Source organism: Spirillospora sp. CA-108201 (assembly GCF_050936235.1).
GTDB lineage: Bacteria > Actinomycetota > Actinomycetes > Streptosporangiales > Streptosporangiaceae > Spirillospora.
On sequence record NZ_JBNJNE010000001.1, the window covers coordinates 1 to 54,282 of the forward strand.

Annotated in this window: 57 protein-coding genes, 3 tRNA genes and 2 pseudogenes (1 of these 62 only partly in view); 39 read left to right on the top strand and 23 right to left on the bottom strand. The window is 73.8% G+C overall.

The features are described 5' to 3' along the window. On the top strand, positions 1–766 hold a 766-nt coding region (locus ACQEU6_RS00005; protein ID WP_499328312.1), incomplete at its 5' end, for a cobaltochelatase subunit CobN. On the opposite strand, the gene ACQEU6_RS00010 is transcribed toward ACQEU6_RS00005, so the two are convergent. From ACQEU6_RS00010 to ACQEU6_RS00035, 6 genes and pseudogenes are all read right to left on the bottom strand, one after another. Next, a complete protein-coding gene (locus ACQEU6_RS00010) occupies positions 721–2,064 on the bottom strand; it encodes a cobyrinic acid a,c-diamide synthase CobB (protein ID WP_499328314.1) in 1,344 nt (447 codons plus the stop codon). The genes ACQEU6_RS00005 and ACQEU6_RS00010 overlap by 46 nt on opposite strands. After that, positions 2,061–2,663, bottom strand: a complete 603-nt coding sequence (gene cobO, locus ACQEU6_RS00015; protein ID WP_499328315.1) for a cob(I)yrinic acid a,c-diamide adenosyltransferase — start codon at positions 2,661–2,663, stop codon at positions 2,061–2,063. Before cobO ends, ACQEU6_RS00010 begins: the two co-directional genes overlap by 4 nt. 1 nt (position 2,664) lies before the next feature. Continuing rightward, complete coding sequence (locus ACQEU6_RS00020) at positions 2,665–4,713, bottom strand: VWA domain-containing protein (protein WP_499328317.1); 2,049 nt, start codon at positions 4,711–4,713, stop codon at positions 2,665–2,667. Beyond that, positions 4,710–5,217 (bottom strand): annotated as a pseudogene (locus tag ACQEU6_RS00025) (histidine phosphatase family protein). Before ACQEU6_RS00025 ends, ACQEU6_RS00020 begins: the two are co-directional and overlap by 4 nt. Before the next feature lie 52 nt (positions 5,218–5,269). Then, on the bottom strand, positions 5,270–6,061 hold the full coding sequence (locus ACQEU6_RS00030) for a CbtA family protein (RefSeq protein WP_499328319.1): 792 nt from the start codon (positions 6,059–6,061) through the stop codon (positions 5,270–5,272). Positions 6,062–6,069: 8 nt separating this feature from the next. Further along, positions 6,070–6,255 (bottom strand): CbtB domain-containing protein, encoded by a 186-nt coding sequence (locus ACQEU6_RS00035; RefSeq protein ID WP_179835852.1) that lies wholly within the window; start codon positions 6,253–6,255, stop codon positions 6,070–6,072. Positions 6,256–6,592: 337 nt separating this feature from the next. On the opposite strand from ACQEU6_RS00035, the gene ACQEU6_RS00040 reads away from it, so the two are divergent. Further along, positions 6,593–7,504: a class I SAM-dependent methyltransferase gene (locus ACQEU6_RS00040; RefSeq protein WP_499328321.1), complete on the top strand. Its 912-nt coding sequence runs from the start codon at positions 6,593–6,595 to the stop codon at positions 7,502–7,504. Between the two features lie 44 nt (positions 7,505–7,548). Further along, positions 7,549–8,394, top strand: coding sequence for an LLM class F420-dependent oxidoreductase (locus tag ACQEU6_RS00045; protein WP_499328323.1), 846 nt, complete (start codon positions 7,549–7,551; stop codon positions 8,392–8,394). Positions 8,395–8,484: 90 nt separating this feature from the next. Here the strand turns inward: ACQEU6_RS00045 and ACQEU6_RS00050 are convergent, their stop codons facing one another. Continuing rightward, entirely contained in the window at positions 8,485–9,342 is an 858-nt protein-coding gene (locus ACQEU6_RS00050; protein WP_499328325.1) for an SAM-dependent methyltransferase, read from the bottom strand. A 60-nt stretch (positions 9,343–9,402) separates the two neighbouring features. Between ACQEU6_RS00050 and ACQEU6_RS00055 the strand changes: the two genes are divergently transcribed. Together ACQEU6_RS00055 and ACQEU6_RS00060 are read left to right on the top strand one after the other, a co-directional pair. Continuing rightward, positions 9,403–10,734: a cytochrome P450 gene (locus tag ACQEU6_RS00055; protein WP_499328327.1), complete on the top strand. Its 1,332-nt coding sequence runs from the start codon at positions 9,403–9,405 to the stop codon at positions 10,732–10,734. 22 nt (positions 10,735–10,756) lie between these two features. Beyond that, positions 10,757–11,296 carry a YciI family protein gene (locus ACQEU6_RS00060; RefSeq protein ID WP_499328329.1) on the top strand — a complete coding sequence of 180 codons (540 nt, stop codon included), beginning with the start codon at positions 10,757–10,759 and terminating at the stop codon, positions 11,294–11,296. Between the two features lie 18 nt (positions 11,297–11,314). Here ACQEU6_RS00060 and lexA read toward each other — a convergent pair whose 3' ends face one another. The 3 genes from lexA to ACQEU6_RS00075 form a co-directional block, all read right to left on the bottom strand. Continuing rightward, a complete protein-coding gene (gene lexA / locus ACQEU6_RS00065; protein ID WP_499328331.1) occupies positions 11,315–11,977 on the bottom strand; it encodes a transcriptional repressor LexA in 663 nt (220 codons plus the stop codon). Positions 11,978–12,038: 61 nt separating this feature from the next. Beyond that, positions 12,039–12,704, bottom strand: coding sequence for a DJ-1/PfpI family protein (locus ACQEU6_RS00070; RefSeq protein ID WP_499328333.1), 666 nt, complete (start codon positions 12,702–12,704; stop codon positions 12,039–12,041). A gap of 9 nt (positions 12,705–12,713) precedes the next feature. Next, positions 12,714–13,139: a hypothetical protein gene (locus ACQEU6_RS00075; RefSeq protein ID WP_499328334.1), complete on the bottom strand. Its 426-nt coding sequence runs from the start codon at positions 13,137–13,139 to the stop codon at positions 12,714–12,716. A gap of 123 nt (positions 13,140–13,262) precedes the next feature. On the opposite strand from ACQEU6_RS00075, the gene ACQEU6_RS00080 reads away from it, so the two are divergent. From ACQEU6_RS00080 to ACQEU6_RS00125, 10 genes are all read left to right on the top strand, one after another. After that, positions 13,263–14,240: a GlxA family transcriptional regulator gene (locus ACQEU6_RS00080; RefSeq protein ID WP_499328336.1), complete on the top strand. Its 978-nt coding sequence runs from the start codon at positions 13,263–13,265 to the stop codon at positions 14,238–14,240. 156 nt (positions 14,241–14,396) lie between these two features. Continuing rightward, positions 14,397–14,570 carry a hypothetical protein gene (locus ACQEU6_RS00085; RefSeq protein WP_499328338.1) on the top strand — a complete coding sequence of 58 codons (174 nt, stop codon included), beginning with the start codon at positions 14,397–14,399 and terminating at the stop codon, positions 14,568–14,570. A 235-nt stretch (positions 14,571–14,805) separates the two neighbouring features. Beyond that, on the top strand, positions 14,806–15,762 hold the full coding sequence (locus ACQEU6_RS00090) for an ABC transporter substrate-binding protein (RefSeq protein ID WP_499328340.1): 957 nt from the start codon (positions 14,806–14,808) through the stop codon (positions 15,760–15,762). Continuing rightward, a complete protein-coding gene (locus tag ACQEU6_RS00095; protein WP_499328342.1) occupies positions 15,759–16,580 on the top strand; it encodes an ABC transporter permease in 822 nt (273 codons plus the stop codon). Before ACQEU6_RS00090 ends, ACQEU6_RS00095 begins: the two co-directional genes overlap by 4 nt. Beyond that, complete coding sequence (locus ACQEU6_RS00100; protein ID WP_499328344.1) at positions 16,577–17,359, top strand: ABC transporter permease; 783 nt, start codon at positions 16,577–16,579, stop codon at positions 17,357–17,359. The genes ACQEU6_RS00095 and ACQEU6_RS00100 overlap by 4 nt, the downstream gene beginning before the upstream one ends. Before the next feature lies 1 nt (position 17,360). After that, positions 17,361–18,194: an ABC transporter ATP-binding protein gene (locus ACQEU6_RS00105; RefSeq protein ID WP_499328346.1), complete on the top strand. Its 834-nt coding sequence runs from the start codon at positions 17,361–17,363 to the stop codon at positions 18,192–18,194. A 43-nt stretch (positions 18,195–18,237) separates the two neighbouring features. Further along, a complete protein-coding gene (locus ACQEU6_RS00110; protein WP_499328348.1) occupies positions 18,238–19,002 on the top strand; it encodes a PIG-L deacetylase family protein in 765 nt (254 codons plus the stop codon). Beyond that, on the top strand, positions 18,999–19,697 hold the full coding sequence (locus tag ACQEU6_RS00115; protein WP_499328350.1) for a 4-carboxy-4-hydroxy-2-oxoadipate aldolase/oxaloacetate decarboxylase: 699 nt from the start codon (positions 18,999–19,001) through the stop codon (positions 19,695–19,697). Before ACQEU6_RS00110 ends, ACQEU6_RS00115 begins: the two co-directional genes overlap by 4 nt. Then, a complete protein-coding gene (locus tag ACQEU6_RS00120; protein WP_499328352.1) occupies positions 19,694–20,752 on the top strand; it encodes a 4-oxalomesaconate tautomerase in 1,059 nt (352 codons plus the stop codon). Before ACQEU6_RS00115 ends, ACQEU6_RS00120 begins: the two co-directional genes overlap by 4 nt. After that, complete coding sequence (locus tag ACQEU6_RS00125) at positions 20,749–21,708, top strand: catechol 2,3-dioxygenase (protein WP_499328354.1); 960 nt, start codon at positions 20,749–20,751, stop codon at positions 21,706–21,708. Before ACQEU6_RS00120 ends, ACQEU6_RS00125 begins: the two co-directional genes overlap by 4 nt. Positions 21,709–21,711: 3 nt before the next feature. On the opposite strand, the gene ACQEU6_RS00130 is transcribed toward ACQEU6_RS00125, so the two are convergent. Beyond that, positions 21,712–22,095, bottom strand: a complete 384-nt coding sequence (locus ACQEU6_RS00130) for a hypothetical protein (protein WP_499328355.1) — start codon at positions 22,093–22,095, stop codon at positions 21,712–21,714. Between the two features lie 214 nt (positions 22,096–22,309). On the opposite strand from ACQEU6_RS00130, the gene ACQEU6_RS00135 reads away from it, so the two are divergent. Beyond that, complete coding sequence (locus tag ACQEU6_RS00135; RefSeq protein ID WP_499328357.1) at positions 22,310–22,939, top strand: ClpP family protease; 630 nt, start codon at positions 22,310–22,312, stop codon at positions 22,937–22,939. Further along, positions 22,936–23,538, top strand: coding sequence for a ClpP family protease (locus ACQEU6_RS00140; RefSeq protein WP_499328359.1), 603 nt, complete (start codon positions 22,936–22,938; stop codon positions 23,536–23,538). The genes ACQEU6_RS00135 and ACQEU6_RS00140 overlap by 4 nt, the downstream gene beginning before the upstream one ends. A gap of 8 nt (positions 23,539–23,546) precedes the next feature. Here the strand turns inward: ACQEU6_RS00140 and ACQEU6_RS00145 are convergent, their stop codons facing one another. Beyond that, entirely contained in the window at positions 23,547–23,951 is a 405-nt protein-coding gene (locus tag ACQEU6_RS00145) for a helix-turn-helix domain-containing protein (RefSeq protein ID WP_499328361.1), read from the bottom strand. A 191-nt stretch (positions 23,952–24,142) separates the two neighbouring features. Between ACQEU6_RS00145 and ACQEU6_RS00150 the strand changes: the two are divergent. The 3 genes and pseudogenes from ACQEU6_RS00150 to ACQEU6_RS00160 all read left to right on the top strand — a co-directional run. Then, positions 24,143–25,153, top strand: a pseudogene (locus ACQEU6_RS00150) (NAD(P)/FAD-dependent oxidoreductase); the annotation flags it as partial. Positions 25,154–25,240: 87 nt separating this feature from the next. After that, the gene (locus ACQEU6_RS00155; protein WP_499328363.1) at positions 25,241–25,951 is read left to right on the top strand and encodes a TetR/AcrR family transcriptional regulator; all 711 of its coding nucleotides are present in this window, start codon (positions 25,241–25,243) and stop codon (positions 25,949–25,951) included. 79 nt (positions 25,952–26,030) lie between these two features. Continuing rightward, positions 26,031–27,074 carry an NAD(P)-dependent alcohol dehydrogenase gene (locus tag ACQEU6_RS00160; RefSeq protein ID WP_499328365.1) on the top strand — a complete coding sequence of 348 codons (1,044 nt, stop codon included), beginning with the start codon at positions 26,031–26,033 and terminating at the stop codon, positions 27,072–27,074. Between the two features lie 15 nt (positions 27,075–27,089). Here ACQEU6_RS00160 and ACQEU6_RS00165 read toward each other — a convergent pair whose 3' ends face one another. Continuing rightward, positions 27,090–27,962, bottom strand: coding sequence for a DMT family transporter (locus ACQEU6_RS00165; RefSeq protein ID WP_499328367.1), 873 nt, complete (start codon positions 27,960–27,962; stop codon positions 27,090–27,092). 198 nt (positions 27,963–28,160) lie between these two features. Between ACQEU6_RS00165 and ACQEU6_RS00170 the strand changes: the two genes are divergently transcribed. Both ACQEU6_RS00170 and ACQEU6_RS00175 read left to right on the top strand, forming a co-directional pair. Continuing rightward, positions 28,161–30,206, top strand: a complete 2,046-nt coding sequence (locus ACQEU6_RS00170; RefSeq protein WP_499328369.1) for a right-handed parallel beta-helix repeat-containing protein — start codon at positions 28,161–28,163, stop codon at positions 30,204–30,206. A gap of 77 nt (positions 30,207–30,283) precedes the next feature. After that, positions 30,284–30,694 (top strand): RidA family protein, encoded by a 411-nt coding sequence (locus ACQEU6_RS00175; RefSeq protein ID WP_499328370.1) that lies wholly within the window; start codon positions 30,284–30,286, stop codon positions 30,692–30,694. Here the strand turns inward: ACQEU6_RS00175 and ACQEU6_RS00180 are convergent. The 6 genes from ACQEU6_RS00180 to ACQEU6_RS00205 all read right to left on the bottom strand — a co-directional run bounded on the left by ACQEU6_RS00180 (position 30,640) and on the right by ACQEU6_RS00205 (position 34,278). After that, on the bottom strand, positions 30,640–31,446 hold the full coding sequence (locus ACQEU6_RS00180; protein ID WP_499328372.1) for an alpha/beta fold hydrolase: 807 nt from the start codon (positions 31,444–31,446) through the stop codon (positions 30,640–30,642). The genes ACQEU6_RS00175 and ACQEU6_RS00180 overlap by 55 nt on opposite strands. A gap of 593 nt (positions 31,447–32,039) precedes the next feature. Beyond that, positions 32,040–32,111: transfer RNA gene (locus ACQEU6_RS00185), tRNA-Val, on the bottom strand. A 14-nt stretch (positions 32,112–32,125) separates the two neighbouring features. Next, a tRNA-Cys gene (locus ACQEU6_RS00190) sits at positions 32,126–32,196 on the bottom strand. Between the two features lie 27 nt (positions 32,197–32,223). After that, positions 32,224–32,296 (bottom strand) — tRNA-Gly (locus ACQEU6_RS00195). 45 nt (positions 32,297–32,341) lie between these two features. Further along, a complete protein-coding gene (locus tag ACQEU6_RS00200; RefSeq protein ID WP_499328374.1) occupies positions 32,342–33,316 on the bottom strand; it encodes a CHAP domain-containing protein in 975 nt (324 codons plus the stop codon). A 158-nt stretch (positions 33,317–33,474) separates the two neighbouring features. Then, complete coding sequence (locus tag ACQEU6_RS00205) at positions 33,475–34,278, bottom strand: universal stress protein (protein ID WP_499328376.1); 804 nt, start codon at positions 34,276–34,278, stop codon at positions 33,475–33,477. A gap of 86 nt (positions 34,279–34,364) precedes the next feature. On the opposite strand from ACQEU6_RS00205, the gene ACQEU6_RS00210 reads away from it, so the two are divergent. After that, on the top strand, positions 34,365–34,973 hold the full coding sequence (locus ACQEU6_RS00210; RefSeq protein WP_499328378.1) for a YceI family protein: 609 nt from the start codon (positions 34,365–34,367) through the stop codon (positions 34,971–34,973). Positions 34,974–35,178: 205 nt separating this feature from the next. On the opposite strand, the gene ACQEU6_RS00215 is transcribed toward ACQEU6_RS00210, so the two are convergent. Beyond that, a complete protein-coding gene (locus ACQEU6_RS00215; protein ID WP_499328380.1) occupies positions 35,179–36,093 on the bottom strand; it encodes a LysR family transcriptional regulator in 915 nt (304 codons plus the stop codon). Positions 36,094–36,186: 93 nt separating this feature from the next. Between ACQEU6_RS00215 and ACQEU6_RS00220 the strand changes: the two genes are divergently transcribed. From ACQEU6_RS00220 to ACQEU6_RS00255, 8 genes are all read left to right on the top strand, one after another. Next, complete coding sequence (locus ACQEU6_RS00220; protein ID WP_499328382.1) at positions 36,187–37,332, top strand: TDT family transporter; 1,146 nt, start codon at positions 36,187–36,189, stop codon at positions 37,330–37,332. 111 nt (positions 37,333–37,443) lie between these two features. Beyond that, on the top strand, positions 37,444–38,523 hold the full coding sequence (locus ACQEU6_RS00225) for an LLM class flavin-dependent oxidoreductase (RefSeq protein ID WP_499328384.1): 1,080 nt from the start codon (positions 37,444–37,446) through the stop codon (positions 38,521–38,523). Next, positions 38,520–39,113 (top strand): CE1759 family FMN reductase, encoded by a 594-nt coding sequence (locus ACQEU6_RS00230; RefSeq protein ID WP_499328386.1) that lies wholly within the window; start codon positions 38,520–38,522, stop codon positions 39,111–39,113. Before ACQEU6_RS00225 ends, ACQEU6_RS00230 begins: the two co-directional genes overlap by 4 nt. A 45-nt stretch (positions 39,114–39,158) precedes the next feature. Further along, on the top strand, positions 39,159–39,515 hold the full coding sequence (locus tag ACQEU6_RS00235; RefSeq protein WP_499328387.1) for an ArsR/SmtB family transcription factor: 357 nt from the start codon (positions 39,159–39,161) through the stop codon (positions 39,513–39,515). Continuing rightward, positions 39,512–40,141 (top strand): SRPBCC family protein, encoded by a 630-nt coding sequence (locus ACQEU6_RS00240; RefSeq protein WP_499328389.1) that lies wholly within the window; start codon positions 39,512–39,514, stop codon positions 40,139–40,141. Before ACQEU6_RS00235 ends, ACQEU6_RS00240 begins: the two co-directional genes overlap by 4 nt. A gap of 114 nt (positions 40,142–40,255) precedes the next feature. Next, complete coding sequence (gene hypF, locus ACQEU6_RS00245; protein ID WP_499328391.1) at positions 40,256–42,454, top strand: carbamoyltransferase HypF; 2,199 nt, start codon at positions 40,256–40,258, stop codon at positions 42,452–42,454. A 175-nt stretch (positions 42,455–42,629) separates the two neighbouring features. After that, positions 42,630–43,310: a hypothetical protein gene (locus ACQEU6_RS00250; RefSeq protein WP_499328393.1), complete on the top strand. Its 681-nt coding sequence runs from the start codon at positions 42,630–42,632 to the stop codon at positions 43,308–43,310. Beyond that, complete coding sequence (locus tag ACQEU6_RS00255; RefSeq protein ID WP_499328395.1) at positions 43,310–43,582, top strand: hypothetical protein; 273 nt, start codon at positions 43,310–43,312, stop codon at positions 43,580–43,582. The genes ACQEU6_RS00250 and ACQEU6_RS00255 overlap by 1 nt, the downstream gene beginning before the upstream one ends. 33 nt (positions 43,583–43,615) lie before the next feature. On the opposite strand, the gene ACQEU6_RS00260 is transcribed toward ACQEU6_RS00255, so the two are convergent. After that, positions 43,616–44,017 (bottom strand): pyridoxamine 5'-phosphate oxidase family protein, encoded by a 402-nt coding sequence (locus tag ACQEU6_RS00260; protein WP_499328397.1) that lies wholly within the window; start codon positions 44,015–44,017, stop codon positions 43,616–43,618. 85 nt (positions 44,018–44,102) lie between these two features. Here ACQEU6_RS00260 and ACQEU6_RS00265 point away from each other — a divergent pair, with 85 nt between their 5' ends. From ACQEU6_RS00265 to ACQEU6_RS00280, 4 genes are all read left to right on the top strand, one after another. Continuing rightward, positions 44,103–45,815, top strand: a complete 1,713-nt coding sequence (locus ACQEU6_RS00265; RefSeq protein WP_499328398.1) for an MFS transporter — start codon at positions 44,103–44,105, stop codon at positions 45,813–45,815. A 67-nt stretch (positions 45,816–45,882) separates the two neighbouring features. Then, positions 45,883–46,368: a LacI family DNA-binding transcriptional regulator gene (locus ACQEU6_RS00270; RefSeq protein ID WP_499328400.1), complete on the top strand. Its 486-nt coding sequence runs from the start codon at positions 45,883–45,885 to the stop codon at positions 46,366–46,368. Then, positions 46,365–46,538 (top strand): hypothetical protein, encoded by a 174-nt coding sequence (locus ACQEU6_RS00275; RefSeq protein ID WP_499328402.1) that lies wholly within the window; start codon positions 46,365–46,367, stop codon positions 46,536–46,538. The genes ACQEU6_RS00270 and ACQEU6_RS00275 overlap by 4 nt, the downstream gene beginning before the upstream one ends. Then, positions 46,535–47,287 carry an SDR family NAD(P)-dependent oxidoreductase gene (locus ACQEU6_RS00280; protein ID WP_499328404.1) on the top strand — a complete coding sequence of 251 codons (753 nt, stop codon included), beginning with the start codon at positions 46,535–46,537 and terminating at the stop codon, positions 47,285–47,287. The genes ACQEU6_RS00275 and ACQEU6_RS00280 overlap by 4 nt, the downstream gene beginning before the upstream one ends. 83 nt (positions 47,288–47,370) lie before the next feature. On the opposite strand, the gene ACQEU6_RS00285 is transcribed toward ACQEU6_RS00280, so the two are convergent. Continuing rightward, positions 47,371–48,489 (bottom strand): DUF2637 domain-containing protein, encoded by a 1,119-nt coding sequence (locus tag ACQEU6_RS00285; RefSeq protein WP_499328406.1) that lies wholly within the window; start codon positions 48,487–48,489, stop codon positions 47,371–47,373. A gap of 401 nt (positions 48,490–48,890) precedes the next feature. After that, the gene (locus ACQEU6_RS00290; RefSeq protein WP_499328408.1) at positions 48,891–49,256 is read right to left on the bottom strand and encodes a dioxygenase family protein; all 366 of its coding nucleotides are present in this window, start codon (positions 49,254–49,256) and stop codon (positions 48,891–48,893) included. 563 nt (positions 49,257–49,819) lie between these two features. Between ACQEU6_RS00290 and ACQEU6_RS00295 the strand changes: the two genes are divergently transcribed. The 4 genes from ACQEU6_RS00295 to ACQEU6_RS00310 form a co-directional block, all read left to right on the top strand. Beyond that, positions 49,820–51,019 (top strand): IS110 family RNA-guided transposase, encoded by a 1,200-nt coding sequence (locus tag ACQEU6_RS00295; RefSeq protein WP_499328410.1) that lies wholly within the window; start codon positions 49,820–49,822, stop codon positions 51,017–51,019. A 281-nt stretch (positions 51,020–51,300) separates the two neighbouring features. Beyond that, the gene (locus ACQEU6_RS00300) at positions 51,301–52,344 is read left to right on the top strand and encodes an AraC-like ligand-binding domain-containing protein (RefSeq protein WP_499328412.1); all 1,044 of its coding nucleotides are present in this window, start codon (positions 51,301–51,303) and stop codon (positions 52,342–52,344) included. A gap of 97 nt (positions 52,345–52,441) precedes the next feature. Further along, entirely contained in the window at positions 52,442–53,746 is a 1,305-nt protein-coding gene (locus ACQEU6_RS00305) for an erythromycin esterase family protein (RefSeq protein WP_499328414.1), read from the top strand. A gap of 27 nt (positions 53,747–53,773) precedes the next feature. After that, on the top strand, positions 53,774–54,282 hold the 5' portion of the coding sequence (locus ACQEU6_RS00310; RefSeq protein WP_499328415.1) for a DUF427 domain-containing protein. Its footprint extends 280 nt past the window's final position; 509 of the gene's 789 nt are visible here — the first part of the coding sequence; its start codon is at positions 53,774–53,776; the stop codon falls past the right edge of the window.

Here is a 54,282-nt window from a genome sequence, read left to right on the forward strand (position 1 = left end):
CGACCGGGAGCGGCACGGCGACGAGCGCCGCGCCACCCTGCGCGTGTTCGGGTCGGCGCCCGGCGCCTACGGGGCCGGGCTGCTCCCGCTCATCGACAGCCGCAACTGGCGCGACGACGCCGATCTCGCCGAGGTCTACGCGGTGTGGGGCGGCCACGCCTACGGCCGCGACCTCGACGGGGTGCCCGCCCGCGCCGACATGGAGAGCGCCTACCGGCGGATCGCCGTCGCCGCCAAGAACGTCGACACCCGCGAGCACGACATCGCCGACTCCGACGACTACTTCCAGTACCACGGCGGCATGATCGCCACCGTCCGCGCGCTGACCGGCCGGGCCCCGGAGGCCTACGTCGGCGACAGCACCCGCCCGGACGCCGTGCGCACCCGCACCCTCGCGGAGGAGACCGCGCGGATCTTCCGGGCCCGCGTCGTGAACCCGCAGTGGCTGGCCGCGATGCGCCGGCACGGCTACAAGGGCGCGTTCGAGCTGGCCGCGACCGTGGACTACCTGTTCGGCTACGACGCCACCACCGGCGTCATGGCCGACTGGATGTACGACCGGATCACCGCCGCCTACGTCCTGGACGAGGAGAACCGCGCGTTCATGGCGGAGTCGAACCCGTGGGCGCTGCACGGCATCGCCGAACGGCTGCTGGAGGCGGCCGAGCGCGGCCTGTGGGAGCACCCCGACCCGGCGGTCCTGCAGGGGCTCCAGGAGGTCTACCTCAAGACGGAGGGCGACCTGGAGGACGACACCAGCCGCTGAGCCGCCTCCGGGAACCCCGCCCAGTGCAGGTGGAGGTAGGAGGCGGTGATCCGGTCGTCGCCGTACCCGTCGCGGCCGTCCCGCCACCGGAACAGCGGCCCGGCCCGCGTGCCCGGCGCCGCGTCCAGCTCCGTCCGGTGGAACTCGTGGCCGCGGAACCGCTCACCGGGACGGGTCAGCGGCGACTCCGCCACCGCGACCGCCTCCCGGTAGCCGAGCGTCAGCCGGGACGTCATCCGCGCGCGCCCCGGCACCCGCCCGCACATCGCCCGGCCGTCGAGCTCCTCGCACAGGTAGAGGAGCCCGGCGCATTCGGCGGCGATCGGACCGGGGAACGCCGCGACCTCGGCGAGCATCGGCGCGTTGGCGGCCAGATCGGCGGCGTGCACCTCCGGGAAGCCGCCGCCGACGACGAGCGCGGCGGCCCCGTCCGGCAGGGCCTCGTCCCGCAGCGGATCGAAGACCGCCACGTCGGCGCCCGCCGCGCGCAGCAGCTCCACGTGCTCGGCATAGGAGAAGGTGAACGCCGCCCCGCCCGCGACCGCGACCACCGGGCCGCCCTCGACCGGCACCACCTCGCCGGACGGATCCCACGCGGGCCCCGGCAGCGGGGGAGCGGCGGCCGCCAGACGGAGCAGGGCGTCCACGTCGCAGGAGCGCTCCACCAGCGCGCCGAGCCGCTCCACCGCCCGGACGGCGTCCGCGCCCCGCTCGGCCGCCGGGATCAGCCCGAGGTGGCGGGACGGCGTGACCACCGCGTCGTCCCGCCGGATCGCGCCGAGCACCGGCACGCCCGTCGCCTCCAGCGCGCTCCGGCACAGCTCCTCGTGCCGCTCCGAGCCCACCCGGTTGAGGACGACGCCGCCGATCCGCACGCCCGGCTCGAACGTCGCGAAACCGTGCACGAGCGCCGCCACCGACCGGCTCTGCCGCGCGGCGTCCACGACCAGCACCACCGGCGCCGCGAGCAGCCGCGCGACGTGCGCCGTGGACGCGAACCCGGTGTCGCCGCGCCCGTCGAACAGGCCCATGACCCCCTCGACCACCGCCACGTCGCAGCCGGCGGCGCCGTGCAGGAACAGCGGCGCCACCCTTTCCTCGCCCGCGAGCCACGGGTCGAGGTTGCGGCCGGGCCGTCCCGCCGCGAGCGCGTGGTAGCCGGGGTCGATGTAGTCGGGGCCGACCTTGTGCGGGGACACGGCGAGACCGCGCGCCCGCAGGGCCGCGATCAGCCCGGTCGCCACGGTCGTCTTGCCGCTGCCGGACGCCGGCGCCGCGACGACCAGCCGGGGGATCACCACTCGATGCCCCGCTGCCCCTTCTGCCCGGCGTCCATCGGATGCCGGACCTTGCCCATCTCCGTCACCAGGTCGGCGGCCTCGACCAGCCGGCCGGGCGCGTCCCGGCCGGTGACGACGACGTGCTGGTTCCCGGGACGCGCGGCGAGGGTCTCGACCACGTCGTCCAGGTCGAGCCAGCCCCACTTGATCGGATAGGTGAACTCGTCGAGCACGTAGAAACGGTACGTCTCGGCGGCCAGGTCCCGCTTGATCTGCGCCCAGCCCTCCCGGGCGTCGGCCGCGTGGTCCTCCTCGGCGCCGGGCCGCTGGATCCACGACCAGCCCTCGCCCATCTTGTGCCAGGCGACGGGCCCGCCCTCGCCGCTCTCCCCGAGCACGCGCAGCGCCCGCTCCTCGCCGATCCGCCACTTCGCCGACTTCACGAACTGGAACACCCCGACCGGCCAGCCCTGGTTCCAGGCCCGCAGCGCCATCCCGAACGCCGCCGTCGACTTCCCCTTCCCGGGGCCGGTGTGGACCATCAGCAGGGGCCGGGTGCGGCGCTGCCGCGTGGTGAGGCCGTCGTCGGGGACGGACACGGGCTTTCCCTGGGGCATCTCAGGCCGCCTTTCCAGCGTCGCGCCCGCGGTGGGCGCGGACGATCCCGTCGAGGTCGGCGAGCGGGACGAGCCGCGCCCCGAGCCGGGCCGCGAGGCGTCCCGCGAGGCCGAGCCGGACCGGGCCGTCCTCGCAGTCCACGACGATGCCGGCGGTGCCGGCCAGCGGCCCGGCGGCCCGGTCCACGTCGCCGGCCGCGGTCGCCCGCCCGTCGGTGACGACCACGAGCAGCGGGCGCCGCGCCGGGTCGCGCAGCCGCTCGGCGCGCAGCACCTCGGCGGCGCGCGCGAGCCCGGCGGCCAGCGGCGTGCGGCCCCCGGTCGGCAGGGCCCGCAGCCGCGCCGCGCCCGCCTCGACCGACGACGTCGGCGGCAGCACCAGCTCGGCGGTCCGCCCCCGGAAGGTGATCAGGCCGATCTTGTCGCGGCGCTGGTAGGCGTCCAGCAGCAGGCTGAGGACGGCCGTCTTCACCGTCGTCATGCGGCGGCGCGCGGCCATCGAGCCGCTGGCGTCCACGACGAACAGCACCAGGTTCCCCTCGCGGCCCTCGCGGACCGCCTCCCGCAGGTCGTCCGGGCGCAGCACGAGGCCGGCGCCGGACCGGCCGCGCGCCCGCTGCCGCGGCGCGGCGGCCAGCAGCGTCGCCACCACGTGGGGGTCGCGGACCTTCGCGGCCGGGCGGCGCGCCCCGGTGACCCGGCCACGCGCCGCCCGCGACCGCGACCGCCGTCCCGCGGCGCCCTCGCCGACGCCCGGCACCTCCAGCAGCGGCACGGCGTGCGGCGCGGCGGCCGCCGCGACCCGCTCGCCGCCCCCGCCTCCGGGCCGCCCGTCCTGCCCGGAGCCCGCGTTCTGCTCCGTGCCCGCGTCCTGGGACGAGCTCGCGTCCCGCTCCATGTCCGCGCCTTGGGGCGAGTTCGCGTTCTGCTCCGTGCCCGCGCCCTGCCCCGTGCCCGCGCCCTGCCCCGGGCCCGGGTCCGGGTCCGGGGACGAGGGCTCCTCGCCGCCCCCGCCGCCGTCCGGGGGAGGGCCGTCGGGGGACGTGCGGTCGAGCAGTTCGTCGAGCAGGGACTCGTCCAGGCCGGGGGCGTCGAACGGGTCCCGCCTGCGCCGGTGCGGCAGCGACAGCCGGGCCGCCGCGCGCACGTCCTCGTCGGTCACCTCCTCGCGTCCCCGCCACGCGGCGTGCGCGAGGGCGGCGTTCGCCGTGACCAGGTCGGCGCGCAGCCCGTCCACCTCGAAGCCCGCGCACACCGCCGCGATCTGCTCCAGCCGCTCGTCCGGCAGCGCGACCCCGGCGAGCCTCTCCCGCGCGGCCGAGATGCGCCGCGCCAGCTCGGCCTCGGCGTCCTCCCAGCGCGCGGCGAAGGCGGCGGGGCCGGCCTCGAACGCCAGCCGCCGCCGGACGACCTCGGCGCGCTCCCTCGGGTCCCGCGACGCCCGCACCTCGACCGTCAGCCCGAAGCGGTCGAGGAGCTGGGGGCGCAGCTCGCCCTCCTCGGGGTTCATGGTCCCGACCAGCAGGAACCGGGCCGCGTGCCGCACCGACACCGACTCGCGCTCCACGTAGCAGGTGCCGAGCGCGGCGGCGTCCAGCAGGAGGTCGACCAGATGGTCGTGCAGGAGGTTCACCTCGTCCACGTACAGGACGCCGCGGTGGGCCGCGGCGAGCAGCCCCGGCTCGAACGCCTTGACGCCCTCGGTCAGGGCGCGCTCCACGTCCAGCGACCCGGCGAGCCGGTCCTCCGAGGCGCCCACCGGCAGCTCCACCAGCGCGGACGGCCGCCGCACCGCCGGTCCGCCCGGCTCGTGCGGGCCGTCCGGGCAGGACGGGTCGGGCGCCGCCGGGTCGCACGCGAACCGGCAGCCCGGCACCGTGTCCACGGCGGGGAGCTGCGCGGCCAGGGCCCGCACGATCGTCGACTTGGCGGTGCCCTTCTCGCCGCGCACCAGCACACCCCCGACCCGCGGCGAGACGGCGTTGAGCAGCAGCGCCAGCTTCAGGTCGTCCAGCCCGACGACGGCGCTGAACGGGTAGGCGACGTTCACACCTGGACCTTCCGGTTGACATGGGCGACCCGCCAGCCGCTCCCGGCGGCGGCGAGCCTCGTGGTGGACAGCGGCGCGAGGTCGATCCGGTCGGCCGCGAGGACGCCGGCGCCGAGCGCGTGGGCGAGCGCCGCCCGGATCACGCCCGCGTCGCAGACGGCGACGCCGGACGGGCGGCCGCCGAGCCACGCCGCGACCCGCGCCGCGAGCGCGGACCGGCTCTCGCCGCCGTGCGGCGCGGCGTCCGGGTCCGACAGCCAGGCGGCCAGCGCGTCCGGATCGGCCGGCCTCCGCGAGGCGGAGGCCCGCCCAGGAACCGTGGTCGGCCTCGGCGAGCGCCGCGACCGGGCGGGCGTCCAGGCCGAGCGCGGCGCAGGTCTCCCGGGCGGCGCGGGCGGGCGACGTCCACGCCTCCCCGTCCGGCAGTGCCCCGGCCAGGGCCTTCGCCCTCGCCAGGCCGGACGGGTCGGCGGCGGGGTCGGCGGGGAAGCGGGCCTCCCGCATCCCCGCCGACGTCGCGTGCCGCACGAACAGCACGCCGGTCAGGGCGGCCCGCTCACGCCGGGGCCGGGGCCGGGGCCGGGGCACGGGCGGCCCGGTCGCAGAACCACCCGAACAGGGTTCCGAAGGACGCCCAGAACACCAGCTGCGTCCCGAGCGAGGTGATGCGGAACTGCCACAGCAGCGTGGCGGGGAACCCGTCCGGCACCTCGTCCACGGTGGGCAGCAGCAGCGACGCCACCGCCACCGGCACGACGAACGCCAGCACGGCCGCCGGCCACCGCGCCCACGGCCCGCCGCGCACGCTGCGCGCCGTGGTCACGGCGATGGCGGTGGACAGCAGCCCCACCCCGATCATCGCCAGGTACAGCAGGGTGCGGGTGTTGATCGTCTCCGGGTCGCCCACCGCGGGCGGGTTCGCCGGATACTTCAGGAACGGCACGACGATGACGGCGGCGAAGGCCGTCCCGGCGGCGGCGAGCGCGAGCGCGGCGTCCGAGCGCGGCCCGACGCGCCCCCGCAGCCCCGCGAAGGCGAGCGCGAAGACGCCGCCCACCGCGAGCCCGTAGAGACCGGTGGCGAGGAAGAGCCCGGCCTTCTGCGTGCCGCGGCTCACCTCCTCGCCGTGCTCGTGTGTTCCGGATTCCTGTTCGTGTGTTCCGGACCCGTGCCCGTGTGTTGCGGACTCGGGGCCGGCCGCCGCGCCGTGCTCGTGCGCGGCGGCGGCGTTCTCCAGGGCGATCGCGTCGTCGACGCGGGGTTCGCCGACCGCGAAGGCGAAGACGCCCGCGACGAGACCGGCCAGCAGGCCCAGAAGAAGGCCCCTGACCAGCAGGGTGCGCACCATGCGGCGGCCTAGTGGCAGGGCACGCCGAGCAGGTGCCGCCCGTCGTGCATCAGCTCGTGGAGGTAGCCGCCGGTCTGCGACACGGCGCCGTTGTCCATCAGGACGAGGTAGCCGAGGAGCAGCAGCGCGGGAACCGCGAGCAGCCAGGGAACGAGGTGGGAAAGGGGGATGTGGCGAGCCGACAGCGTGCTCACGGAGCCTCCGTAGGGGATCTGGCGCGTCCCGGACAATGAGGTCGCGATCACCCGAGCGACCTGGCTCCCGGGATCGTCGTCCCGGATACAGTGGCGCGTCCGCACCGGCATCTCACCGGATTTCCCTCGGGCAACCGTGAATCAGCCGAACCGTACGGTCCCGGCGAACGCACTGTCAACAGCGTGCCCCCGACTCCGACCCGCCCGTGGAACCGGATAAGCCGCAAGTAAGAGCCTGAAATCCGGCTTTGTTGCGATCAAGAGCGACTCGCCTATCATGGCGATTTTCGTCTCGCGTCCCCCCGCTGTCGACAACGACGACGTTGGAGCCCCCTGCATGATCAGCCAAGAGACCGGCCGGCCTGCCTCCCTCGACGATGTCAAGGGATGGTTCCCCAAGATCGACCAACTCCTCTTCACCTGGCTCCTGGACCGCCAGGAGCGGCTCGGCGAGCGGGGCGACCTGGTGGAACTCGGCTCCTACCTCGGCAAGAGCGCCATCCTGATGGGCCGCCACGTGAAGGAGGGCGAGACCTTCACCGTCTGCGACCTGTTCGACGGCGACGCCCCCGACGACTCCAACCGCGCGGAGATGCAGGGCTCCTACTCCACCCTGACCCGCCAGGCGTTCGAGTCGAACTACCGCGCCTTCCACGACCGCCTCCCGGACATCGTGCAGGGCCCGACCTCGATGATCCTGGACCACGTCCAGCCGGAGACCTGCCGGTTCGTGCACGTGGACGCGTCCCACCTGTACGAGCACGTCCACGCCGACATCCAGGCCGCCCAGGTGCTGCTCCCCAGCGGCGGCCTCATCGTCTGCGACGACTACCGGTCCGAGCACACCCCGGGGGTCTCCGCCGCGGTCTGGGAGTCGGTGGCCACCGGCGGCCTGCGCCCGATCTGCGTCACCACCCAGAAGTTCTACGGCACCTGGGGCGACGCCGACGCGGTCCAGGACGACCTCCTGGACTGGCTGGCGTCGCGGGACGACGCCTGGCACGAGGTCCAGCAGGTCGCCGGGCGGCGGCTCGTCCGCGTCAAGGGCAGCGGGGCGACGCGCCCGCCGAACGAGACGGGCCGGCTGAAGGAGCGGCTCGCGCGGGCCGAGAAGCGGCTCGCCCGCGCGGAGGACAGGCTGTCGCGCGCCCGCGGCGAGTTGGAGGCCGTCCGCGGCTCGGTCAGCTTCCGGGTCGGCCGCGCGGCCACCGCCCTCCCGCGCGCCCTGCGCGGCGGACGCCGGGGGTAGCCCGCCCTCGGCGCGAGGATAGAACGCGTTCTAGTATCGGCCGCATGCGACACGGCATCGTGCTCTTCACCAGTGACCGGGGCATCACGCCCGCCGCCGCCGCGCAGGCCGCCGAGGAGAACGGGTTCCACACCTTCTACGTGCCCGAGCACACGCACATCCCGGTCCGGCGCGACGCCGCGCACCCCGGGACGGGCGACGAGACGCTCCCCGACGACCGCTACACGCGCACGCTCGACCCCTGGGTCGCGCTGGCGTCCGCGGTCACCGTCACCTCGAGGATCCGGCTCGCGACGGCCGTCGCGCTGCCGGTGGAGTCGGACCCGATCACGCTCGCCAAGACGGTCGCCTCGCTCGACCACCTGTCGGGCGGCCGGATCACGCTCGGGGCGGGGTTCGGCTGGAACACCGACGAGCTCGCCGACCACGGCGTGCCGGCCGACCGGCGCCGGACGGTGCTGCGCGAGTACGTGGAGGCGATGCGGGCCCTCTGGACGCGTGAGCAGGCCTCCTACGCGGGGGAGTTCGTCTCGTTCGGGCCGTCCTGGGCGTGGCCGAAGCCCGTCCAGGCCCACGTCCCCCTGCTGATCGGCGCGGGCGGCGGCCCGAAGACGCTCGCGTGGATCGCCGCCCACGCCGACGGCTGGATGACCACCCCGACCGAGCGCGACATCCTGCCGAAGGTCGCCGCCCTGCGCGCGGCGTGGGCGGACGCGGGGCGCGACGGCCGGCCGGAGGTCCGCGTCCTGGCCGCGGCGCGCCCCTCGCCCGAGGAGGTCGCCGCCTGGGAGGAGGCCGGCGTCACCGAGATCATCTGGGGGCTGCCGGACCGGTCCGCCGACGAGGTCGTCGCCTTCCTCGGCCGTCACGCCGCCCGCCTCGGCCTGTGACGCGGCCGGGGCGACGCGGATGAAGAAGGGTCTTTAACCCGTTTAGCCAAGCTCGTCCGAAATGCCGTAAATAATGGCATTGATCGGTGGTCAGCGCTTTCGGCCGACCCCCGCGTAGCACCATTGGCGGTCCGCGCGGGGCGGCACGGTCGAGCCCGGATCGGGACGCCACATCGACAGGGTGGTGAGGCCGGGGTCCACGAGGTCGAAGCCGTCGAACAGCCGCGTGACCTCCGCGCGGCTGCGCAGGGTGATCTGGTACGTGGCCCGCTCGTACACGGCGCCCGCGTGCCGGACCCTCAGGTCGGCGTCGAAGTCGGCGGTCACGTGCGACACCGTGAGGTAGCTGCCGGGCGCCATCGCCTCGCGGAGCCGCGCCACGATCCCGGGCGGGTCGTCGCCGTCGCCGATGAAGTGCAGCACGGCCAGCATCAGCACGGCGACCGGCCGGTCGAAGTCGATGAGCCTGTTCAGCTCGGGGTGCGCCAGGACCTCGCCCGGGCGGCGGGCGTCGCCCTGGATGACGGTCACCTCCGGCGTCCCGGCCAGCAGCGCCCGCCCGTGGACCAGCACGACCGGCTCGATGTCGACGTACACGACGTGGGCGTCCGGCGCGACCTGGTGGGCGATCTCGTGCACGTTGCCCTGGGTGGGCAGGCCCGAGCCGATGTCGATGAACTGCCGGATCCCGGACTCGGCGAGGAAGCGCACCGCGCGCCGCAGGAACGCGCGGTTCTGGCGCGCCATGAAGGGCGTGTCGGGGGCGTGTTTGACGACCTCGTCCACGGCCTCCCGGTCGGCGGCGTAGTTGTCCTTTCCGCCCAGAAGGTAGTCGTACATCCGCGGAACGTTCGGCGTGTGCGGATCGACGGTGTCCAGCGTCCTCTCCCCGACTCTCGGCGCCGCGACTCTCCGGCCTGGGAAATGTCGCGAAGTTACCCGGGACATGTAAGCATTGAGATCAACTCGGAAACAACCGAAACGATGACGCCGACGCGGAGGGCTCGAATGCGAAGCGACGCCGACACCCCATCGCGGATCCCCGGTCCGCCCGCGGGGGACGACGGGACGGCGGCCATCGCGGCGGCCGGCGGGCTCCACGAGTACCAGCTGAGGCTGCACGCCGAGTACGGACCGGTGGTGCGGTTCCCGCTGCCCGGGGCCGGCCTGGCGGTGTCCGTGGCCGACCCGGTGCTGCTGGAGGCCACCGCGAAGATCAACAAGCGGCCGGAGAAGCTGTTCGAGTTCCTGGCGCCGCTCCAGGAGTCGGGCAACCTGCAGACGATCCCGGCGGACGAGCACGGCCCCTGGCGCCGGGTGATGCTGTCGGTGCTGGCCGGGCGCCCCTCCCACGAGGCGCACTTCGCCCGCTTCACCGCGCTCGCCGCCGAGCTGGCCGACCGGTGGGAGGCGCACGACGGCCCGGTGGCGCTGCAGCAGGATCTGAGCGAGCTTTCGCTGCGCATGATCTGCCAGTACGCGCTCGGCAGCGGCCTGGAGTCGCCGGAATCGGCCGCGCGGGTCGTGTCCGCGTTCGAGACCGTCCTCACCGAGTACATGGGCCAGGCCGGGGACGGCGCGGGGAGCCGCGCCGAGGAGGCCCTGGCCTACCTGCGCGCCACCGTCGACCAGGTGCTGGAGGCGCACCGCGAGCGCGGCGACTCGGCGCCCGCCGGGCGCAGCGACCTGATCGCGGCGCTGGCCGAGGCGGGGGAGTCCCCGGCGCGGATCCGCGACACGGTCCTGATGACGATGCTCGCCGCCCACCACACCACCGGCGTCGCGATCTCCTGGACGCTGTACCTGCTGGCCCGGCACCCCGACGCGGCCGAGCGCGTCGCCGAGGAGCTGGACCGCGTGCTCGGCGACCGGCCCGTTCCCGAGTACGCCGACCTCAAGCGGCTGACCTACCTGGACATGGTGCTGCGGGAGACCATGCGGCTGTACCCGCCGGGACCGTACGGCGCGCGGGAGGCCACCGAGGACGTCGTGCTCGGCGAGTACACCGTCCCGGCGGGCACGACCGTCTTCTATCCGTTCTGGGCCGTGCACACGAACCCCGACCACTGGCCCGACCCGCAGCGCTTCGACCCCGGCCGGTTCGCCCCGGAGGCGTCGGCGGGCCGCCCGCGCCTGGCCTACATCCCCTTCGGGATCGGCCCGCGCAGCTGCGAGGGCGCCGCGCTCGCGACGGTCGAGGCGCAGCTCGTCCTGGCCGTCCTCCTCAAGCGCTTCTCCCTCCGCCCGGCGCCCGGCCGGACGGTCACGCCCGTCGAGCGCTTCGTGCTCTGGGCCGCCGAGGACATCCACATGACCCTCACCCCGCGCCGGCCGGCCTGAGCGCGGGTGGTAGAACGACCGGATGGAGTTCTTCTGCTACCACCGTGACCGTGCCGGCTCGATCGGGCTCCGCGAGCAACTGGGGGAGCAGCACTGGTCCTACATGGACCGGTTCGAGAAGGAGCTGATCGCCCGGGGCCCGACGTTCGCCGGCGAGGTCCCCACCGGCAGCGTCCACATCGTCGACCTGCCCGATCCCGCCGCCGCCCGCGCGTTCGCCTTCGACGAGCCGAACTACCAGGCGGGCGCGTACCGGGACGTCATGGTGCGCCGGTGGCGCAACGCGCTGGGCCGCACGATGTGGGACTTCCCCGGCGGCCGGACGGGCGGCGACCGCTTCCTGGTCATCGGCCTGGGGGAGGGGGAGCCCGTCGACCTGGAGGTCGCGGCGGGCGACGACCTCATCGCCTACGGCCCCCTGCTCTCCGACGACGGAGCGGCCTGGCTCGGCACGGCCGCGCTGCTCCGCGCCCCGGACGCCGGCGCGGCCCGCGCCGTCCTGACGCAGGACCGCTACGCCGCCGTCGAGGTCCACCAGTGGGAGTTCGGCGGACGGCGCTGACCTGAGCCCGGCCCGGGGTCAGAGGTTGCGCAGGACGGAGACGACGACGCCGAGGACGGCGGCCTCGTCGCCGTCGATGACGTCGTAGGCGGGGTTGCGGGGTTCGAGCAGGACGTGGCCGTCGCGGCGCCGGTACACCTTCACCGTGGCCTCGCCGTCGATCATGGCGGCGACGATCTGGCCCGAGTGGGCCTCGGGCTGGCGGCGGACCACGACGATGTCGCCGTCGCAGATCGCGGCGTCCACCATCGAGTCGCCGCGCACGCGCAGGCCGAAGACGGTGCCGCGCCCGGTGAGCTCGCGGGGCAGCAGCAGCGTGTCGTCGGCGTGCTCCTCGGCCGGGATCGGGACGCCGGCGGCGATGTCCCCGACCACGGGCACGGTCACCGGGCCGCCCGCCGACTCCCGCGGCGGGCCCTCCCGCAGGAACGCGCGCACGTCGATCGGCCGGGCCACCGCGTCGCCGCGCCGCAGGAAGCCCTGGTCCTCCAGGCTCGCCAGGTGGCGCGACACCGAGGACGGCGACCGCAGGCCCACGGCGTCGCCGATCTGGCGCGTGCTCGGCGCGTACCCGTACCTGACCGCCCAGTCGCGGATCATGGCCAGGATCCGCTGCTGGCGCGGGGGCAGCGCGGAGGCGTCCAGGTCCCCGAACGGGTCGGCGTCGCTGTAGGCGGTCACCCACGGAATTGTAGGGGCGCGGCGGCCGGGAGAGCGGGCGGGACGCGCCCCCGCCGCGGCCTCAGGAACGCGTGGCGGCCTCCAGCGCGGCCGTCTCGAACGCGGCGGCCAGTTCCACGACGTCCTCGGGTGCGCGCGACGGCGAGCCGGTGTCGAACGGGGGCCTCGGGTCGTACTCCGCCCAGAGCTGGACGGCCTGGGCGGTCCGCGTGTCGGTCAGGAGTTCCACCAGCCGCAGCGCCATGTCGATCCCGCTGGAGACGCCGGCGGCGGTCACGACGCGGGCGTCGCGCTCGACCACCACGCGCTCCGGGACCGGGACGGCGCCGAACAGCGGGAGCTTGTCGAGGTGCCGGTAGTGCGTGGTCGCGCGCAGCCCGTCGATCAGGCCCGCGGCGCCGAGGACGAGCGACCCGGAGCACACCGAGGTCGTCCAGCGGGTGGCGGGGTGGACCTCGCACAGCCAGGCCGGGAGCGCCCCTTCCAGGACGTGCACGGTGCCGGGCCCGCCGGGGACGACGACCACGTCCGGGCGCGGCGCCTCGTCGAGCCCCACGGCGGTCAGCCGGAGCGTGCGGCAGTCGTCGAGCACCGGGCCGGGCCGCTCGGCGGCGAACACGACCCGCACGCCGGGGGTGAGGGCCAGCATCTGGTACGGGCCGACGACGTCCAGGGCGGTGAAGCGGTCGTACAGCGGGATGACGACCGTGATCTCGGACTCGGTCATGGCGGCCGCTCAGTGCCCGTACTCGCGCCGGCGCCGGAGCAGCACGGCGAGCATCGCGACCATCATCAGCACGTGCGCGGCGGTCATGAACGCCATCCCGCCGACGACGCCGGTCCACACGAGCGGGAGCAGCACCGCCGGCGCGTACATCGCGGCGCACATCTCCAGCGTGCAGGCCAGGCCGTGGCGGCGCAGGAGCATCCACGCGGCCATGCCGAGGGCCATGTCGGTGGCCATGAGCAGGTAGTGGGCGCCCGGATGCGCGTCGAACGCGACCGTGAGCCCGAGCAGGGCGCGGAGCCCGCCGAAGGCGAGCATCCCGGCGAACATCGCGAGCACCATCTCGACGTAGTGCAGGGTGAGCCGCCGCCATGGGGTGCGCGCGTGCGCGGACGCCGGTGAACCGGGATCCAGGGTGCGGGACGTGGTAGCCATGCCATCACCTTCGGCGAGCCGGGGCTCGCCCGCCAGTCCCGGCGGCGAGCAGGTCCGAAAACTTGGGGTGGCCGTCTATCGGACATAGGGCATAGGCGCGTTGACGGGCAATACCGTGGCGGTATGCACGAACTGCGGCGCGTCCTCGTGGTGGGCTACCCGGCGGCCGAACTGCTCGACATCGCCTGCGTCGTCTCGGCGCTCCAGGTGGCCAACTTCCTGAACCGGCGCGGCGTGTACGAGGTCTCGCTGGCCTCGCCGGGCGGCAGGCCGATCCACACCGGGACGGGCCTGACGCTCCAGGCGCAGCAGTCCCTGGAGCGCGCCGCGGGACCGCTCGACACGCTGGTCGTGTCGGGCGGCATCGGCTACGTCGACGCCATGGAGGACGGCCGGCTGGTCGCGCACGTGCGCAGGCTCGGCCTGGAGTCGCGCCGCGTCGCGTCGGTGTGCACCGGCGCCGGCGTCCTCGCCGCGGCCGGGCTCCTGGACGGGCGGCGGGCGTCGACCCACTGGGAGCACGCCGACTTCCTGGCGCGCCGGTTCCCGGCCGTCGACTTCGACAGCGGGCCGATCTTCGTGTCCGACGGGCGGGTCTGCACGTCCGCCGGCGTGACCGCGGCCCTGGACCTGACCCTGTCGTTCGTCGAGTCCGACGTGGGCCCGGAACTGGCCCGGAGCGTGTCGCGGCAACTGGTGACGTACCTGCAGCGGCCCGGCAACCAGGCCCAGATGAGCATGTTCACGGCGCCCTCGGCGCGCAGCTCGCTGGTCCGGGACGCCGTGACGCACATCGCCGGGAACCCGGCCGCGGACCTGTCGGCGGCGGCCCTGGCGGCCCGGGCCGGGGTGAGCCGGCGGCATCTGTCCCGCCTCTTCCTGGCCGAGCTGGACATGACCCCGGGGCGGTTCGTGCGGCGGGCGCGCGGCGAGGCGGCGGCGCACCTGCTCACCGGCACGTCCCTGACCGTGGAGACGATCGCGTCCCGCTGCGGGTTCGGCAGCGAGGAGGCGCTGCGCCAGGCGTTCCGCGGCCTGTACGGCGTCTCCCCGTCCCACTACCGCGCCACGCAGACGACCACCCGGAGCACCGCGCGGTGAGCCGCCCGCGGCCTCGCCGTCCAGCGCGGAGCGGCGCCGGAACCCGGGGCGGCCGGTTCGCGCGATCGAGCACCTCGCACACCAGGGGGATGTTTAGATCGAGGTCGGGGCGGTAGCGAGCGGACCGATTGCTTCGGTCGCCTCGGGAGACGAGACATGCCACTTTCAGACCAGCCCCACCGCGACCAGGCGCGCACGCCCGAGGACCCTGCCGGCGACCAGGCGGGCGGGCTCCCGTGCCACGCCGCCGCCCGCTACGCCTCCTTCACCGCGGCGACCTCGCCCACATCGGCCGCCCGGTCGCCGCTCACCGCGTCCGACCCCTCCTGACCCACGGCGCGGCCCCCTCCGGTCGGCCGCCCGGCACCCGCGCCCCCGCACCGGCCTCGGCGACGCGAGCGCCGGGTGCGGGGGCGCCCGGACCTCCAGAATGTCAACAATCTGGCATGCAATCCATGCGGCCACTTTCGCGCACAAATTGTTGACAATCTTGTCTGCGGATTCGTAGCATCGCCGACACGCCGGCGGTGCCCCGGCGGCGCCCCCACCGTCCTGGAGAAGCCCCGTGATCAGAATCCGCACGGCCGCGGCCGCCGCCTCCGCTCTCCTGCTCGCCGCGTGCGGAACCGCGGGGGGCGGTTCCGACGCGTCCGGCGACGGCCCCGTCCCGGTGAAGGTCAGCGTCATCCCGATCGTGGACGTGGCGCCGATCTACCTCGGGAGGCAGCAGGGCTTCTTCGCCGAGCAGGGGCTGAAGCCGGACCTCGTCCCCGCCCAGGGCGGCGCCGCGATCGTGCCGGCCGTCGTCAGCGGCCAGGTCGACTTCGGGTTCAGCAACTACACCTCGCTGATCCTCGCGCGCTCCAAGGGCCTGCCGCTCAAGGTCGTCGCGCCCGGCGCCGGCTCGACCGGCGTCAGGGGCAAGGACTTCGGGGGCGTGGTCGTCAAGGCCGGCAGCCCGGTCAGGTCGGCGAAGGACCTCGCCGGGAAGCGGGTCGCGGTCAACACCCTGAACAACATCAACGACACCACGGTCCGGGCCTCGATCCGCGCCGCCGGAGGCGACGCGAGGAACGTCAGGTTCACCGAACTGGCCTTCCCGGACATGCTCCCCGCCCTCGACAAGGGGAACGTCGACGCGGTCCAGGTCGTCGAGCCGTTCCTGACGACCGCGCTGAAGAACGGCGGGCGGCTGGTCGCGTCCAACTACGTGGACACCGCTCCCGACCTGACCATCGCGGCCTACTTCACCTCCCAGAAGACCGCCGCCGCCAGGCCGGAGCTGGTGAAGAAGTTCGCCGCGGCGATGCGCAGGTCGCTCGCGTACGCGTCCGACAACCCCGAGGCCGTGCGCAAGGTACTCGGCTCCTATACCAAGATCGATCCAGCGCTGACCGGCTCGCTCACGCTCCCGACCTACCCCGCGCGGGTCGACCGCGCGTCGCTGGACACGCTCTCGGCCCTCGCCGTGCGGGACGGCCTGATCAAGCAGGCCCCCGACGCCGAGGGCCTGCTGCCGTGACGGCCGCGTTCGCGACGGGGAGCGGCCGGGACGCGCGGCGCCGCCGTCCCGTGCCCGCCTGGGCGCTCGGCCTCGCCGGCCTGGCCTGCCTCATGGCGATCGCGGAGGCCGTGCCCAGGGCCGGGCTGGTGGAGGAGCGCTTCCTGCCCCCGTTCAGCGTGATGGTCTCGGCGCTGGCCGAGCAGGCCGGGACGCCGGCCTTCTGGCAGGCGCTGCTGGAGACGCTGCGCGGCTGGGCGCTCGGCCTCGCGGTCGCGATGGCGGCGGGCGTCGCGCTGGGCCTCCTGATCGGCGGCGTCCCCGTGCTGCGGGAGGCACTGGCCTCGACGATCGAGTTCCTGCGCCCCATCCCGTCGGTGGCGCTGATCCCGCTGGCGGTGCTGCTGTACGGGACCGGGACGCGCTCGACGCTCCTGCTCGTCGTCTACGCCTCCTTCTGGCAGGTCCTGGTGCAGGTCCTGTACGGGGTGCGGGACGTTGACCCGGTCGCCCGGGAGACGGCGCGGTCGTACCGGTTCCGCCCGCCGGCGCGGGTGCGGACGGTGATCTGGCCGACCGCCCTGCCGTACGTGGTCACCGGGTTCCGGCTGGGCGCGGCGGTGGCGCTGATCCTGGAGATCACCGGGGAGCTCGTGATCGGGTCGCCGGGGCTGGGCCGGCAGATCGCGGTGGCGCAGGGCTCCGGCGCGGTCGCGTCGATGTACGCGCTGGTCATCGTGGTCGGCCTGATCGGCGTGCTCGTCAACGTGCTCGCGCGGACCGTCGAGCGCCGCGTGCTGCGATGGCACCCGTCGGTCCGCCGGGAGGTGGTCTCGTGACCGTCCCCGGGCTCCTGCGCAGGCTCCTGGCGGCGGTGGCGGTGCCCGCGCTGCTGGTCGGGGCGTGGTGGGCGGCGTCGGCGGGCAGCACCGACTTCTTCTGGCCGCCGCTGAGCCGGATCGCCGGCGCGTTCGACGACACCTGGTTCCACGGCCGGATCACCGCCGACGTGCTCCCCAGCCTGGCCCGCCTGCTCGCGGGCTACCTCCTCGCGCTGCTCCTCGGCGTCGCGCTCGGTGTCGCGATCGGCTCCGTGCGCGTCCTGCGGGCCTTCCTGGAACCGGTTCTGGAGTTCTTCAGGGCGATCCCGCCGCCGGTGCTGGTGCCGATCCTGATGCTGTTCGCCGGCATCGGGAACGGGATGAAGATCATGGTGATCGTCTCCGGATGCGTCTGGCCGGTCCTGCTGAACACGGTGGAGGGCGTGCGCGCCCTGGACGAGGTGCTGCGCGACACCGCCCGGTGCTACCGCATGCGCCCGCGCTCCCGGCTCGTCCACCTGGTGCTGCGCGGCGCGAGCCCGCGGATCGCCGCGGGGGCGCGGCAGGCGCTGTCCATCGGCATCATCCTGATGGCGGTCAGCGAGATGTTCGCGGCGAGCGACGGGCTCGGCTTCACGATCATCCAGTTCCAGCGCGGCTTCTCGATCCCGCAGATGTGGACCGGGATCCTGCTGCTCGGACTCGTCGGCATCGCCCTGTCGGGGATCTTCCAGCTCGTGGAGGCCCGGCTGCTCGACTGGTACACCGGCCTGCGCCGGTCGCAGCGGGAGGGTTGAGATGACCGCCACGCCCACGGGCGCGAAGAGCCCGGACACCTCCACGGCGCTGCTGGACGTCCGCGGCCTGAGGAAGGTCTACGAGAGCAGGGGGCGCGGGGTCGAGGCGGTCCGCGACCTGACCTTCTCCGTGGGGACGGGGGAGCTGGTCTGCATCGTCGGGCCCTCCGGCGCGGGCAAGACCACCCTGCTGAAATGCGTCGCCGGGCTCCTGGGATGCACGTCCGGGGAGGTGGTGCTCGAAGGGCGGAAGGTCACGGGCCCGCCCCCGGGCATGGCCGTGGTCTTCCAGGAGTACGGCCGCAGCCTGTTCCCCTGGATGACGGTGCGGCAGAACGTCGAACGCCCGCTGAAGGAGAGGAGGGTCCCGAAGGCGGAACGGCAGCGGCTCGTACGGGAGGCGCTGGAGGCCGTCGGGCTGTCCGGGGTCCACGACGCCCACCCCTGGCAGCTGTCGGGAGGCATGCAGCAGCGCGTGGCCATCGCCCGCGCGGTCGCCTACGAGCCGCGCCTGCTGCTGATGGACGAGCCCTTCGCCGCCGTCGACGCCCAGACGCGCGCCGACCTCGAAGACCTCGTCCGGGCCCTCTGGCGCAGGCTCGGGGTGACCGTCCTGTTCGTCACCCACGACATCGACGAGTCCGTCTACCTCGGGCAGCGCGTCGTCGTGCTGTCGAACCCGCCGACGGTCGTGCTGGAGGAGGTCGCGATCGACCTGCCGGACGAGCGCGACCAGCTCGCCACCCGCTCCGACCCGCGCTTCACCGAACTGCGGGCCCGCGTCTACCGGCTCGTCCAGCGGGCGAAGGGCGGCGGCCGGCCGGCGGACGCGTGACGCGCCCCGTATCCACACCGACACGTGTCGACGAAAGGTTGCGATGAGTCCAGAGAACGCGGTGGGAGCGGAGAAGGCGCCGGCCGCCGGTCCGCTGCTGGTCGTCAGCGCGCACGCCGGGGACTTCGTGTGGCGCGCCGCCGGCGCGATCGCGCTGGCGTCCGCGCGCGGGCAGCGGGCGAAGGTGGTGTGCCTCAGCTACGGGGAGCGCGGGGAGTCCGCGCGCGCCTGGCGCGAGGGGAGGGGCCTCGACGAGATCAAGGCGCTGCGCCGCGCGGAGGCGGAGGCCGCGGCGGCCGAGCTCGGCGCCGGGATCGAGTTCGTGGACGCGGGCGACTACCCGCTGCCGGAGACACCCGGGCTGGTCGACCGGCTGGTGCGGGTGTACCGCGACTTCGAACCCGCCGTGGTGCTGACCCACACGCCGTCCGACCCCTACAACGGCGACCACCCCGCCGCCGCGCGGATGGCGCTGCAGGCGCGGGTGCTGGCCCAGGCGATCGGGTACGACGCGCCGGGCGAGCCCCTCGGCGCGCCCCCGGTGTTCTTCTTCGAGCCGCACCAGCCGGAGCAGTGCGACTTCAAGCCGGACGTCCTGCTCGACATCACGCCGGTCTTCGACCGCAAGCGCAAGGCGATGGAGTGCCTGCCCGCGCAGCGGCACATGTGGGACTACTACACCGACCTGGCCAGGCGGCGCGGTGTCCAGTTCAAGCGCAACGCCGGGCCGAACCTCGGTCTGGCCCACGACACCATGGCCGAGGCGTACGTGCGGCTGTACCCGCAGACCACGGACGTGCTGGCATGAGGACGATCGTGGTCACCGGGCCGCCCCGCGCGGACCTCGCGCACGTCGACGCGCTCGCCGGGCACGGCGTGGCGACCGTCCACGAGGCGATGGGACGGACGGGCTGCCTCGGCCCCTCCCTGCGGCCGGTGCACCTCGGGTCGCGGATCGCCGGGACGGCGGTCACGGTCCTGTCCTGGCCGGGCGACAACCTGATGATCCACGTCGCGGTGGAGCAGTGCCGCGCCGGGGACGTGCTGGTGGTGGCGACCACCTCGCCGTCCACCGACGGGATGTTCGGCGAGCTGTTCGCGACCGCGCTCCAGCACCGCGGCGTCCGCGGCCTCGTCATCGACGCGGGGGTGCGCGACGTGGCCGACCTGCACCGCATCGGCTTCCCCGTGTGGTCGGCGGCCGTCAGCGCGCAGGGCACCGTGAAGGCCACGCCCGGCGCCGTCAACGTGCCGATCGCCATCGGCGGGCAGACGATCCGTCCCGGCGACGCGATCCTCGCCGACGACGACGGCGTGGTGCGGGTGGCCCGGCAGGACGTGCCCCGCGCCGTCGCCGCCGCGCGGGCGCGCGCGGAGAAGGAGGAGGCGACCCGCGCGGCGTTCCGCGAGGGGCGGCTCGGCCTCGACCGGTACGGGCTCCGCGACCGGCTCCCCGGACTGGGCGTCGAGTACGTCCCCTACGAGGAGTACGAGGAGTCATGAACGGCGTGCGCTGCATGCTGATGCGGGGCGGCACCTCCAAGGGCGCCTACTTCCTCGCCGCCGACCTGCCCGCGGACCCGGGCGAGCGCGACGACCTGCTCCTGCGCGTCATGGGCGCGCCCGACCCGCGGCAGATCGACGGGATCGGCGGCGCCCACCCGCTGACCAGCAAGGTCGCCGTCGTCGCCCCCTCCGGCCGGCCCGGCGTGGACGTCGAGTACCTGTTCCTCCAGCTCGGCGTGGAGGAGGCCACGGTCTCCGACCGGCAGAACTGCGGCAACCTCCTCGCCGGCGTCGGGCCCTTCGCCGTCGAACGCGGCCTCGTCGCGCCCGGCGGCGAGCACGCGGCCGTCCGCGTCCTGATGGTGAACTCCGGCGGCGTCGCCACCGCCCGGTTCGCGACCCCGGGCGGCGCCGTCCGGTACGACGGCGGCACCGCGATCTCCGGCGTGCCCGGCGCCGCCGCGCCGGTCGTGCTGGACTTCGAGGACACCGCGGGCTCGGCCACCGGCGCGCTGCTGCCCACCGGCAGCGTCCGGGACGCCGTCGGCGGCGTCGAGGTGACCTGCGTCGACAACGGGATGCCGGTCGTGGTCGCCGCCGCCCGCGACCTCGGCGCCACCGGCTACGAGACGCCGGACGAGCTCGCCGCCGACGGCGGCCTGCGCGAGCGGATCCAGGCGCTGCGCCTGCGGGCCGGCGAGCTGATGGGCCTCGGCGACGTCTCCGCCGCCCCCGTCCCCAAGACCACGCTGGTCGCCCCCGCCCGCGACGGCGGGACGATCTGCACCCGCACCTTCATCCCGCTGCGCCCGCACGCCTCCATCGGCGTGCTCGGCGCCGTCAGCGTCGCCACCGCGCTGCTCCTGGACGGCGCGGTCGGCCGCGACATGGCGCGGCTCCCCGCGCCCGGCGCGCCGATGAGCGTCGAGCACCCCGCCGGACGGCTGGACGTCGAGGTCGAGCTCGACGGCACGTCCCCGCGCCGGGCCGGCATCGTCCGCACCGCCCGCAAACTCTTCGACGGCACCGTCTTCCCCCGGAGTCCCGCATGAGCACCAGACACGAGATCGCGCACGTCGCGCACGCCGAGCTGCTGACCCCCGAACCGGACGCGAGCCTCGGGTTCTTCACCCGCGTCATGGGCCTCACCGAGGTCGGCGCCGAGGGCGACTCGGTGTACCTGCGCACCTGGGACGACTACGAGCACCACACCCTCAAGCTGACCGCGCACACCACGTCCGGCATCCGCCGCACCGGGCTGCGCGCGTCCTCCCAGGAGGCCCTGGAACGGCGCGTCCGGGCGATCGAGGAGGCCGGGCTCGGCATCGGCTGGCGGGACGGCGACCCCGGCATCGGCCCCACCTACGTGTTCCGCGACCCGGACGGCCACGAGCTGGAGATCTACTGGGAGTCGCAGTGGTACGAGGCGCCGCCGGAGCTGAGGCCCTCGCTGAAGAACCAGGCGCAGGCCTACCCGGCGCGCGGCGTCTGCGTCCGCCGCCTCGACCACGTCAACTTCCTCGCCGCCGAGGTGGAGCCGAGCACCGGATTCGTCCGCGACGTCCTCGGCGGGCATCCCACCGAGCAGATCCGGCTGGACGACGGCACCATCGGCGCCCGCTGGCTGACCTTCACCAACAAGTCCTACGACCTCGTCTACACGCGCGACTGGACGGGCTCCAACGGCCGCCTGCACCACATCGCGTTCGCCACCGACACCCGCGAGGACATCCTGCGGGCAGCCGACATCTTCCTGGACGACGGCGTCTTCATCGAGACCGGCCCGCACAAGCACGCCATCCAGCAGACGTTCTTCCTGTACGTCTACGAGCCCGGCGGCAACCGGATCGAGTTGTGCAACCCCTGCGCCCGCCTCATCCTGGCCCCGGACTGGAGGACCATCACCTGGACCGAGGCCGAACGCGCCAAGGGCCAGGCGTGGGGGCTGAAGACCATCGAGTCCTTCCACACCCACGGCACCCCGCCCGTGGACGCCCCCGCCACCTGACGCTCACGGCTCGCTTCGCGTCGCGTCCCCGGCGGTGCCGCTGGCGCCGGTCCCGAGGTGCCGGACGCGCCGCTCGACATCCCTGCGCGCGTCGCCGGTGTCGGGCGCCGGGTCCGACCCGAGCGTCCCGGCGGCCCGGCTCGCGCCCGTCCCCACGCCCCGGACGCGCCGCTCCACGTCGGCGCGGGCCCGCTCGCCCGCCGACTCCGGTGCGCGGTCCCCGACGTCGCCGTGCCCGCCCGTCCCCAGGTGCCGGACGCGCTCGCGGATGTCGTCCTCCGCCTCGTTCCCGCTCGGCCGGGCCTCGGTCCCGAGCCTTCCCGGCCGGTCGCTCGCGCCCGTGCCGACGCGCTGGACGCGCCGCTCGACGTCCGTCCCTGCGTCCACGCCGCTGGTCTCCTCGCGCACGGTTCCCCCCGCCGTCCGTCCCGGTCTCTCGTCCGAACCCTCCTGATACCCGCGCTGACCAGGCGACATGCCCTCGTGTGCGCAAATACGCCGCGCGAGCCCGCCGGCGGGGGCGGGCCGCGCTGCTCTGGGCGGATCCGCCCAGAGCAGCACAGGCTGTGACCAGTGCGCGGGCCGGCGCAGAGTGAAGGGCATGAGCGAGGAACAGGCAATCCCGTTGTTCAACGAACGAGTGCGGCGCGAGCTCTACCAGCAGCGCGTCCTCGTCCTCGACGGCCCGCTGGACGACGACAACGGCACGCTGCTGGCGACGCAGATGATGATCCTGGCGCGGGAGGACGCCTCGACCGACATCGCGCTGTGGATCCACTCGCCCGGCGGGTCGGTGCCGTCGATGCTGGCGATCCGCGACGTCATGCGGCTCATCCCGTGCGACGTCGCCACGCTGGTCCTCGGCATCGCCTACAGCGCCGGCCAGTTCCTGCTGTCGTCGGGGACCCCGGGCAAGCGCCGCGCCATGCCGCACTCCCGCGTGCTGATGCACCAGGGCTCCGCCGGGATCGCGGGGGCCGCCGTCGACATCGAGTTGCAGGCCAACGACCTGCGCCACACCCGCGACACGGTACTGGGGCTCATCGCCGAGGACACCGGCCAGCCCATCGAGCAGATCTTCGAGGACTCGCTGCACGACCGCTGGTACACGGCGCGCGAAGCGCTCGACTACGGCTTCGTCGACGCGGTCGTCAGCACGTTCGACGAGGTCATGCCCGCCCGCCGCCGGCCCGTGGGGCTCGGCGCCCCGTCCGAGGGAGCCTCCCGATGAGCACCTACACGATCCCGAACGTCATCGCGCAGCACCCCCGCGGCGAACGCGTCATGGACGTCTACTCGCACCTGCTGACCGAGCGGATCATCTATCTCGGCACCGCCATCGACGCGGGCGTCGCTAACGCGCTCGTCGCGCAGCTGCTCTTCCTGGAGTCCGACAGCCCCGAGCGCGACATCCAGCTGTACATCAACTGCGAGGGGGGAGACCCGAGCGCGATGCTCGCCGTGTACGACACGCTGCGCTACATCCGGCCGCAGGTGGCGACGACGTGCGTGGGGCAGGCGGTCGCGGTCGGCGCCGTCCTCCTCGCGGCGGGCACCCCGGGCAAGCGCGCGGCGCTCCCGCACACGCGCGTCGTCCTGCACCAGCCGATGGGGCAGGGCCGGGGCGCGATCCCGGACCTCATCCTCCAGGCGGACGAGGTCGTCCGGGTGCGCGCGGACATCGAGGGCATCCTCTCCCGGCACACCGGGCAGGACGTCGCGACCCTGCGCGCCGACACCGACCGCGACCGCGTGTTCACCGCGGGCACGGCGCTGGAGTACGGCCTCATCGACCACGTGATCGAGGAGCGGCAGCCGATTCCCGCGTAGCGGACCGCCTACGCGGCCAGGGCGTACGCCGCGTGACAGGTCGGGCCGGCCGTGCCGGCCGCCCCGGCCGGCACGGCCAGCAGGGTCGTCGCGATCGCGAGCGTCAGGTCGCCGAGCGTCACGTCCAGCGCTCCGGCGACCGCGGCGATCATCTCGCTGGACGGCTCCTTGACGCCGCGCTCCATCTCCGAGAGGTACTGCGGCGAGACGCCGGCGCGGCGGGCGGTCTCCACGAGGATCTCGCCGCGTTCGATGCGCAGGCGCCGCAGGCACCGGCCGAGCGCGTCGCGCCACAGCGGCTCCGCGGGGGACGCCGCGGACGGCTCGGACGGCTCGCGAGGCGCCCGCGGGCCGGGCGTCTCGTCGGCGGGCATGTCGTCGGCAGGCGTGAGCGGTCGCACGGTCTCGGCCATGCGCCCATCGTAGATCGGCCGCGCCGGGGGCCCCAGGGATTCCGCCCACCGCAGAACGGCGGGGCCTGCGATCCTGAGGGCATGCGCGTGCTGATCGTGGGAGCGGGGATCATCGGGGCCGCGCTGGCGGACCGGCTCGCCCGCCCGGCGCCCGGCGCCCCCGTGCGCCTCACCGTGGTCGAGGGGAGGGGCCCGGCGCCGGCACGTCCGGTACGAGCTACGCCTGGATCAACGCCAACGACCCCGCCGACCCGGCCTACCACCGGTTCCGGACGGCGGCGATGTCCGCCTGGCGCGACCTGGCGGCCGGCTTCGGCGCCCCGGCCTGGTACCGGCCGTCGGGCAACGTCACCTGGGCGGTCGCCGCCGCCGCGAAGGAGAGGCTGGCCGACAGGGTCGCACGGCTCGCCGGCCTCGGCTACGCCGCCGACCTGATCACTTCCGACCGCCTCCGCGCGCTGGAGCCGCACGTCACCGCACCGCCGGACGCGCTCATCGCGCACTACCCTGTCGAGGCCCACCTGCACGGGGGCCCCGCCGCGCGGGAGCTGGCCCGGCGCGCCCGCGAGTCCGGCGCCGACCTGGTGACGGGCCACCGCGCGGTCCGCCTCAACACCGACGGCGACCGCGTGACCGGCGTACGGCTCGACGACGGCCGCGATCTGCACGCCGACCTCACGGTCTGCGCGGCGGGGCGGCACGGCACGGCGCTCCTGGCCACCGCCGGGGTCGCCCTCCCGCTGGTCGACCCGTCCGAGCCGGGCTCGGCGGCCCCGTGCCTCGTCGCCACCACCTCCGCGGCGCCGGGCGCCCTCCACGGACTCGTCCACGCCCCGGCCCTGTCCGCCCGGCCCGCGGAGACCGGGGGACTGGCCCTGGAAGCCGACGACCTGGACGCCGGAGTCGACGAGTCCGCCTCCCCGGCGCTCCTTCGGGCGGTCGGCGGCGAACTGCTCGCCCGCGCGCGTGCGCTCATCCCCACCCTGACCGCCGAGGTCGCCGAGGTGCGGCGATGCGTCCGCCCCCTGCCTGCGGACGGCTACCCGCTCATCGGCTTCCTGCGCCCCGGCCTCTACACCGCCGTCACCCACAGCGGCATCACCCTCGCCCCCCACCTCGCCGCCCTGATCGCCCAGGAGATCACCGGCGGCCCGTCCCCCGCGCTGGCCCCCTACCGCCCCGATCGCGCCAGACGCGAGTAGGCCGGGCGCGCCGATCAGCGCGGGTCCGCCTGGGCTCGCGGGAGACTTACCGTGTACGGATAGAGTGCGGCGCGGGAGGGGGAACCGATGAGCCCACGGGCCGACGCCGACGAGGTGACCGAGCGGCCTCGCGTTCCGCTGAGCCGCGGGCGGGTGCTGCGGGCGGCGGTGCGCCTCGCCGACCGCGACGGCCTCGACTCGCTCACCATGCGCCGGCTCGCGCAGGAGGTCGGGGTCGAGGCGATGTCGCTGTACCACCACGTCGCCAACAAGGAGGCCGTCCTCGACGGCGTGGTCGAGGTGGTCCTCGACGAGATCATGACGGCGGTGCGGGAGGCCGGGGCGCCGCCCCCCGAGCGGGACTGGCGGGCGGCGCTGCGCGCGCGGATCCTCGCCGCCCGGGACGTCCTGCTCCGCCACCGCTGGGCCCCGCAGCTCCTCGGCGGCCGCACCACCATGAACCCGGTCGTCATCGCGTACTACGACGAGGTCGTCGGACTTCTGCGGGCGGGCGGCTTCTCCTTCGACCTGGCCCACCGCGCGCTGCACGTCCTCGGCAGCCGCGCGCTCGGGTTCGCCCAGGAGCTGTTCCAGCCCGGCGACGCCCAGCCCGCCGGCGATCCCGCGGTGATGGAGCAGATGGCCGGCCGGTTCCCCCACCTCGCCGGGATGCTGGCGGACGCCGTCCACGACGACCCGGGCGGCACCCTGGGCTTCTGCGACGACCAGTTCGAGTTCGAGTTCGCCCTCGACCTGATCCTCGAAGGGCTGGAGCGGCGCCGCGCCGCCGGCGCCTGACCTCTCCGGCCACCCCTCGCCAGAAGTCCGCCCCGCCCTCCCCTTGACTGCCTTACGGCGTACGATTACCTTACGGCGTATGAGAACCTTACGACGTACGACGACGGGCCCGCTTCCCGCTCCTCCGGCGGACGGGGACACCGTCAGGGCCTGGACCTGGGACCGCTACGGTCCGCCCGACGTGCTGGCGCTCAAGGACGTCGGCGAGCCCGGAATCGCGCGGGACGAGGTGCTCGTGCGGGTGCGGGCGGCGTCCGTCAACCCCTACGACTGGCGCCACCTGCGGGCCGACCCGAAGCTGGTGCGGCTCAGCTGCGGGCTGCGGCGGCCGAGGCCGGGCCTCGTCCTCGGCGCCGACCTCGCCGGTGTCGTGGAGCGCACGGGCGACGCGGTGACCGGGCTGCGTCCCGGCGACGAGGTCTTCGGAGAGGTCCGGCTCGGCTCGTTCGCCGAGGCCGTCGCCGTCCCGCAGGACCGGCTGGCCGTCAAGCCCGCCCGCCTCACCTTCGAGCAGGCGGCGTCGGTGTCGATGGCCGCGCACACGGCGCTGCAGGGGCTGCGGGACACGGGGAGGATCTCCGCCGGCCGGCGGGTCCTCGTCAACGGGGCGTCCGGCGGCATCGGGACGTTCGCCGTGCAGCTCGCCAAGACGTTCGGCGCCGAGGTCACCGGCGTGTGCAGTACCCGCAACCTCGAACTCGTCCGCTCCCTGGGCGCGGACCACGTGGTGGACTACACCCGCGAGGACTTCACGGAGCGGAAGGGGCGGTACGACCTGCTCCTGGACATCGTGGGCGACCGGTCGCTCGCCGCGCTGCGGCGCTGCCTGACCTCCCGCGGCACGCTGGTGATCGTGGGCGGCATCGCCTCGCCCCGCGGCGGGCTGCTGGGCCCGGCGGGGCAGATCGTCCGCGGGGCGCTGGCCTCTCCGTTCGTCCGCCAGCGCATCGACTCCGTCGCCTGGAAGCCCAACTCCGCGGACCTGCGGTTCCTGGCCGGGCTGATGGAGCAGGGGCGGGTCACGCCCGTCATCGACCGGACCTACCCGTTCGCCGAACTCCCGGAGGCCCTGCGCTACCTCGAACGCGGCCACGCCCGCGGCAAGGTCGCCATCGCCCTCTGACCGTCCGCCCGGGAATCAGGCCATCGCGATGGCGGCGATCCCGGCCAGCACCACGGCCGAGCCCGCCAGGCGGCGGACGGCGTTCGCCTCGCCGAGGACCCGCCACGCGGCCAGCCCGCCGAGCACGATGCTCAGCTCGCGGGCGGGAGCGACCAGGCTGACCGGCGCGATCCGGAGCGCGAAGAGCACGAGCAGGTACGCCACCGGCGACAGCAGGCCGATGGTGAGCGCCTCGCGCCGGTGGTCGCGCCACAGCCGCGCGGTCCTCGCCCTGTCCCGCAGCGCGTACGGCGCGAGGAGCAGGCTCTGGGCGAGCGCCCCGGAACCGAAGTAGACCAGCGGCGGTACCGCCAGGCCCGTCACCGAATGCGCGTCCCAGAGCGTGTAGCCCGCGATCATGACCCCGGTCAGCACGCCGTAGAGGACGCCCGCGCGGCGCCGCGCCGGCGAGGCGCCGCCCTCCGCCGGCGCGCCGCTGCTCACGACCAGCACGCCGGCGATCACCAGGAGCGCGCCGACCAGGCCCGGCAGGCCGGGGTCCTCCCCGAGGAAGAGGACGGCCACCAGCACCGACAGCAGCGGCCCGGTGCCCCGGGCCAGGGGATAGACCACCGACAGGTCGCCGACGGCGTACCCGCGCTGCAGCACGATGCCGTACGCCACGTGCAGGATCGCGGTCACCAGTGCCGCCGGCAGCCACGTCCATCGCGGACGCTGGGGGTCCAGCGCCAGGAAGACCGCCGCCGCCGGGGCGAACACGGCGGCCGAGACCGTGTAGTAGAGGAAGACGAACGGCGCCCCGCCGTCGCCGACCCGCTTCGCGGAGAAGTTCCAGAACGCGTGCACCACGGCGGCGACGAGAACGAGCGAGAGGGCCCAACCGTTCACCAGCCGACCTCCCCCCGAGTGCGGCGCCATCGTACTCGCGCCCTCCCGCCGGGGGAGCGGTGACCGCTTGTGGACGTCGAGCGGGATATTCCGGCCTCCCCATGGCAGGTTGAACGTGAATCTCATTCAAATTTCGTGATTCGTGGGGCCGTGAGAAGAGCAAGCGCTTGGCGGGGCCCCCGGGACGAGGGTCGACTGATGGGCAGACGGTTTCCCGGCAGGCTCTGGCTGGTCGTCACCGCCGCGTTCGTGCTGGCCCTCGGGCTGGCCGCGGGCGCGGACGCGCACATCGAGCGCCCCTCGTACTGGCCCATGCCCGGGCCGGACTGCTCGGTCAGCCCGTGCGCCGGCGGCGCGGTGCCCAAGGCCAGGAGCCTGGCCTCGGCCATCGGTACGACCAAGGGCGGTACGACCCGCGTGGTGTGCCGCCCCGACTCGCTGAAGCGGCTGGAGGCCTCGATCAGGCGGGCGCGGAAGTCGGGCTACGACATCCGGCCGCGCGACCACCGGCGGTTCAGCGCCGCGGAGGCGCGGGAGCTCACGCGGATCAACCGGGCGCTGGCCGCGCGGTGCCGGTACGGCGAGATCCAGCCCGCGGTGACCGACTCGGGCAACAACGACCGGGTCGTGGTCCTGCCGGGCGTCTACACCGAGCCCACCTCGCGTGCGAAGCCCACCCACGACAAGGCGTGCGACCCGTACAAGCTGAGCACGGGTGCCTACTCCTACCTCGGCGAGTACAGGTGCCAGAACGACGCCAACCTCATCGCCGTGCTGGGCCGTTCGCCCGGCTCCGGCAAGGACCCGGACCCGCCGCTGGTCGACCGGCACGGCATCCCCAACCGGGGCGCGTGCCTACGCTGCAACCTCCAACTGGAGGGGTCCGGCGTCAGCGCGGACGACGTGGTGGTGGAGGCCGGCGACCCCTCGTCCGGCAACGGCGGCCCGCGCCGCTCGGCGAAGGACGTCGGCATCCGCGCCGACCGGGCCGACGGCTTCGTGCTGCGGAACGTGACCGTCCGGCACGCCGAGGAGCACGACATCTACGTGCTGGAGAGCAACGGTTACCTGCTCGACCGCTTCAAGACCTTCTACGCGGGGGAGTACGGCGTGCTCACCTTCGTCGAGGACCACGGCGTGATGCAGAACTGCGAGGCGGCGGGCAACGGCGACTCCGGGCTCTATCCGGGCTCGGGCGCCAAGACCTCGGCCGGCCGCGACCCGAAGGTGTATCCGACGGCGCGCTACAGCCAGGAGATCCGCTACTGCGACTCCCACCACAACACCAGCGGCTACTCCGGCACGGACGGCAGCGGCACGTGGCTGCACCACAACAACTTCTACGACAACGGGCTCGGCTTCACGACCGACGTGTTCACCGCGGCGGGGCACCCCGGGTTCCCGCAGCAGGGCGACCTGATCGAGAAGAACGACTTCTTCTCCAACAACTTCAACCCCTACCTGCCGGGCAGTGACGTGGTGCCGACGGTGCCGGTCCCCGTCGGCACCGGCATGTGGATCGCGGGCGGCGACGACAACGTCGTGCGCGACAACCGATTCCGCGACAACCGGAGGCGCGGCGCCATGCTGTTCGCCGTCCCGGACGCCTTCGTCTGCGGGCCGGGGAACGGCCCCATCACCGGCTGCGACCCGCTGAAGCTGTCCACGTCCCACCGCAACTCGTTCCACGGCAACACGATGTCCGGCAACGGCGTGGACTTCTGGTGGGACGCCTTCCCCGGCAACGTGGGCAACTGCTGGTACTCCAACGGCAACGCGACCGGCTCCCCGAAGAACCTGCCCGACTGCCTGAACGGCAGGCTCCCCTGGCTGAGCATCGGTCTCGGCAACCTCGGGAACGAGGCGGAGCTGTTCGTCTGCATGTCCGACCTGAAGCCGGGCGGCCCATGCCCCTGGTTCAAGTCCCCGACCGCGGGGAGGGCGGCGCCCGCCGACGGCCACGACCACGGCGCGACGGGAGAACTCGACGACGCGCTGCTCGCCGCGGTGACCTGCCACTCCTGGCACGGGATGAACGCCGGCCGGCGCGACCACATGCTGACCAGGATGCAGGTGTTCATGGGCGGCCAGATCGACCATCCCGGGGCGCGCGGCACGACGCTCAGCAACCAGAAGGCGACCAGTGTCCTCGACAACGCCTGCGGCCTGTCCTTCGCGAGCCGGTTCAAGCTGTACAAGCTCTACGCCCGCGCGGCGGCGTTCACCCCGCAGCCGCAACGCTGAGTCGGCCGAGGAAACACTTCGACCACCGCGGCGACCTTTGACAAGGTGGGAGACCGTCTCACACCGGAGGAACGCCCATGCCCCGTGCCGTCACCCTGATCCGCTCCGCGTCGCTGTCCTCCGTCGCCGAGTACGCCTACGCGGCGACCGCCCCGGCGGAGGCCCGCCTGATCTTCCTCGCCGGTTCGTGCCCGCTGAACGAGGACGGCTCCACCGCCGCGGTGGGCGACTACGCAGGGCAGGCGGCCAAGGCCCTGGAGAACCTGCGGACCGCTCTGGCCGACTCCGGCGCGGCCCTGCACGACGTCATCAGCACCCGCGTCCTCGTCGCCTCCCCACGGCAGGAGGACCTGGTGGCGGCCTGGCAGGTGGTCCGCGACGCGTTCGGCGACCACGACGTCCCGAGCACCCTGATGGGCGTCACCGTCCTCGGCTACCACGACCAGCTGGTAGAGATCGAGGCCGTAGCCGCCGTGCTGGACTCCTGAGGTCGGCGCTGCTCCAGGAAGTCGTGGATGAGGGCGGCCCACTCCTGCGGTCGTTCGAGAAAGGGAAGGTGCCCGGTCGCGATCTCGGCGTAGCGCGCCCCGGCGATGCCGTCGGCGAGCTCCCGGTGGTGGGGCGGGGTGACGAGCTGGTCGAGCGTGGTGGAGATGACGAGCGTCGGCACGGCCAGTGCGGGAAGGTCGCCGCGCACGTCGACGCCCTCCATGATCAGTTCGACGTGCTCGGGAGTGCCGGGAGGAAGGGTGGCCGCACCCGTCCTGACGGCCGCGTCGAGCTCGTCCTGGCTGAGAGCGTCCACGGCCGGGGCGCTGAGCCCGATCAGGGACATGAGCCGGGCCAGCCCCTCCCGGTCCTCCCGGCGAAGCAGGTCGCGCCACAACCGGGCCGCCAGCAGGAACCGCGGATTGGGGTGGGCGAACCCTGCGGTGAGCACCAGGGCGGTGACGCGGTCGGGGTGGCGGACGGCTGCCCGGACGGCGACCGGGCAGCCCAGCGAGAACCCGGAGAGCGCGAAGGTCTCCACCCCCTCCTCGACGGCGGCGCCGACCAGTTCATCGGCCAGCGCGTCGAGCGAGAGCGGCCCGTCGGCCCGAGGCGTCCGCCCGCTACCGGGAAAGTCCGGCCCGACGACGGTGTGCCCCGCGGCCAGCACATCCATGATGGGCCCGTAGTTCGCGTCGATCCCGCCCCCGGCCCCATGGGCGAGCAGCAGCCCAGGCCCAGACCCACGCACCACACGACCAAAACCGGACCCACCCAACGCACCGGACATCCGATATCTCCCTCCATGAGGCTGCGGCACCACCGAAGCGCCGCCTCGAAGGGACGCTAGAACCTCACACCGATGTGAGAGTCAACCCGCCTCTGAACTCGACCTGTATGAGAAGCACGGACGATCGGACGATCCGAGCAGGCGAGCCAAGCAAGTTCGGAACGTGTAGCGCGAACCAGCCCAGGCACTGCCAGTGGAATGGGCGCGCACTGCCTCAACGCCCCAGAAAAGGTAGGCCACCCACGCGAGCCCAATTGTGCGTAGCAATGCACCGCTGCAAGGGAAGGGATGCGCCGCAGCAAAAGAGGGAGCCAATCCACGTGATCCCCGAGGACGTCCCCAAAAGCTCGGCCCGCGCGCAGGGGGCGTGGGGGACGGAGTCCCCCACATCGGGGGTCTGGGGGTCGCCCCCCAGGAAAGCGTTGCGGGCCACCGGGGAAGGCGCTCCGCGCCGACCAGGGTGGCCCGACTCGGGGGTCTGGGGGTCGCCCCTCAGGAAAGCGTTGCGGGCCACCGGGGAAGGCGCTCCGCGCCGACCAGGGTGGCCCGACTCGTGGGCGATACTGGGATTGAACCAGTGGCCTCTACCGTGTCAAGGTAGCGCTCTCCCACTGAGCTAATCGCCCTTGCGTGTGCTGCGAGGTGGAGACGGGATTTGAACCCGTGTACACGGCTTTGCAGGCCGTTGCCTCGCCTCTCGGCCACTCCACCAGAGCGAGGCCTGACGGGGCCTCTCAGAGCGGACGACGGGATTCGAACCCGCGACCCTCACCTTGGCAAGGTGATGCTCTACCAACTGAGCCACGTCCGCGTGCTGTTCCGGGGGGTCGCGCCCCCCGGGCTCGCACGAACAACTCTAGCGGAATCCTGGAGTGCTTGCGTACCGGTCGGTCGCGGAGTCGGTGAGCTCGGCGTGCAGGTTGTTCCAGAAGTCGAGCTCGCCGTCCTCTTCGAGGTGGGCGATGCGGCCCCAGAACTCGCGGTCCTCGGCCTCGTGGGCGGCGGCGAGCGAGAGGGCGGGCATCAGGGTCGTGCCGGCGTCCGCGGCGTCGAGGTCGGCGGGGGTGACGTCGGCGGGGAGGGCGACGGGGGTGGCGGGGCGGTGGTGCTTGCCGCGCTTGCGGACGCGGATGGGCGGGGACGTGGGGGCCTTCGCGGCGGCGGCGCGTCCGGCGGCGAGGGCCACGGTGCCGCACAGGACGAAGGCGAGGATGCCGCCGAGGACGACCTCCTGGGCGGGGACGTGCTCGGGGGCGGCGGCGGGGGCGTGCTGCTGCTCGTGGGTGCGCGTCGTGGCGGCGGGGTCGCCGACCTGGTCGACGGTGGGGGCGGGCGCGGCGTGCTTGGGGGTGTACTTGGCCTCGACCTTGATCTTCGACGGGTAGCCGAAGCCGACGACGGAGTCCATGTCGCGGGTCTTGCGCATGAGCTTGTAGCCGTCGGCGTTGCCCTCGATGGTGTGGAGCGTGTGGCCGTCGACCTTCTCGACGATGCCGACGTGGTCGATCTGGTCGATGTCGCCGGAGCCGTTCCAGTCGTAGAAGACGATGGCGCCGGGTTCGGGGTCGTGGCCCCAGGCGTCGTTCTTCTCGAACCATTTGGCATGGTCGACCGTGGAGGCGAACTGCCCGGCCTGGCCGGTGACCTCGGCCTTGTCGGCGGCCCAGGCGAGGAACATGTCGCACCAGGGCGCCGTCGAGAAGTACTCGTCGTGGTCGCCGTCGAGGTTCTTGCGGTACCACTCGCCGAACTTGGTGTAGCCGTCGCCCTTCTCGGTGTACCCGAGCTCCTTCGTGGCGATGTCGAGCAGCTTCTTGCCGATCGGGTCCATCTCGCTCCTGACGCGCCTCGCTCGTTCGGGCGAGGTGGCGCCCGACCCGGGGGACGGAACGCACCCCGGTCGAAGGTCACGTTCCGATCTCGATGGAATGTAGCCGAGGTAAACGGTGGGCGGCAACCGATTCCGCGGAAACGGTCAAAAGGGGCTACTCAGTAGTAGCCTCGCGGGAGGACGGTGACCGGACAGGGTGCGGCGCGCAGGACCTTGAGGGCCACCTCGCCCAGGAAGACGCGGTGAGCTGCGGCGTCCTCGCTGGACGCGCACACCAGCAGCTCGCCGTCGGGCCAGTCCACGTCCTCCAGCGCGTCCGCGACGTCGTCCCCCTCGGCCACGTCGGCGGTGACGTCCTCGGGGAGGAGGTCGGCGGAGTCCAGTGCGAGCCGGATGGCGAGGGCGAGGTCGTCACGGAGCGGTTCGGGGTTGACGTCGCCGATCGCCAGGGTGACCAGCCGGAGCGGCACCTCCAGGCGCTCGGCGGCCTGGGCGGCGCGGATGACCGCCTCGTCGCACTGCGGCCGCCGCACGTACATGACCGTGATCCGGGCCAGCTCGTCCGGCGGCCGGTGGCCGGACGGGGCGAGCATCACGGCCTCGGTCGCCGAGTGGAGCAGGTGGTCGGCCGCGGCGCCGACGCCGATCCGGCCGCGGGCGCCGCCCTCGGGGGAGCCGACCACGATCAGGTCGGCGCCGATCCGGCTGGCGAGCACGGTCAGGCCGCGCCCGACGCTGCGGCCCTCCTGGGCGAGCAGGTCCGCCGGCTCCCCGTCCAGGAGGTCGGCCACCTGCTCCAGCAGGGCGCGGGCCTCGCCGGCCGCGGCCGGCAGGTCCGGCGGATGGACGGTCGCGACGCTCAGCCGGCCGCCGGTCAGCGCGACGATCCCGCGGGCGAGGTCGAGTGCCTCCCGGCCGCCCGCGTCGGGGACGTACCCGGCGAGCACGTGTTCACCGATCATGTCCGAAGCATTCCCCCTGAGGGCCCGGACAGACCAGAGTGACCTTTGGGGTATTTTTGCCGGGTTGTCAGTTTTTGGGAGGATTGATGGGTGGCGAAGTGCCCGAGCTCGAAGCCGGCCGCTGGTCCATCGACCCGGTCCACTCCGAGATCACGTTCTCGGTCCGGCACCTGATGACGACGGTGCGCGGCTCGTTCCCGGACTTCGAGGGCGAAGTGGTGATCGGGGAGGACCCGCTCGACTCCACCGCCCGCGCGGAGATCCGGATGGGCTCGATCGACACCCGCAGCGCGGAGCGGGACGAGCACGTCCGCTCCGCCGACTTCCTCGACGTGCGCCGCCATCCGGTGATGAGCTTCGCCGCGACCGGTGTGGAACGTGCCAAAGTCGGCCGCCGCGCCCGCACCCCCCGCTACCACCTGTACGGCGATCTGACGATCAAGAACGTGACCCGCCCGGTCCGGCTGCTGGCCGAGTTCCACGGCGTCGGCTCCGACCCGTGGGGCGGCGTCCGCGCGGGCTTCACCGCGACCGCGACCATCAGCCGCCGCGACTTCGGCATCGAGTTCAACATCCCGCTGCAGGGCGACCGGGTCATGCTCGGCGACGAGATCGCGATCGCGCTGGAGATCCAGACCGTGTTCGCCGCCGCCGAGGCCCCCCGTCCGGGCGCCGAGGCGCCGCTCGACCGCTGATCGCCCGGCCCGGCCCGGCGCCGCGCCAGGGCCTGTTTCGAAGTGGTCCTCGGCCGTGCGCGCGAACGCGTGACCTGCCCGGTGGAGCGATGCCGGAGGCGAGCGGAACCGGGTAGATCGCGAAGCGACGCCGCGTTCGCCCCAGGCCCGGTCACGCAGCGAGCCGCTGGGCGAGCGGAGTGGGCCGGGACTCTGGAAACACAGCCTAGCCGCCCGCGCGGGAGGCGCGGGTCAGGCCGAGCAGGTCGCGGGCGGGGCCGGCGGGGCGCTGGCCGGCCGGCCACACCGCGCGCAGCGGGCGCGCTAGGTCCAGCTCGGGAACGGGCACGCAGACCAGGCGCCCGGCGGCCACCTCGTCGGCGACGGCCAGATCGCTCACCACGACCGGGCCGGCGCCGGAGACCGCCGCCGCCTTGAGCGCGGTGGTGGACGCGAGCTGCAGGAGCGGCGCCGCCGTCCCGCCGTGCGCGGCCAGCGCCCGGTCCAGGACCTCGCGCGTCCCCGACCCCTCCTCGCGCAGGACGAGCGGCGTCCGCGCCAGCTCGGCGGCCGGGACCCCGGAGCGCCGCCGCGCCCAGGGGTGCCGCGGGCCGACCACGACGACGAGCCGGTCGGTGGCGACGACGGTGCCGTGCAGCCCGGCCGGCGTGCGCGCCCCCTCCACGAACCCGAGGTCCGCGCCGCCGCCGCGCACCTGCTCGGCGACCACGGTCGAGTTGGCCGTGCGCAGGGTCACCGCGACGCCCGGGCGGACGGTCTTGAGCGTCACCAGCCAGCCCGGCATCAGGTACTCGGCGACCGTGAGGCTCGCCACGACGCGCAGCCGCCCGTCGCGCCGCTCGCGCAGCGCGTCCAGACCGGCGTCGAGCGCCTCCGCCGCCGCGACCACCTGCCGGGCCCACTCGGCGACCAGCGCGCCCTCCTCGGTGGGACGGGAGCCGCGCGGCGACCGTTCGAGCAGCGCCACGCCGATCAGCCGCTCCATCGAGCGGATCCGGGCGCTGGCGGCGGGCTGGGTGACGCCGAACTCGGCCGCCGCGCGCCCGACGCTGCCCAGCCGGACGACGGCGAGCAGCAGTTCGAGGGCGCCGAGGTCGGGGACGCGGTGCGAGACGGCCATGACCGCGATTCTACGGACCCATAGGACCGATTTATGACCTCATAGGGTCATGACCTCTACTGATGAGGGTGAACGCGGTGGAGGCTGGACGCCATGAGCCTCCCCACCCCGAACCGCGCCCTGCTGGGCGCGCTCGACCGCCCCACCGAGGTGTTCCGGCACCTCGGCCCCAACTGGTACGCGGCCGTGATGGGCACGTCGATCGTCGCGAACGGGGCGAACGCTCTGCCGGTGGACGTCCCGGGCCTGCACGCCTTCGCGGTGGCCGTCTGGGCGGGCTCGCTGCTCATGCTCCTCGCGCTCATGGCGGCGCGCGCCGTCCACTTCGCCCGGCACGCGGACGTGGCGCGGTCCCAGCTCCTGGACAACCCCGCCACGGCTGTGTTCTACGGCTGCCCGCCGATGGCGATGCTCGCCGTCGGCTACGGGACGCTCATGCTCGGCCCCGAGGTGCTCGGCGCCCGGACGGCGGTCGCCCTGGACGCCGTCCTCTGGACGCTCGGGACGCTCTACGCCGTGCTGGCCGCCGCCGGCGTCCCCTACCTCATGATCACCCGGCACAGGCCGGGACCGGCGAACCCGACCTGGCTGCTGCCCGTCGTCGCCCCCATGGTCGCCGCGGCGCTCGGGCCCGCGCTCGTCCCGCACCTGCCGGAGGGGCAGGCCCGCGCCACGCTGCTGTTCGGCTGCTACGGCCTGTTCGGCGCGAGCCTGCTGGCCACGCTGGTCCTGCTGCCCGGCATCTGGGCGCGGCTGGCAGGCGGCCCCCCGTCGCCGGTCGCCCTCACCCCGACGCTGTTCCTCGTGCTCGGGCCGCTCGGGCAGTCCACCACGGCCGTCGTGCAGATGGCGAACGCGGCGGGGCAGGCCGCGCCCGGATACGCGGCGGCGATGCGCGCGTTCGCCGTCCTCTACGGCGCGCCGGTGATGGGCTTCGCGCTGCTCTGGCTGGCCATCGCGGCGACCGCGAACCTGCGGGCGCTGCGCGGCGGCATGCCGTTCGCGATGACGTGGTGGGCGTTCACCTTCCCGGTCGGGACGTGCGTGACCGGCGCGTCGGGCCTGGCGCGGATCACCGGCCTGGACGCGCTGACCGACGTGGCCGTGCTCCTCTACGTCCTCCTCGTCACGGCCTGGGCGGTCGCCGGCGTCCAGACGGTACGGGGCGCGCTCAGCGGGCGCCTCTTCCTGCCCGCCGTGCCGCGTCCGGCGCCGCTGAGGCCGCTCCCCGCCGCCTAGCCCCGCCGCCTGGCTCCGGCCCTCAAGGCGCCCTCGCCCCCCGGCAGGAATACTCGCCGGGGGGCCGGGGTTCGGTAGGATAATTGAACGTTCTACTATCTGGAGGCCGGCATGCAGTTCGGGATCTTCACGGTCGGCGACGTCACCCCCGACCCGACCGACGGGCGCGTCCCGACCGAGGCCGAGCGGATCAAGGCCATGGTGGCGATCGCGCTCAAGGCCGAGGAGGCCGGGCTGGACGTCTTCGCGACCGGTGAGCACCACAACCCCCCGTTCGTGCCGTCCTCCCCGACGACGATGCTCGGCTACATCGCGGCGCGCACCGAGCGGCTGATCCTGTCCACCGCGACCACGCTGATCACCACGAACGACCCGGTGAAGATCGCCGAGGACTTCGCGATGCTCCAGCACCTCGCCGACGGCCGGGTGGACCTGATGATGGGGCGCGGCAACACCGGGCCCGTCTATCCCTGGTTCGGCAAGGACATCCGCGACGGCATCCCGCTCGCCATCGAGAACTACCACCTCCTCCACCGGCTGTGGCGCGAGGACGTCGTCGACTGGGAGGGCAAGCACCGCACGCCGCTCCAGTCGTTCACCTCGACGCCGCGGCCCCTGGACGGCGTCCCGCCGTTCGTCTGGCACGGCTCGATCCGCAGCCCGGAGATCGCCGAGCAGGCGGCCTTCTACGGCGACGGCTTCTTCGCCAACCACATCTTCTGGCCGACGGACCACTTCCAGCGCCTGATCGGCCTGTACCGGCGGCGCTACGAGCACTACGGTCACGGCTCGGCCGACCAGGCGATCGTCGGCCTCGGCGGGCAGGTGTTCATGCGCAGGAACTCCCAGGACGCCGTCCGCGAGTTCCGCCCGTACTTCGACAACGCGCCGGTCTACGGCCACGGGCCCTCGCTGGAGGAGTTCACCGCGGAGACGCCCCTCACGGTCGGCAGCCCGCAGCAGGTCATCGACAGGACGCTGACGTTCCGCGACCACTTCGGCGACTACCAGCGCCAGCTGTTCCTCATGGACCACGCGGGGCTGCCGCTGAAGACCGTCCTGGAGCAGATCGACATGCTGGGGGAGGAGGTCGTGCCCGTGCTGCGCAAGGAGTTCGAGTCGCTGCGCCCGGCGCACGTCCCGGCGACCGCCCCGACCCACGCGTCCCGTCTCGCCGAGGGGGTTCGATGACCTCCCTCGCCGTCGTCTCCGCCGGGCTGGGCCGGCCCTCGTCCACCCGGCTCCTGGCCGACCGGCTCGCCGAGGCCGCCGCTGAGGCCCTCCAGGGGGACGCGACCGTCGAGACGATCGAGCTGCGCGACCACGCGCACGCCATGGTCGACGCGACCCTGACCGGCTTCTCCTCCGGGGCGTTCCGCGCCGCCGCCGAGACGGTGGCGAACGCCGACGGCCTCATCGCCGTGACGCCGGTCTTCAACGCGTCCTACAGCGGGCTGTTCAAGACGTTCTTCGACGTTCTGGAGCGAGGCTCCCTGGACGGCACGCCGGTGCTGCTCGGCGCGACCGGCGGCACCGCCCGGCACTCCCTGGCGATCGATTACGCGATGCGGCCCCTGTTCGCCTATCTCCGCGCTAGCGTCGTCCCGACCGGCGTCTACGCCGCGTCCGAGGACTGGGGGAGCGCCGAGACCGCCCTGCCCGAGCGGGTCGACCGCGCCGGCGCCGAACTGGCCGCCCTGATGGGGGCCCGGCGGGCCCCGGCGAAGGACGATCCGTACGAGGCGCCCGTGCCGTTCGAGCGGCTTCTCGCGGGACACTGAACTTGAGATTTGGCTTATATAAGCCAAGCCTGTAACTTGGGTTACGTGCACGCATTCGATGTCGTGGGCGACCCCGTCCGGCGCCGGATCCTCGAGCTGCTCGCCGCCGGCGAGCGCTCGTCCGGCGAGGTCACGGACGTCGTCCGGAAGGAGTTCGGGATCTCCCAGCCCGCCGTGTCGCAGCACCTCAGGGTGCTGCGCGAGAACGGATTCGCCGTCGTGCGGGCGGAGCGGACGCGCCGGCTCTACGCTGTCGACCCAGCACCTCTGCAGGAGATCGACGCGTGGCTCGAACGCTTCCGCCGGTCCTGGACGCCGCGTCTGGACGCCCTGGCGACCGAGATCGCCCGTGGGAAGCGCGCACACCGCACGCATCACGACGACCCAGGGAGCGAGACATGATCGAAGTCACCGGCCACATCAACGCCGTCACCCGCACGGTGGGCGAGAAGGCGGTGGAGTCCGGCACCGCGAGGACCGCGACGATCAGCAGGGTCTACGACACCGGCGTCGACGACCTGTGGAACGCCGTCACCGACCCCGAGCGGATCTCCCGCTGGTTCCTGCCGGTCTCCGGCGACCTGCGGCTCGGCGGCCGCTACCAGCTGGAGGGCAACGCCAGCGGGACGATCGAGCGCTGCGACCCGCCGAAGGGGTTCGCGGCGACGTGGGAGTTCGCCGGCCAGACCACCTGGATCGAGGTCCGGCTGACCCCCGAGGCGGACGGCCGGACCCGGTTCGAGTTGGAGCACACCGCGCTCGTCGACCCCTCGCAGAACCAGTTCGGCCCGGGCGTCGTCGGCATCGGCTGGGACATGGGGCTCCTCGGCCTCACCATCCACCTGGAGTCCGACGCGGACGCCCGCAACAAGCTCGGCGACGACTGGGCCGCGTCCGAGGAGGGGCGCGAGTTCGCGCGGCAGGCCGGTGAGGGCTGGTACACCGCCGACGTCGCGGGCGGCGCCGACGAGGCCACGGCCCGCGCCGCGGCGGACTTCACCATCGCCGCCTACACCGGGGGGCAGTGACCTCCGGCGCCGAGCGCGCCCGGCGTCCGCCCCGCCTCACGCGGTGTCGTCGTTGAGACACGCCCCGGAGCCGTCTTCGGCCGCCGGCGGTGATCGGCGAGGCAGAATGGCGGGGTGGACGTCAGGGTCGGCGTCCGCGTCGAGGGGGTCGTGCAGGGCGTCGGGTTCCGGCCGTTCGTGCACGGTCTCGCGACCGGCCTCGGGCTGTCGGGGCTGGTCGGCAACGACGCGGGCGGCGTGTTCATCGAGGTCGAGGGCGCTCCCGACGAGGTCGGGCGCTTCCTGGACGGGCTGCGCACGCGCCCGCCCCGGCTCGCCCTCGTCGAGCGCGTCACCACGCGGGAACTGAGCGCCGAGGGGCGCGGCGGCTTCGCGATCGTCGGCAGCGACGCGTCGGGAGAGCGCCGGGCCCTCGTGTCATGGGACGCGGCGACCTGCGACGACTGCCTGCGCGAGATGCGCGACCCGGCGGACCGGCGCCACCGGTACCCGTTCATCAACTGCACCGGCTGCGGGCCGCGCTTCACGATCGTCACGGGCGTTCCCTACGACCGTCCGAACACGACGATGGCGGGCTTCGCGATGTGCGGCCCGTGCGCCGCCGAATACGCCGACCCGGCCGACCGCAGGTTCCACGCGCAGCCGGTGTGCTGCCCGGCCTGCGGCCCGTCCCTCACCCTGCGGCCCGGCGGCGGCGAGCCGCTGGACGCCGCGCGGGCGGTGCTCGCGAACGGCGCGGTCCTCGCGGTCAAGGGCCTCGGCGGCTACCACCTCGCGGCGCGGGCGGCGGACCGCGGCGCGGTCGCCGCGCTGCGCTCCCGCAAGCACCGCGAGGACAAGCCGTTCGCCGTGATGGTCCCCGACCTGGAGGCGGCCCGCGGCCTGTGCGAGCTCTCGGCGGCCGACGAGGAGCTGCTCACCGGGCCGCGCCGCCCGATCGTCCTGGCGCGGCGCCGGCCCGGCGCGGCCCTCGCGGACGCCGTCGCCCCGGGCAACCGGGCCGTCGGCCTCCTGCTGCCCTACACCCCGCTGCACCACCTGATCGTCACCGAACCCGTCGTCCTGACCAGCGGGAACGTCTCGGACGAGCCGATCGCCTACCGCGACGAGGACGCCCTGGAACGGCTCGCCGGCATCGCCGACGCCTTCCTCCTGCACGACCGGCCCATCCACACCCGGACCGACGACTCGGTGATGCGGACGTTCCGCGGCCGGCCGCTCCCCGTCCGCCGGTCCCGCGGCTACGCGCCGGAGCCGATCCCCGTCCCCGCCGGCCGGCCGGTGCTGGCGTGCGGCGCGGAGCTGAAGAACACGTTCTGCCTGGCCCGCGACGGCCGGGCGTTCGTCTCCCACCACGTCGGCGACCTGGAGAACCACGAGACGCTCCGCGCCTTCGAGGAGGGCGTCGGGCACTTCCGGCGCCTGTTCGACATCGCGCCCGAACTGATCGCCTACGACCCGCACCCGGAGTACCTGTCCACGAAGTACGCGCTCGACCAGGACCTGCCCGGGATCGCCGTCCAGCACCACCACGCGCACATCGCCTCCTGCCTGGCCGACAACGGCGCGGAGGGCCCGGTGATCGGCGTCGCGTTCGACGGCACCGGCTACGGCGCCGACGGCACCCTGTGGGGCGGCGAGTTCCTGGTCGCCGACCTGCGCGGCTTCGAGCGCGCCGGGCATCTGGAACCCGTTCCGCTGCCCGGCGGCGCCGCCGCGATCCGCGAGCCGTGGCGCATGGCGGCGGCCTACGGGGTCCCGGACGATCTGCCGGTGGCCCGCCGCCCCGAATGGGCCGCGGTGACCGCCCTGGCCCGGCGCGGCGTCAACGCCCCGCCGACCTCCAGCATGGGCCGCCTCTTCGACGCGGTCGCCGCCGTCCTCGGCGTCCGCGACCGCGTCAACTACGAGGGGCAGGCGGCCGTGGAACTGGAGCAGCGCGCCGACGCCACCGAGACCGGTGCCTATCCTGCGGCCCTGAACGGCACGACCGGCTTCACGGTCGCGGGCGGCGAGTTCCTGGACGCGGTGGTGGCCGACCTCAGGGCGAACGTCCCCGTCCCGACGATCGCCGCGCGCTTCCACAACGGCGTCGCGGCGCTCGTCGTCGACGCGGCCTCCCGCATCAGGTCGGAGACGGGCATCGGCACGGTCGCGCTCTCCGGCGGCGTGTTCCAGAACATGCTCCTGCTCGACCGCGCCGTCCGCGGCCTCGCCGGCGCGGGTTTCGACGTGCTGACGCACCACCGCGTCCCTCCCAACGACGGCGGCATCAGCCTCGGCCAGGCGGCCGTCGCCACCGCCCTCGGCTGATCCCGGGCCGCCCCGGCCGGATCCGGCAGCGCGGCCGCGGGCACCGGCGGCCGCTCCCGGACGGACCGTGCCCACCAGGCGCGCGGCATCGCAGGCGCCCCGTGACGCCCCGGCGGAGCTCCGCGCTCGAAGCGAAACGGCGTCGCGGCGCCCGCCCGGAGGGCGTGATCATCGGATGGCGGACGAAGGGGACGAGGCCCGGCCGAGGCCATGGGTCGTGCGGCGATGGGCCGCCCCGGTGGCGCTGGCCGTGTCCGTCGCCGCCTCCGCCGGCGCGGTGCACCTGCCGGCGGACGGATCGGCGGCCACCGCCGCGCCGCCCGGCGAACGGCGCATGCCGCGCTTCATCGTCGCGGTGGGCACGTTCGGGAGTCCCTCCCAAGGGCGTGGCCCGGAGCCGTGGTTCCAGGGCAGGGCGGTCCAGCCGGGCGGGGGACGGCCTGTGGACTCGGTGCCCGCGCCGCGCTCGGCCGGCGCGGCGCGGTCGCTCATCGCGGGGCCGGGGGGAGGGTTCGTGTTGTCCACCTTCGACGAGAAGACGTGCACGACCCGTTTCCATCGGTTCCGCCTCACCTGCGGCCGGGTGAAGGATCTCGGGCCGCTCGTCAGCGCCGCCGTCCCGGCGCGCGTGGCCGGGCTCGCCATGAGCCCGGACGGCGAACGGCTCGCCTACGCGACGGCCCCCTGCGCGAAGGCCGCTCAGCCCCGGGCGTCGGTGACCGTCCTCGACCTCGGCTCGGGCCGGACACGAGCCTGGAGCGCGGCCGCCCCCTCCCTCGTCGGTGAGATCGTCTGGGCGGGCGACGGCCGCACGCTCGGCTGCCCGACGACTCCGCCGCGACCACCACGGCCGTGATGAACCCGGACGGGCGGACGGGCTACGGCGCGATGAAGAAGGCCCGCCCGGCGAGTTACGTCCTGTTCTCCTTCGCCGCCGGCAAGCCGATGAAGGTCACTCGGAGCATCGACCTGGAACCGAAGGTCGGGATGGTCCTGGGCCTGGCCACCGACCACGGCCCCCGCTACGCCTGCCTTGGAGGAGTCGACTCCTTCGGCAGGGCGACCGAGGGCCGCTTCACGGACGCCTTGGACAGGGTCGTGGGCTGCTCGGTCGCCTACGGCTACTGACCGTCGCCCCGGCGCCCGCCGTCCGGAGCGGTGTCAGAGGTTGCCCAGCACCCGGGTCGCGGTGATCTCTATGACGACGCGGTTCGGGTTCGGGCGCGGCGGCCTGTAGCGGGCGGTGTAGAGGTCCTCCGCGTGCGCGACGGAGGCCGGGTCGGTCCGCAGGACGGCGCGGCCCTCGACGGTCGACCAGCGGCGGCCGTCCACCTGCGTGACGGCGACGGGCAGGCCGGCCGGCCCGGCGGCGCGGACGTGGCGGGCCTTCGCCGAGGAGGCCGAGGTGATCACGCGGACGGCGCCGGCGTCCAGCGTCGCGCCGACGGGGACCGAGTGCGGGGTGCCGTCCGGGCGCGGGGTGACGAGGGTGCACAGGTGGCGCTCCCGCCAGAAGGCGATGAGGCGCTCGTCGGTCAGGTCCAGCCGGTGTCGTCCCTCCACCGGGTAACCCTATCCGCACTGGCCGGAAACGACGGGTTTATGATTAGTTAGCGGAAGAAACTATCTCAGACGGGGAGGGGGCGGCGTGCCGTCCAAGCACTATCCGTGGATCGCGCTGAGCAACACGACGCTGGGCATGCTGCTGGCCACGGTCAATTCCTCGATCGTGATCATCTCGCTGCCGGCGATCTTCCGCGGCATCCATCTGAACCCCCTCGAACCGGGCAATGTCAGCTACCTGCTCTGGATGCTGATGGGCTACATGCTCGTCTCGGCGGTGCTGGTGGTGACGCTCGGGCGGCTCGGGGACATCTTCGGGCGCGTCCGGATGTACAACGCCGGGTTCGCGGTCTTCACGGTCGGGACGCTGGTGCTGGCGCTGGACCCGCTGCACGGGGGCGCCGGTGCGCTCTGGCTCATCGGCTGGCGGGTGTTCCAGGGCATCGGCGGCGCCATGCTGATGGCGAACTCGGCCGCGATCCTCACCGACGCGTTCCCCGCCCACCGGCGCGGCATGGCGATGGGCGTCAACCAGGTCGCGGGCATCGCCGGGACGTTCATCGGCCTGGTCGCCGGCGGGCTGCTGAGCGAGATCAACTGGCGGCTGGTGTTCTTCGCCTCGGCGCCCATCGGGATCGTCGGAACGGTCTGGGCGTACCGGAGCCTGGTCGAGACCGCCAAGCGGGCGGTCGGCGCGAGGATCGACTGGCTCGGCAACGCGACGTTCGCGATCGGGCTGACCTCGCTGCTCGCCGCGATCACCTACGGGATCCAGCCCTACGGCGGGCACGACATGGGCTGGACGAACCCCTGGGTGCTCGCCGGGGTCATCGGCGGCCTCGCCGTCCTGGCGCTGTTCTGCTGGATCGAGACCCGGGTCGAGCAGCCGATGTTCCACCTGAGCCTGTTCCGCATCCGGGCGTTCGCGGCCGGAAACCTGGCCGGGCTGCTCGCCGCGATCTCCCGCGGCGGGATGCAGTTCATGCTGATCATCTGGCTGCAGGGCATCTGGCTGCCGCTGCACGGCTACGACTACGAGGACACCCCGCTGTGGGCGGGCATCTACCTGCTGCCGCTCACCGCCGGCTTCCTGGTCGCCGGGCCGATCTCGGGGCACCTGTCCGACCGGCACGGCGCCCGTGCCTTCGCCTCCGGCGGGCTGGTGCTGTCGGCGCTGGCGTTCGCCGGGCTGCTGGTGATCCCGACCGACTTCGGGTACACCACCTTCGCGCTGCTGATCTTCCTCAACGGGATCGGCTCCGGCCTGTTCGCCGCCCCCAACACCACCGCGATCATGAACTCGGTGCCGGCGGACCAGCGCGGTGTGGCCTCCGGGATGCGCGCCACCTTCATGAACGCCGGCATGGTGCTGTCCATCGGCGTGTTCTTCTCGCTGATGATCGCCGGACTGGCCGACACGCTGCCGAGGACGCTGACGCAGGGCCTGACCGATCACGGCGTCCCGGCCGGTCCGGCCGCGCAGGTGGGCGAGCTGCCGCCGGTCGGCACGCTGTTCGCCGCGTTCCTCGGCTACAACCCGATCCAGAACCTGCTGGCGCCGTTCCACGTGCTCGGCGGGCTCGCGCCGGACGACGTGGCCACGCTCACCGGCCGCTCGTACTTCCCGCACCTGATCTCCGAGCCGTTCCACCACGGCCTGGTCATCGTGTTCGGCCTGGCGATCGCGATGTCGCTGGTGGCGGCGCTGGTGTCGCTGCTGCGCGGGCGCCGGTACGTGCACGACGACGACGCCGCCGGAGAGCCCGCGCTGCAGAAGGCGGGCCGCGGCGCCGCCTGACCCGCCCCCACCGGACACCTCCGGCCGAAGGCCCCCGGCCGCCCCGCGCGGCCGGGGGCCTTCCGCCGTGCTGTTGACACTGTTCCGCAAACGTTTTCATAATCCGTGGCATGGGCGGCACAGGCTCCGGCGCGGGCGCGACCGGCCGTCATGGCGCCGCCTCCGGGTCGGGCGGCGCCCCCCCTCGATCCGTGCGGCGGCGAGCCTCGCCGGGGTTTCGCCCTCCACCGTGTCGCGCGCCCTGAACAACCCCGGGCTCGTCAACGCCGAGACCCGGCGGCGCGTGCTCGGATGCGCCGAACGGCTGGGCCGCCGGCCGAACCGGGCCGCGCAGTCGCCGGTCCTCGGGCGGACCCGCAACGTCGGGCTGATCGTCCCCGACATCGCCAACCCGTTCTTCGCGCCGTTCATCAAGGGCGTCGAGGCCCACTCGCGGGGCACCGAGTGCGCGGTGGTCCCGGCCGACACCGACGAGGACACCGCGACGGAGGTCCGGTTGGCCGAGGCCATGGTCGAGCGGGTGGACGGGCTGGTCCTGTGCGCCCGCGCATGACCGGGGCGCGGCTGCGCGCCGTCGCGGCCCCGTTCGTCGTCCTGGTGATGACGCCGTTCGTGGAGCAGATCGACGCGGACGTGGAGTCGGCGGTGCTGCTGGTCATCGCCCTGATGTTCGTCAACCCGACGCAGATCGTCGCGCAGGTGAGGGAGGCCCCGGCCGAATGAGCGCCGTCCGGTTCGACTACACGGGGGAGCGGGTGCTGGTCACCGGTGCGGCGGGGCTGATCGGCCGTGCGCTGGTGCGGCGGTTCGCCGGCGCGGGCGCCGCCGTGCTCGCCGTCGACGTGGACGCGGCGGGCCTCGCGGTCCACGACGGCGACCCTCGGGTGACGACGATGGCCGGCGACCTGGCCCGCGAGGACGTCGCCGACGCCGTCTTCGCCAGGGTCGCGCGGGACGGCGGCCTGGACGTGCTCGTCAACAACGCCGCGATGACCGGGGTCCGGACGCCGTTCGTCGACATCGACGCCGGCGTCTGGGACGCGGTGATCGCCGCCAACCTGCGCTCGGCGTACCTGCTGTCGGTGCGGGCGGTCCGCCGCTGGCGCGACGCCGGGCGCGGCGGGGCGATCGTCAGCCTGTCCTCGCCGGGCGGATCCCGCGCGCACGAGAACCAGAGCGCCTACGACGTGACCAAGGCGGGCATCGAGGCGCTCAGCCGGGCGATCGCCGTGGAGCTGGGCGGCCTCGGCATCCGCGCGAACTGCATCGCCCCCGCCAGCGTCGTCGGGGAGGTCCGGCCCGCCGCCGACCTCCCGGCCGGGCGCACCACCGCGCCGGAGGAGGTCGCGGACGCGGCGCTTTACCTGGCGTCCCCGGCGGCGGCGCAGCTCAACGGGCACGTCCTGCGAGTGGACGGCGGCCTGCACGCGCGGCTGCGGACCGGCCCGTCCGAGGAGCGGCGCGACTCCTGAGACGCTCTCATGACGGGCGCGGAACGCGGACCGGCCGCCCGCGGTGCGGGCGGCCGGTCCGGAAGGCGCGGAAGAGCGCGGGCTCAGACGCGCCAGGACTGGACGAGCGCGTCCAGCGTCGCCTCGTCGTAGACGATGCCCTGGGCCTTCAGCTCCTGGGCGACCAGTTCGCCGTCGCCGTGGTGCTTGGCCAGCAGCCGGTACACCGCGTACGGGAACCAGTGGTTGTCGCTGATCCGCTGGATCTCGCTCTCGTCGCAGCGGTAGCCCTCGGCCCTGACCTCGGAGAGCGTCGCGGCGACGTCGCCGTGGCGGCGTTCGAGGATGTCGATGACGAGGGATCGCAGGTTCTCCGGCGCCGGCCCGGCGGGCGCCTCCTCCTCGGGGGCGGCCCCGTAGGAGCTGCGCCCGTTGAGGCTGCCGCGCGACGCGGCGCTGACCACGGCGAGCTCCGGCTCCGGCTCGGGGACCGGAGCGGGCGCCGGCTCGGGCTCGGGCGCGGCGGGCGCCGCCGACGGAGCGGAGGCGGCCGGAGCGGCCGGGGCCTGTGCGGCCGCGCCCGCGGGCGCGGCCTTCGGCTCGGCCCTGCCCGCGGTTCCGGACTCGATCTCCTTGCCGGAGTACCCGGGGACCTGGATCTGCGCGAACGGCCCGGTGTTGCGCAGGGGCATCAGCGTGATCTGGTTCAGCGTGACCGGACCGGCGATCGCGCGCGTCTGCGGCTCGGGCTGCTTGACCTCCTCCTCCTCATCGGCCCTCTGCGACACGTACCGGTGCAGCGTCCGCAGCAGGACGAACAGGCCGAGCATCGACACGATCGGCGGGACCGCGGCCGTGGCCTGGAAGGAGAAGGTCTTGTGGCCGACGTGGCCGACGTTGAAGATGAGGCTGGCCGTCCAGCCCGCGAGGGCGATGGTCAGCGGCAGGCAGAAGTCGAGCCAGCTCATCAGGGCACGGCGCTTTATGACGAAGGCGTCGATGGCCAGCAGGAACAACCCGAGTTCACCGACGATGATGAACAGGTCGACCAGCAGGGGGAACGACTCGGCTTTCCAGCCCCGCAGGCCGTGTTCGAGGGCCCAGTGGTAGAGACCGGCATAGGACTGGGCGAAGCCACCGGCGGTGGCGGTCAGGACCGCGGCCGCCATGAAGGCGATGGCCCCCCACCGTGTGATGACCTGTGCCCGGTTGGCAGCGCTCATGCGCGTGTGCTCCCAGATTCCTTACACAACCAAAAGTGATCGGTGGGAGACTATCCATTCCTTTGCCGTTTCGTGGGCGATTCGCATCACGTCTCGGTCCCGTTCCCCGCGAATCGGCAGGACACGCTGGGGACGACCTCGCAAAAGACCACGGGCGTGAGCCCGGGGGAAACACGGCGGGAGCCCCCCGCGGAAGCGTGGTGTGCGCCCCGCGGCGTCACGGCGGGTACCCCCGCAGCGTCACGGCGGGTACCCCCACAGCGTCATGGCGGGTACCCCCACAGCGTCATGGCGGGTACCCCCACAGCGTCATGGCGGGTACCCCCGCCAAGGCGCGCCGGTGCCTTGGCGGGGGCGGGATTCCGCGGGAGCGGTGACGGAATCCGGCCGCGGAACCCCGGTCAGGGAACCTGCAGGACGAAGTCGAACTTCGCGGTGCGTCCGCTCGGACCGGTCTGGACCTTCATGAGGAGCGCCGGGTCGTAGAGCATGTCGGAGCTGTTCCGGGGCTCGTTCGGGAAGTACAGCTGCGTCGTCAGGATCTGCTGGTAGGGGGCCTGGGCCTTGACGTGGATGTGCCGCGTGCGGCCGGGGTAGAGGCCGGGCACGATCGTCGTGAGGGTGAATTGTCCCGAAGCATCCGTGTATTGATGTCCACGGAGTGTGTAGCCGTAATTGTCGTAATTGCCGTAATAGTCCGCCTGCCAGAAGTCGAGCAGGGCGTGGGCCACCGGCTTGCACGACACCGAGTACACGATCCCGGACACGGTGAGGGGGTCCCCGGCATCCCGGGCGTCACGATCGACGCGCGCTCGGGGGAGCCGGGCTTGAAGTAGGGGCCCTCCATCTGCGAGTGCGTCAGGGTGTCGTCCCCGTCGTCGCACTTGGGCGTGGGGGTGAGCGGCTGCTGCTCCGTGCCGGCCTGCGCTGGCGCGGCCACCGCGGACACGGCGGTGGGCAGCACGAGCGCGCCGATGCCCGCCGCTCCCGCGGCGACGATGAAGTTCTTGCGGCTGATGCCGTTCTCCTGGCCGTCGCCGGTGCCGGGCTCGTGGCCGGTGCCGGTCTCCTGCTCGTCCGCTGGCATGGGGGTTCCTTACCTTCTTCCTGGGTGTTCGTTCCTGACCGTCCGTAGGGTTGGGAGGACCCCGGGAGCGCCAGGTATGGCTTTCATGGGTTTGCCACCTGGGTGGCTTGAGAGGATTGGCCGCCTGGCGCTCCAAGACGACCCGACCGCTGATTGGGATGCGCGAACAGATCGCTGTGTAAGGACACGACGGCGCGGTCGTCTGCGGGACCCCCATGTGAGCTGCGACGACGGAGGAGCCCGATGCCACGCATTTGGGCAGGTGTGGACGCGGGTAAGACCCACCACCACTGCACCGTGATCGACCCCGACGGCAACCGGCTGCTGTCCAGGAAGGTGGTCAACGACGAAGCCGAGATCCTGGGCCTCATCGCCGAGGCCAACGCCTTGGGTGAAGACCTGCGGTGGGCGATCGACCTCAACAGCGGTGGAGGGGCCCTGCTCATCACCCTGCTGCTCGGCCACGGCCAGGACCTGGTCTACATCCCGGGGCGCACCGTCCACCACGCCTCCGGCGCCTACCGGGGCGGCGGCAAGACCGACGCAAAGGACGCCTTCATCATCGCCGACCAGGCCCGCATGCGCCGGGACCTGCACCCGATCGCGTCCTTCGACGAGATCGCCACGGACCTGCGCATCCTCACCGGCCGCCGTACCGACCTGGCCTGCGATCGCACCCGGACCATCAACCGGCTGCGCGACCAGCTCCTGGGCTACTTTCCCGCCCTGGAGCGCGCCTTCGACTACAGCAACAGCAAGGCCGCCCTGACACTGCTCACCGGCTACCGCACCCCCACCTCGCTGCGCAAGATCGGCCAGGCCCGGCTGGAGACATGGCTGCGGGCCCGCAAGGTCCGCAACCCTGCCCGCGTGGCCCTGGCCGCGATCGAGGCCGCCCAGGCCCAGCACACCACGGTCACGGGCGAGAAGACCGCCGCCGCCGTGGTCGAGCGCCTGGCCGAGGAGGTGATCGCCCTGGATGCCGAACTCGCCGAGACCGACGCGGCCATCCAGGCCCGGTTTCGCGAGCACGAACACGCCGCGGTGATCACCAGCCTGCCCGGCATCGGCCCCCTCCTGGGCGCGGAGTTCATCGCCGCCACCGGCGGCGACATGGCCGCGTTCGGCAGCGCGGACCGGCTGGCCGGTGTCTCGGGACTCGCGCCGGTACCCCGGGACTCGGGCAAGATCAGCGGCAACCTGCGCCGGCCCCGGCGCTACAGCCGCCGCCTGCTGCGAGTGTTCTACATGTCCGCCATGGTCAGCATCCGCTGCTGTCCCGCCTCCAAAGCGTTCTACGAGCGCAAGAGGGCCGAGGGCAAGAAGCACATCCAGGCCGTGCTCGCGTTGGCCCGCCGCAGAGTCAACGTGCTGTGGGCGATGCTCAGAGACGGACGCGTCTACATGGCTGCACCCACCCTGAAACTGACCACAGCAGCCTGAACCGCTCACGATCGGTTACGGCGTCGGGTTGACAACCTCATTGGGAATCCTCTCGGGGGTCGTCCGGGATCTTCCGGTTGGCGGGGCTCCCAGGGGGTCGGTCCGCGACATGTATAAGCCGCCGGGGAAGGGGCGGTCTTGCCGCTGCGTGCCGTGACTTTGGCGGCGAGTGCCAAAGCCCGCCCGGAGCGTCGTGCTGACTCGCTCATTGACCTTCCTGACGCGCCGTAGAAGCCTTGCGGGTGGCGTCCGAGATCCCGCCCGCCGACCGGAGGAGCGTCATGCCCACGCTCGTTGACACCTCGGACCACCCTGCCCGCGACCAGGCGGACTTCTGGCGCCACCTGATCAGTTCGGCCTTCGGCCCGTTCCACGTGCAGCCGCGCCTGCCCGGCGGGTTCGCCGCCCGGCTGAGCGGCCGGGCGCTGGGTCCGGTGGAGGCCGGCGACGTGTACGCGCCCGCGCACGCGGTGCGGCGCAGCGCCCTGCAGATCGCCCGCGACACCCGCGAGTGCTACAAGCTCGGCCTGGTGCTGCGCGGCTCGTGCGTGCTGCGGCAGAACGGCCGCCGGGCCGTGGTCGGGCCGGGGGACGTGGTGTTCTACGACCTCACCCGTCCGGTCGAGATCTCCTTCGACGACCACCACATCTTCACCGTCGTGATCCCGCACAGCGCCGTCCCGCTGCCGCGGGAGCGCCTCGCCGAGTTCGGCGGCACCCTCGTCGGGGGGCGGGCCCGGACCGGGCGGCTCGTCTCGTCCTTCCTCGGCGCCCTGGCCGAGAGCGCCGAGGAGGCCGCCCGGGGCGGCGCCGCGAACGGCGCCGAGCCCGCCGCGGGGACCGGGACCGCGCCCGGCGACCCGTTCGGCGGCGCGGCCGACGAGATCTACGCCCACCATCTCGGCGGCGCGCTGGTCGAGCTGGTCGCCGGCGCGGCCGGCGAGTGGCTGGGCGCGCCCCCGCGCCCGTCGCCGGAGGGAGCGGAGATGCTGCGGGCGATCGAGGAGTGGATCGAGGCGCGCCTGCACGACCCGTCGCTGAGCCCCGCCGCGATCGCGGCCGCGCACCACATCTCCGTCCGCCAGCTCTACCGGGTGTTCGCGCCGACGGGGACGACCGTCGCCCGGTACGTCCGGACCCGCCGCCTGGAGCACTGCCGCCGCGAACTCGGCGACCCGTTCCTCGGCACGCAGCGGATCGGCGCGATCGCGGTCCGCTGGGGCCTGCCGGACGCCGCCGCCTTCAGCCGCGCCTTCCGCGCCGCCTACGGGCAGACGCCCAGCGACTACCGCGCCCGCGCCACCGGCATCCTGCGGGACGCCTAGCGCCGTCGATTCGCGGCCGGCGCGAATCGATCCCCGTATCCCGGGAACGCGGAGGGGACGACGTGAACGCGATGGAGGACGCGAGGGGGACGCCGCCATGCCACGCTGGGAAAGCCGCGCCGCCGCCGACGTGCGCGGAGCGGCGCTGCCGCTGGAGTACGCGGAGGACCTGGACCCGCTGCTGGACCGGAACGGGGACGCCCGGTGCGTGCTGATCGGCGAGGCCAGCCACGGGACCCACGAGTACTACGCGTGGCGGGCGGCGCTGACCAGACGGCTGATCGCCGAGCGCGGGTTCGGGGGCGTCGCCGTCGAGGGCGACTGGCCCGACTGCCGCCGGGTCGGCCGCTGCGTGACGCTCGCGCCGGGGGCCGACCGGGATCCGAGGGACGCCCTGGACGCCTACGAGCGGTGGCCGACGTGGATGTGGGCCAACGAGGAGACCGTCCGGTTCTGCCGGTGGCTGCGCGACCGCAACGCGGAACTTCCCCCGGGCGAGCGGGCGGGCTTCCACGGCCTGGACGTCTACAGCCTCTGGGAGTCGCTGCGCGCGGTCGTCGACCACCTGGCGGAGCACCGCCCCGAGTACCTGGACACGGCGCTGGAGGCGTACCGCTGCTTCGAGCCGCACGGCCACGACCCCCGCTCCTACGCGTGGAACACGGCCCTGGTGCCCGGCGGCTGCGCGGCGGAGGTCGCGGACCTGCTGGCCGCGCTGCGCCGCCCGGCGCCGCCGGGAGAGGCCGGCGACCCGGAGGAGGAGTTCGACGCCCTGCAGAACGCCGAGGTGGCGGCGGGCGCCGAGCACTACTACCGCACCATGCTCGGCGGCGGGCCGGAATCGTGGAACGTCCGGGACGTTCACATGGCCGACACGCTGGACCGGCTGATGGGGTTCTACGGCGGCGGGGCCGTCGTGTGGGCGCACAACACCCATGTCGGCGACGCGCGGGCGACCGACATGGCGGGCGCCGGGATGGTCAACCTCGGCCAGCTCGCCAGGGAGCGGCACGGAGCGGACGGCGTCGTTCTGGTCGGGTTCGCGGGCGGGCCCGGCGAGGTCGTCGCCGCGCCGGCCTGGGGCGCCCCGATGGAGGTCATGCACGTCCCGCCGCCGGCGCGCGGCTCGCTGGAGCAGGTGCTGGCCGAGTCGGAACTGCACCGGGCGATGTTCGTCGTGCCTCCGGAGCCGGAGAAGCCCGCCTTCTTCACCGGCGCGCTCGGGCACCGCGCGATCGGCGTCGTGTACGACCCGGACCGGGACCTGCGCCAGTACGTCCCGACCCGGCTCGCCGACCGCTACGACGCGCTGTGCTGGTTCCGCGCGACCTCGGCGCTCCGGCCGCTGCATCTGGAGGCGGCGCGCCGTGGTGAACTGGAGACGATGCCGACCGGCGTCTAACGATCAGGCAGTCCGAGGAGCCGCGCCATGTCCCTGACCATGCGACCGGGCCCGCTCGCCGGTTCGCCCGGCGACGAGGTCAACTTCACGATCGACGGGCCGGTGCACCGGCTGTTCATGCACGACTTCCCCCGCAGGGTGCGCGCCCGTTTCGCGGGGGAGACGGTGCTGGACACCGAGCGCGGGAAGCTCCTGCACGAGACCGGGCTGCTGCCCGTCCTCTACGTGCCGGAGGAGGACGTGCGCACCGAGCTGCTGGAGAAGACCGTCCACACGACGCACTGCCCGTTCAAGGGCGACGCCGTGTACTGGACGGTGCGGGCGGGCGACCGGGCGGCCGAGAACGCGGTCTGGGGGTACCCGGAGCCGAAGCCGGAGTCGGCGTGGCTGCGCGGCCACATGGCCTTCTACTGGGGCCGGATGGACGCCTGGCTCGACGAGGACGAGGAGGTCCACGGCCACCTGCGCGACCCGTTCCACCGCGTCGACGCCCGCGCCACGTCCCGCCGCGTGCGGGTGCTGCTCGACGGCGAGGT

What these genes read in the sequence shown, in the direction of transcription:
- ACQEU6_RS00070 (WP_499328333.1), bottom strand. Translation starts at nt 12,704, where the DNA reads ATGACCGAGTCCGAGATCACGGTCGTCATCCCGCTGTACGACCGCTTC.
- ACQEU6_RS00210 (WP_499328378.1), top strand. Translation starts at nt 34,365, where the DNA reads ATGGGTGGCGAAGTGCCCGAGCTCGAAGCCGGCCGCTGGTCCATCGAC.
- ACQEU6_RS00175 (WP_499328370.1), top strand. Translation starts at nt 30,284, where the DNA reads ATGCCCCGTGCCGTCACCCTGATCCGCTCCGCGTCGCTGTCCTCCGTC.
- ACQEU6_RS00030 (WP_499328319.1), bottom strand. Translation starts at nt 6,061, where the DNA reads ATGGTGCGCACCCTGCTGGTCAGGGGCCTTCTTCTGGGCCTGCTGGCC.
- ACQEU6_RS00135 (WP_499328357.1), top strand. Translation starts at nt 22,310, where the DNA reads ATGAGCGAGGAACAGGCAATCCCGTTGTTCAACGAACGAGTGCGGCGC.
- ACQEU6_RS00240 (WP_499328389.1), top strand. Translation starts at nt 39,512, where the DNA reads ATGATCGAAGTCACCGGCCACATCAACGCCGTCACCCGCACGGTGGGC.
- ACQEU6_RS00125 (WP_499328354.1), top strand. Translation starts at nt 20,749, where the DNA reads ATGAGCACCAGACACGAGATCGCGCACGTCGCGCACGCCGAGCTGCTG.
- ACQEU6_RS00285 (WP_499328406.1), bottom strand. Translation starts at nt 48,489, where the DNA reads ATGAGCGCTGCCAACCGGGCACAGGTCATCACACGGTGGGGGGCCATC.
- ACQEU6_RS00215 (WP_499328380.1), bottom strand. Translation starts at nt 36,093, where the DNA reads ATGGCCGTCTCGCACCGCGTCCCCGACCTCGGCGCCCTCGAACTGCTG.
- ACQEU6_RS00105 (WP_499328346.1), top strand. Translation starts at nt 17,361, where the DNA reads ATGACCGCCACGCCCACGGGCGCGAAGAGCCCGGACACCTCCACGGCG.
- ACQEU6_RS00275 (WP_499328402.1), top strand. Translation starts at nt 46,365, where the DNA reads ATGACCGGGGCGCGGCTGCGCGCCGTCGCGGCCCCGTTCGTCGTCCTG.
- ACQEU6_RS00280 (WP_499328404.1), top strand. Translation starts at nt 46,535, where the DNA reads ATGAGCGCCGTCCGGTTCGACTACACGGGGGAGCGGGTGCTGGTCACC.
- ACQEU6_RS00060 (WP_499328329.1), top strand. Translation starts at nt 10,757, where the DNA reads ATGGAGTTCTTCTGCTACCACCGTGACCGTGCCGGCTCGATCGGGCTC.
- ACQEU6_RS00250 (WP_499328393.1), top strand. Translation starts at nt 42,630, where the DNA reads ATGGCGGACGAAGGGGACGAGGCCCGGCCGAGGCCATGGGTCGTGCGG.
- ACQEU6_RS00200 (WP_499328374.1), bottom strand. Translation starts at nt 33,316, where the DNA reads ATGGACCCGATCGGCAAGAAGCTGCTCGACATCGCCACGAAGGAGCTC.
- ACQEU6_RS00050 (WP_499328325.1), bottom strand. Translation starts at nt 9,342, where the DNA reads ATGTCCCGGGTAACTTCGCGACATTTCCCAGGCCGGAGAGTCGCGGCG.
- cobO (WP_499328315.1), bottom strand. Translation starts at nt 2,663, where the DNA reads ATGCCCCAGGGAAAGCCCGTGTCCGTCCCCGACGACGGCCTCACCACG.
- ACQEU6_RS00040 (WP_499328321.1), top strand. Translation starts at nt 6,593, where the DNA reads ATGATCAGCCAAGAGACCGGCCGGCCTGCCTCCCTCGACGATGTCAAG.
- ACQEU6_RS00230 (WP_499328386.1), top strand. Translation starts at nt 38,520, where the DNA reads ATGACCTCCCTCGCCGTCGTCTCCGCCGGGCTGGGCCGGCCCTCGTCC.
- ACQEU6_RS00055 (WP_499328327.1), top strand. Translation starts at nt 9,403, where the DNA reads ATGCGAAGCGACGCCGACACCCCATCGCGGATCCCCGGTCCGCCCGCG.
- ACQEU6_RS00305 (WP_499328414.1), top strand. Translation starts at nt 52,442, where the DNA reads ATGCCACGCTGGGAAAGCCGCGCCGCCGCCGACGTGCGCGGAGCGGCG.
- ACQEU6_RS00225 (WP_499328384.1), top strand. Translation starts at nt 37,444, where the DNA reads ATGCAGTTCGGGATCTTCACGGTCGGCGACGTCACCCCCGACCCGACC.
- ACQEU6_RS00170 (WP_499328369.1), top strand. Translation starts at nt 28,161, where the DNA reads ATGGGCAGACGGTTTCCCGGCAGGCTCTGGCTGGTCGTCACCGCCGCG.
- ACQEU6_RS00115 (WP_499328350.1), top strand. Translation starts at nt 18,999, where the DNA reads ATGAGGACGATCGTGGTCACCGGGCCGCCCCGCGCGGACCTCGCGCAC.
- ACQEU6_RS00110 (WP_499328348.1), top strand. Translation starts at nt 18,238, where the DNA reads ATGAGTCCAGAGAACGCGGTGGGAGCGGAGAAGGCGCCGGCCGCCGGT.
- ACQEU6_RS00045 (WP_499328323.1), top strand. Translation starts at nt 7,549, where the DNA reads ATGCGACACGGCATCGTGCTCTTCACCAGTGACCGGGGCATCACGCCC.
- ACQEU6_RS00140 (WP_499328359.1), top strand. Translation starts at nt 22,936, where the DNA reads ATGAGCACCTACACGATCCCGAACGTCATCGCGCAGCACCCCCGCGGC.
- ACQEU6_RS00300 (WP_499328412.1), top strand. Translation starts at nt 51,301, where the DNA reads ATGCCCACGCTCGTTGACACCTCGGACCACCCTGCCCGCGACCAGGCG.
- ACQEU6_RS00080 (WP_499328336.1), top strand. Translation starts at nt 13,263, where the DNA reads ATGCACGAACTGCGGCGCGTCCTCGTGGTGGGCTACCCGGCGGCCGAA.
- ACQEU6_RS00295 (WP_499328410.1), top strand. Translation starts at nt 49,820, where the DNA reads ATGCCACGCATTTGGGCAGGTGTGGACGCGGGTAAGACCCACCACCAC.
- ACQEU6_RS00145 (WP_499328361.1), bottom strand. Translation starts at nt 23,951, where the DNA reads ATGGCCGAGACCGTGCGACCGCTCACGCCTGCCGACGACATGCCCGCC.
- ACQEU6_RS00255 (WP_499328395.1), top strand. Translation starts at nt 43,310, where the DNA reads ATGAACCCGGACGGGCGGACGGGCTACGGCGCGATGAAGAAGGCCCGC.
- ACQEU6_RS00205 (WP_499328376.1), bottom strand. Translation starts at nt 34,278, where the DNA reads ATGATCGGTGAACACGTGCTCGCCGGGTACGTCCCCGACGCGGGCGGC.
- ACQEU6_RS00075 (WP_499328334.1), bottom strand. Translation starts at nt 13,139, where the DNA reads ATGGCTACCACGTCCCGCACCCTGGATCCCGGTTCACCGGCGTCCGCG.
- ACQEU6_RS00160 (WP_499328365.1), top strand. Translation starts at nt 26,031, where the DNA reads ATGAGAACCTTACGACGTACGACGACGGGCCCGCTTCCCGCTCCTCCG.
- ACQEU6_RS00220 (WP_499328382.1), top strand. Translation starts at nt 36,187, where the DNA reads ATGAGCCTCCCCACCCCGAACCGCGCCCTGCTGGGCGCGCTCGACCGC.
- ACQEU6_RS00120 (WP_499328352.1), top strand. Translation starts at nt 19,694, where the DNA reads ATGAACGGCGTGCGCTGCATGCTGATGCGGGGCGGCACCTCCAAGGGC.
- ACQEU6_RS00085 (WP_499328338.1), top strand. Translation starts at nt 14,397, where the DNA reads ATGCCACTTTCAGACCAGCCCCACCGCGACCAGGCGCGCACGCCCGAG.
- ACQEU6_RS00155 (WP_499328363.1), top strand. Translation starts at nt 25,241, where the DNA reads ATGAGCCCACGGGCCGACGCCGACGAGGTGACCGAGCGGCCTCGCGTT.